The 46,205-nt window shown below is 53.0% G+C and carries 60 protein-coding genes and 1 pseudogene; 18 read left to right on the forward strand and 43 right to left on the reverse strand.

Annotation, left to right across the window (positions count from 1 at the left end):
- Positions 1-774: hydrogenase accessory protein HypB (gene hypB, locus EKK48_18915; GenBank protein RTL39122.1), on the forward strand; the 774-nt coding region annotated here is incomplete at its 5' end.
- A gap of 82 nt (positions 775-856) precedes the next feature.
- Here hypB and EKK48_18920 read toward each other — a convergent pair.
- On the reverse strand, positions 857-1,555 hold the full coding sequence (locus EKK48_18920) for a hypothetical protein (protein ID RTL39123.1): 699 nt from the start codon (positions 1,553-1,555) through the stop codon (positions 857-859).
- 277 nt (positions 1,556-1,832) lie between these two features.
- Between EKK48_18920 and EKK48_18925 the strand changes: the two genes are divergently transcribed.
- Positions 1,833-2,018, forward strand: a complete 186-nt coding sequence (locus tag EKK48_18925) for a hypothetical protein (GenBank protein RTL39124.1) — start codon at positions 1,833-1,835, stop codon at positions 2,016-2,018.
- Between the two features lie 171 nt (positions 2,019-2,189).
- Positions 2,190-2,777: a hypothetical protein gene (locus EKK48_18930; GenBank protein ID RTL39125.1), complete on the forward strand. Its 588-nt coding sequence runs from the start codon at positions 2,190-2,192 to the stop codon at positions 2,775-2,777.
- Between the two features lie 455 nt (positions 2,778-3,232).
- On the opposite strand, the gene EKK48_18935 is transcribed toward EKK48_18930, so the two are convergent.
- Complete coding sequence (locus tag EKK48_18935; protein ID RTL39126.1) at positions 3,233-3,808, reverse strand: nucleoside deaminase; 576 nt, start codon at positions 3,806-3,808, stop codon at positions 3,233-3,235.
- Between the two features lie 225 nt (positions 3,809-4,033).
- On the opposite strand from EKK48_18935, the gene EKK48_18940 reads away from it, so the two are divergent.
- The 3 genes from EKK48_18940 to EKK48_18950 all read left to right on the forward strand — a co-directional run bounded on the left by EKK48_18940 (position 4,034) and on the right by EKK48_18950 (position 7,538).
- On the forward strand, positions 4,034-5,995 hold the full coding sequence (locus tag EKK48_18940) for a hypothetical protein (protein RTL39127.1): 1,962 nt from the start codon (positions 4,034-4,036) through the stop codon (positions 5,993-5,995).
- 66 nt (positions 5,996-6,061) lie between these two features.
- Entirely contained in the window at positions 6,062-6,721 is a 660-nt protein-coding gene (locus tag EKK48_18945) for a hypothetical protein (GenBank protein RTL39128.1), read from the forward strand.
- Between the two features lie 163 nt (positions 6,722-6,884).
- The gene (locus EKK48_18950) at positions 6,885-7,538 is read left to right on the forward strand and encodes a hypothetical protein (GenBank protein ID RTL39129.1); all 654 of its coding nucleotides are present in this window, start codon (positions 6,885-6,887) and stop codon (positions 7,536-7,538) included.
- Between the two features lies 1 nt (position 7,539).
- Here EKK48_18950 and EKK48_18955 read toward each other — a convergent pair whose 3' ends face one another.
- The 41 genes and pseudogenes from EKK48_18955 to EKK48_19155 form a co-directional block, all read right to left on the reverse strand.
- Positions 7,540-7,962, reverse strand: coding sequence for a type II toxin-antitoxin system VapC family toxin (locus tag EKK48_18955; protein ID RTL39130.1), 423 nt, complete (start codon positions 7,960-7,962; stop codon positions 7,540-7,542).
- 128 nt (positions 7,963-8,090) lie between these two features.
- Positions 8,091-8,249 (reverse strand): annotated as a pseudogene (locus EKK48_18960) (Arc family DNA-binding protein).
- A 307-nt stretch (positions 8,250-8,556) separates the two neighbouring features.
- On the reverse strand, positions 8,557-8,967 hold the full coding sequence (locus EKK48_18965; GenBank protein ID RTL39131.1) for a hypothetical protein: 411 nt from the start codon (positions 8,965-8,967) through the stop codon (positions 8,557-8,559).
- A 91-nt stretch (positions 8,968-9,058) separates the two neighbouring features.
- A complete protein-coding gene (locus tag EKK48_18970) occupies positions 9,059-9,343 on the reverse strand; it encodes a hypothetical protein (protein RTL39132.1) in 285 nt (94 codons plus the stop codon).
- 111 nt (positions 9,344-9,454) lie between these two features.
- The gene (locus EKK48_18975) at positions 9,455-9,667 is read right to left on the reverse strand and encodes a hypothetical protein (GenBank protein RTL39133.1); all 213 of its coding nucleotides are present in this window, start codon (positions 9,665-9,667) and stop codon (positions 9,455-9,457) included.
- A gap of 109 nt (positions 9,668-9,776) precedes the next feature.
- Positions 9,777-10,193 (reverse strand): hypothetical protein, encoded by a 417-nt coding sequence (locus EKK48_18980; GenBank protein ID RTL39134.1) that lies wholly within the window; start codon positions 10,191-10,193, stop codon positions 9,777-9,779.
- 25 nt (positions 10,194-10,218) lie between these two features.
- Positions 10,219-10,425, reverse strand: coding sequence for a hypothetical protein (locus EKK48_18985; GenBank protein ID RTL39135.1), 207 nt, complete (start codon positions 10,423-10,425; stop codon positions 10,219-10,221).
- A gap of 158 nt (positions 10,426-10,583) precedes the next feature.
- A complete protein-coding gene (locus tag EKK48_18990; GenBank protein ID RTL39136.1) occupies positions 10,584-11,087 on the reverse strand; it encodes a hypothetical protein in 504 nt (167 codons plus the stop codon).
- A 70-nt stretch (positions 11,088-11,157) separates the two neighbouring features.
- Positions 11,158-11,814, reverse strand: a complete 657-nt coding sequence (locus EKK48_18995; GenBank protein RTL39137.1) for a hypothetical protein — start codon at positions 11,812-11,814, stop codon at positions 11,158-11,160.
- Between the two features lie 80 nt (positions 11,815-11,894).
- On the reverse strand, positions 11,895-12,338 hold the full coding sequence (locus tag EKK48_19000) for a hypothetical protein (GenBank protein RTL39138.1): 444 nt from the start codon (positions 12,336-12,338) through the stop codon (positions 11,895-11,897).
- A 250-nt stretch (positions 12,339-12,588) separates the two neighbouring features.
- The gene (locus EKK48_19005; GenBank protein ID RTL39139.1) at positions 12,589-12,963 is read right to left on the reverse strand and encodes a hypothetical protein; all 375 of its coding nucleotides are present in this window, start codon (positions 12,961-12,963) and stop codon (positions 12,589-12,591) included.
- 181 nt (positions 12,964-13,144) lie between these two features.
- A complete protein-coding gene (locus tag EKK48_19010; protein ID RTL39140.1) occupies positions 13,145-13,438 on the reverse strand; it encodes a hypothetical protein in 294 nt (97 codons plus the stop codon).
- A 110-nt stretch (positions 13,439-13,548) separates the two neighbouring features.
- Positions 13,549-13,752: a hypothetical protein gene (locus tag EKK48_19015; protein ID RTL39141.1), complete on the reverse strand. Its 204-nt coding sequence runs from the start codon at positions 13,750-13,752 to the stop codon at positions 13,549-13,551.
- Positions 13,753-13,938: 186 nt separating this feature from the next.
- Positions 13,939-14,574 (reverse strand): hypothetical protein, encoded by a 636-nt coding sequence (locus EKK48_19020; GenBank protein ID RTL39142.1) that lies wholly within the window; start codon positions 14,572-14,574, stop codon positions 13,939-13,941.
- A 118-nt stretch (positions 14,575-14,692) separates the two neighbouring features.
- Positions 14,693-15,709, reverse strand: coding sequence for a hypothetical protein (locus EKK48_19025; GenBank protein ID RTL39143.1), 1,017 nt, complete (start codon positions 15,707-15,709; stop codon positions 14,693-14,695).
- Positions 15,688-16,017 (reverse strand): hypothetical protein, encoded by a 330-nt coding sequence (locus tag EKK48_19030; GenBank protein RTL39144.1) that lies wholly within the window; start codon positions 16,015-16,017, stop codon positions 15,688-15,690. The genes EKK48_19025 and EKK48_19030 overlap by 22 nt, the downstream gene beginning before the upstream one ends.
- A gap of 60 nt (positions 16,018-16,077) precedes the next feature.
- Entirely contained in the window at positions 16,078-16,503 is a 426-nt protein-coding gene (locus tag EKK48_19035; protein ID RTL39145.1) for a hypothetical protein, read from the reverse strand.
- A 35-nt stretch (positions 16,504-16,538) separates the two neighbouring features.
- Positions 16,539-16,844 carry a hypothetical protein gene (locus EKK48_19040; GenBank protein ID RTL39146.1) on the reverse strand — a complete coding sequence of 102 codons (306 nt, stop codon included), beginning with the start codon at positions 16,842-16,844 and terminating at the stop codon, positions 16,539-16,541.
- A 50-nt stretch (positions 16,845-16,894) separates the two neighbouring features.
- Positions 16,895-17,389 carry a hypothetical protein gene (locus EKK48_19045; GenBank protein ID RTL39147.1) on the reverse strand — a complete coding sequence of 165 codons (495 nt, stop codon included), beginning with the start codon at positions 17,387-17,389 and terminating at the stop codon, positions 16,895-16,897.
- Positions 17,390-17,625: 236 nt separating this feature from the next.
- Positions 17,626-18,075: a hypothetical protein gene (locus EKK48_19050; GenBank protein RTL39148.1), complete on the reverse strand. Its 450-nt coding sequence runs from the start codon at positions 18,073-18,075 to the stop codon at positions 17,626-17,628.
- Between the two features lie 120 nt (positions 18,076-18,195).
- Positions 18,196-19,875 (reverse strand): hypothetical protein, encoded by a 1,680-nt coding sequence (locus EKK48_19055; GenBank protein RTL39149.1) that lies wholly within the window; start codon positions 19,873-19,875, stop codon positions 18,196-18,198.
- 192 nt (positions 19,876-20,067) lie between these two features.
- Complete coding sequence (locus tag EKK48_19060; GenBank protein RTL39150.1) at positions 20,068-20,397, reverse strand: hypothetical protein; 330 nt, start codon at positions 20,395-20,397, stop codon at positions 20,068-20,070.
- Positions 20,398-20,516: 119 nt separating this feature from the next.
- Positions 20,517-21,212: a hypothetical protein gene (locus tag EKK48_19065; GenBank protein RTL39151.1), complete on the reverse strand. Its 696-nt coding sequence runs from the start codon at positions 21,210-21,212 to the stop codon at positions 20,517-20,519.
- Positions 21,213-21,358: 146 nt separating this feature from the next.
- A complete protein-coding gene (locus EKK48_19070; GenBank protein ID RTL39152.1) occupies positions 21,359-22,537 on the reverse strand; it encodes an RIP metalloprotease in 1,179 nt (392 codons plus the stop codon).
- 63 nt (positions 22,538-22,600) lie between these two features.
- Complete coding sequence (locus tag EKK48_19075; protein RTL39153.1) at positions 22,601-22,984, reverse strand: hypothetical protein; 384 nt, start codon at positions 22,982-22,984, stop codon at positions 22,601-22,603.
- Positions 22,985-23,098: 114 nt separating this feature from the next.
- Entirely contained in the window at positions 23,099-23,488 is a 390-nt protein-coding gene (locus EKK48_19080) for a hypothetical protein (GenBank protein ID RTL39154.1), read from the reverse strand.
- 71 nt (positions 23,489-23,559) lie between these two features.
- Complete coding sequence (locus tag EKK48_19085; GenBank protein RTL39155.1) at positions 23,560-23,874, reverse strand: hypothetical protein; 315 nt, start codon at positions 23,872-23,874, stop codon at positions 23,560-23,562.
- A 149-nt stretch (positions 23,875-24,023) separates the two neighbouring features.
- Entirely contained in the window at positions 24,024-24,572 is a 549-nt protein-coding gene (locus EKK48_19090) for a hypothetical protein (GenBank protein RTL39156.1), read from the reverse strand.
- Between the two features lie 100 nt (positions 24,573-24,672).
- Positions 24,673-25,854, reverse strand: coding sequence for a hypothetical protein (locus tag EKK48_19095; GenBank protein RTL39157.1), 1,182 nt, complete (start codon positions 25,852-25,854; stop codon positions 24,673-24,675).
- A gap of 220 nt (positions 25,855-26,074) precedes the next feature.
- Positions 26,075-26,599 (reverse strand): hypothetical protein, encoded by a 525-nt coding sequence (locus tag EKK48_19100; protein RTL39158.1) that lies wholly within the window; start codon positions 26,597-26,599, stop codon positions 26,075-26,077.
- Positions 26,600-26,684: 85 nt separating this feature from the next.
- Positions 26,685-27,146 carry a hypothetical protein gene (locus EKK48_19105; GenBank protein ID RTL39159.1) on the reverse strand — a complete coding sequence of 154 codons (462 nt, stop codon included), beginning with the start codon at positions 27,144-27,146 and terminating at the stop codon, positions 26,685-26,687.
- 224 nt (positions 27,147-27,370) lie between these two features.
- Entirely contained in the window at positions 27,371-27,784 is a 414-nt protein-coding gene (locus EKK48_19110; GenBank protein ID RTL39160.1) for a hypothetical protein, read from the reverse strand.
- A gap of 162 nt (positions 27,785-27,946) precedes the next feature.
- On the reverse strand, positions 27,947-28,189 hold the full coding sequence (locus EKK48_19115) for a hypothetical protein (protein RTL39161.1): 243 nt from the start codon (positions 28,187-28,189) through the stop codon (positions 27,947-27,949).
- Positions 28,190-28,276: 87 nt separating this feature from the next.
- Entirely contained in the window at positions 28,277-28,546 is a 270-nt protein-coding gene (locus tag EKK48_19120) for a hypothetical protein (GenBank protein ID RTL39162.1), read from the reverse strand.
- A 27-nt stretch (positions 28,547-28,573) separates the two neighbouring features.
- Positions 28,574-28,819 carry a hypothetical protein gene (locus EKK48_19125; protein ID RTL39163.1) on the reverse strand — a complete coding sequence of 82 codons (246 nt, stop codon included), beginning with the start codon at positions 28,817-28,819 and terminating at the stop codon, positions 28,574-28,576.
- 157 nt (positions 28,820-28,976) lie between these two features.
- A complete protein-coding gene (locus tag EKK48_19130; protein ID RTL39164.1) occupies positions 28,977-29,222 on the reverse strand; it encodes a hypothetical protein in 246 nt (81 codons plus the stop codon).
- Between the two features lie 515 nt (positions 29,223-29,737).
- Positions 29,738-30,013: a hypothetical protein gene (locus tag EKK48_19135; protein RTL39165.1), complete on the reverse strand. Its 276-nt coding sequence runs from the start codon at positions 30,011-30,013 to the stop codon at positions 29,738-29,740.
- Between the two features lie 309 nt (positions 30,014-30,322).
- Positions 30,323-31,231, reverse strand: a complete 909-nt coding sequence (locus tag EKK48_19140; GenBank protein ID RTL39166.1) for a hypothetical protein — start codon at positions 31,229-31,231, stop codon at positions 30,323-30,325.
- 70 nt (positions 31,232-31,301) lie between these two features.
- Positions 31,302-31,598: a hypothetical protein gene (locus EKK48_19145; GenBank protein ID RTL39167.1), complete on the reverse strand. Its 297-nt coding sequence runs from the start codon at positions 31,596-31,598 to the stop codon at positions 31,302-31,304.
- 23 nt (positions 31,599-31,621) lie between these two features.
- Positions 31,622-31,948 carry a hypothetical protein gene (locus EKK48_19150; GenBank protein RTL39168.1) on the reverse strand — a complete coding sequence of 109 codons (327 nt, stop codon included), beginning with the start codon at positions 31,946-31,948 and terminating at the stop codon, positions 31,622-31,624.
- A 365-nt stretch (positions 31,949-32,313) separates the two neighbouring features.
- On the reverse strand, positions 32,314-32,547 hold the full coding sequence (locus EKK48_19155) for a hypothetical protein (GenBank protein RTL39169.1): 234 nt from the start codon (positions 32,545-32,547) through the stop codon (positions 32,314-32,316).
- Positions 32,548-33,995: 1,448 nt separating this feature from the next.
- Here EKK48_19155 and EKK48_19160 point away from each other — a divergent pair.
- The 12 genes from EKK48_19160 to EKK48_19215 form a co-directional block, all read left to right on the forward strand.
- The gene (locus tag EKK48_19160) at positions 33,996-34,262 is read left to right on the forward strand and encodes a hypothetical protein (GenBank protein RTL39170.1); all 267 of its coding nucleotides are present in this window, start codon (positions 33,996-33,998) and stop codon (positions 34,260-34,262) included.
- Positions 34,263-34,887: 625 nt separating this feature from the next.
- Positions 34,888-35,979, forward strand: coding sequence for a hypothetical protein (locus EKK48_19165; GenBank protein RTL39171.1), 1,092 nt, complete (start codon positions 34,888-34,890; stop codon positions 35,977-35,979).
- Between the two features lie 74 nt (positions 35,980-36,053).
- The gene (locus EKK48_19170; GenBank protein RTL39172.1) at positions 36,054-37,529 is read left to right on the forward strand and encodes a phosphoenolpyruvate kinase; all 1,476 of its coding nucleotides are present in this window, start codon (positions 36,054-36,056) and stop codon (positions 37,527-37,529) included.
- Between the two features lie 173 nt (positions 37,530-37,702).
- Positions 37,703-38,158 (forward strand): GNAT family N-acetyltransferase, encoded by a 456-nt coding sequence (locus tag EKK48_19175; protein RTL39173.1) that lies wholly within the window; start codon positions 37,703-37,705, stop codon positions 38,156-38,158.
- Between the two features lie 220 nt (positions 38,159-38,378).
- The gene (locus EKK48_19180; GenBank protein RTL39174.1) at positions 38,379-40,811 is read left to right on the forward strand and encodes a DEAD/DEAH box helicase; all 2,433 of its coding nucleotides are present in this window, start codon (positions 38,379-38,381) and stop codon (positions 40,809-40,811) included.
- A 107-nt stretch (positions 40,812-40,918) separates the two neighbouring features.
- Positions 40,919-41,653: a rhomboid family intramembrane serine protease gene (locus EKK48_19185; GenBank protein RTL39175.1), complete on the forward strand. Its 735-nt coding sequence runs from the start codon at positions 40,919-40,921 to the stop codon at positions 41,651-41,653.
- A gap of 69 nt (positions 41,654-41,722) precedes the next feature.
- Positions 41,723-42,112 carry a hypothetical protein gene (locus EKK48_19190; GenBank protein ID RTL39176.1) on the forward strand — a complete coding sequence of 130 codons (390 nt, stop codon included), beginning with the start codon at positions 41,723-41,725 and terminating at the stop codon, positions 42,110-42,112.
- A 119-nt stretch (positions 42,113-42,231) separates the two neighbouring features.
- Positions 42,232-42,477, forward strand: a complete 246-nt coding sequence (locus EKK48_19195) for a hypothetical protein (protein ID RTL39177.1) — start codon at positions 42,232-42,234, stop codon at positions 42,475-42,477.
- 133 nt (positions 42,478-42,610) lie between these two features.
- Positions 42,611-43,930: a hypothetical protein gene (locus EKK48_19200; protein ID RTL39178.1), complete on the forward strand. Its 1,320-nt coding sequence runs from the start codon at positions 42,611-42,613 to the stop codon at positions 43,928-43,930.
- Between the two features lie 219 nt (positions 43,931-44,149).
- Positions 44,150-44,758 (forward strand): ATP-binding protein, encoded by a 609-nt coding sequence (locus EKK48_19205; protein ID RTL39179.1) that lies wholly within the window; start codon positions 44,150-44,152, stop codon positions 44,756-44,758.
- Between the two features lie 26 nt (positions 44,759-44,784).
- A complete protein-coding gene (locus EKK48_19210) occupies positions 44,785-45,588 on the forward strand; it encodes an NAD(P)-dependent oxidoreductase (GenBank protein ID RTL39180.1) in 804 nt (267 codons plus the stop codon).
- Positions 45,589-45,690: 102 nt separating this feature from the next.
- Positions 45,691-46,205, forward strand: a 515-nt coding sequence (locus EKK48_19215) for a hypothetical protein (GenBank protein RTL39328.1), incomplete at its 3' end; no start/stop codon positions are given.

Consider the following 46,205-nt stretch of genomic DNA (forward strand, 5'->3'; position numbering starts at 1 on the left):
CATTCTCACGATCATGACCACTCGCACGATCACGGACATTCTCACGATCATGACCACTCGCACGATCACGGACATTCTCACGATCATGACCACTCGCACAATCACTCACGCGGTCAGGAACAAAAGTCCAAAGTGGTCAGCCTCGAGGAGCAAATTCTCGCTAAAAATGACAAGCTTGCCGAGCGGAATCGTGGATGGTTTGAAGGTGCAAACGTTCTTGCGCTCAATCTAGTCGCATCACCGGGAGCAGGAAAGACGACGCTGCTCGAACGGACCATAAAAGATCTGAAAAACGACATTACTATATCTGTGATTGAAGGCGATCAAGCAACGCTAAATGATGCGCGAAGAATTCAGAGCACAGGTGCAAAAGTCGTACAAATCAATACCGGTGCTGGTTGCCACCTTGATGCGGAGATGCTTGCCCTCGGCTTGAAACAGTTGGCACCCGAACGTGACTCACTACTGTTCATCGAAAATGTAGGAAACCTCGTCTGCCCGGCCCTCTTCGACCTGGGCGAGAAATGCAAGGTTGCAGTCCTATCCATTACAGAAGGCGAGGACAAACCAGTCAAGTATCCGCATATGTTTCAGGCAGCAGAGGTATTGCTGCTAAATAAAATGGACCTTTTGCCATACCTGACTTTTGACATTGATGCGTGTAAGAAATTTGCTCTATCAGTAAATCCTCACATCAAGATCTTCGAAGTGTCAGCTACCCGAGGCGATGGTCTCGAAGCCTGGTACGAGTGGTTGAAATCACATCGAAGTTAATCTGAGCAGAGTGCAAGGCGCCGTCGACTCTACTCAGAGACTGCTAGACGTTCAGTCGGCTGGTCCTGCTTAACGAGCTAAGCTAGACCGCATGCGGTCGTCGTGGGTCTTGCTCAATCTTGCGCATCTGCTCCTTCTCAGCCTCAGTTGGCTCCTCTCCAGCATAGCCAGTCCATGTGCCAGTTTCCGGATCGACACCCAGACGAGGCTCGTTGCGAATACCCATAGCCTCATTCGCCCGTTTCTTGAATTGTGCTTGCCATGCCTGTCTCTCCAGATCGCTCATCGAACCCCAGTTATCCGGCAACCGCTCTGAGTACTCTTGCCTTCCATTTCCAAAATTAGAAAGAGACCCCTTAGGTTGATCGCCCGCTCCGGAAGCCATGTTATCCGCATGCGACTGCAGATCGTCGGTTCCTCCGGCCAGTTTCGAACCAGACCCACGATTGTCTCGAGGTCTATCGTTTGCTTTGCCGCGAGACCCTGATTGTTTCTCGTCATCGCCAGCAAAATTCTGCTCACGAGAGCGTCCTCCCTTCGCGGCCGCACCAGATGCTCTATCTCCATATATAGAATTATGATCGAAGTTCAACGCAGCTACTTTGCCAGAACCATCACGATCGACAGAACCCTCATGACTCGCTGCGAATGTCTTCGCAAGCACACCAGAATTTCGACCGTAATCAAAGACCTGGTCGCGCGCCGCTGAAATGTGATCATTACTGGGTAAGTGCACATCATGCCTGACGTCAGTTTTAAAATCGGATTGCGCATGGCTCATAGTAAAAACTCCCTTTGGAGATACAACACCAGCAGAAAAAAATTTCGCAAGCTTGCACGTCACTCGGCTAACTATCATGGCGTGCACCGGCAGCGATGCTGGTATTTCTGAGACTAAATTCAGATGCGTCAAATTCTCATAAAATGCATACCTGCACAAATCCGATTCAACACCATTCAATAATTAGTACGTCAAAAATCAATCGTCGCCGTTTTACGCCTATTTGATCGACGAAAGTTATCTTGTTAAACGTTGGTGTCTAAGGATTTTTCGCGCCATGACAGAAATGATTACTAATACAAATTCAGCGCCTGCATCAGATCATGAAGCAAAGGCTCTATTGGTCCGACTGGCAATCGAATCCAGATATAGAAGCCCGAACGGTGGCTATGTTTCGACATTGAACAAAACAGCTGCGGAAATCGATGTTGGTGCAGGATCGGACTCTCCAGCAACGCGCTAAACAAGTAGTCTACGGACTGATCATTCCAATTTGTAACCTGCACGTCGTCAAAGGCTCGCATTTGACGAGAATTTTATGCCTCACATTAGATCATCTAGGGGTGCTGGTTCACGGTGCAGTGCATTCTCTACGCCCAGTGTAGATGCCTGTGTCGAATCGAGAAGATTTGGAATGATCACGACAACAAACGTTCCAGAAATGATGTCTGCTGTAAAATCCCGACTGGCGAGAGGGTTTTCGGCTCAAGATATTCTGCTTGAAGAACTGGCCCCTCGCGGTATCAGTCGCATCACGACATTTGAAGACGACGAAATCTTCCCTGGTGAATCAGCACGCTTTGCCGCTAACGATAGAAGTTACGATTTCACAATAAGTTTGACCGAAGACGGATTAGCTTTGATTCGGTCACACGTAAAGGGATTTTTCCTACACGGCGGTGAAGCTGCAAATCTGGGTCGCTTCGGATATGACAGCCTGAGCCGCTTTGAACAACTAAGACGAATTGTTCCGCTGAGGGTTGGTCGAGATCTGCCACTCGGTGTAAAAGGGGATTGGATCTTCAAACCGCTTCCGAATCATTCAATCGTTCCATTGAATATCGAGAGAGTTCCTTCACCACATGAGGTGATTCAACTCAATGTAAGCCAGACGCTGCTGTACACTGTTCGAGAGCTAACCAGACAATCCGGCATGCTTTCGAGCAAACACCTTGGATGGTACGTCAAATTTACAGAAGCGCTTAATGTGCTTACAAGCTAGAATACAAACGCACATTTAACCGCATATAGTGGCACACACTAGGCGACTCTTGGCATAAACCTTGCATAGTAAGAATCACTCTCGCCTGAGTCAGCACAATCAGGCGAGAGCCACTCAAACTACAAGTTGTGCGCACCGCTTCCAGAGGAATATGATTCGCCGAAATCCGAACAACTTCCTGGCGACCTCAAGATTACGTAAGTAACAAATCCATATACGATTGCAGCTCCGATTATAAATGTCATAAACCCACCTCAATTCTGACAAGCGCACTAAGACTGCGCTTGCTTGTGTGTTGCATTTTTGTTTCCTTTAGTCTCTTTGCAACTACCGTAATGAAGTGTGTATTAAACAGGCATAAAATCACTCCACAGAAAATGGAACCAAATGCGGTTAATACGACTTAGGCCCATCAGATTCCCATCGCACTCAAACGAAACTCGGAGCAATCCACCTTAAGCCTTTAGATCGTTCAATTTTTTTGCGTGTTTGAAGAGCTCGTTGCATTCATCAGCCAACACACCACCAATGATGGTGCATTTGCCATATCGTGACGCATTCACAACCGTCTGAGCCCTTATGTTTATCTGGCCAAAATCACAAGTCTGCAAAAACGGAATCGAGCTGCCGTAGACAACAAGCGGCATCTTCGTCCAAACAATCGCCGACTGACACATAGGACACGATTCACCAGTAGTGTACAAACACATGTCTTGCCAGTTGAACGATTTGTCGCCGTCCGGGCAATTTCGAATAGCCGTCATCTCACCATGCCAGATCGGGTTCTTTTCGACTTGCACCCACCCCTCCGCCACGACCTTTTTTGTCTTGATGTTCACAACTACTGATCCAAAGGGACATTCGGGTACCTTCTTAGCTTGTTCGATTGCAAGGCGCATAAAATGATCGTGGTCTAGCTCGGGAAATTTCCTCGCGTTAGCAGCTTCTACCTTTATATGCGAGTAGCATGAAGCGAAAGCAGCTGCTGCTGAAAAAATGGCATTGCGACGGGTAATTTTCCATTCTGTCATCGACTGAACCTCTAGGAACCGTTTTCTATTTACCCACTCGAGAATATTTCTGCTAATTCGTAGTTGAGTTGTCCGAACAGTTTTCCTTCTGATCAATTCGTCCGCACGTTTTTTATACGGATTTTATGAGGGGTCTTGCAACATTACTATGAAGCTTCAGATTGAGATTTCTCCAGGGAAATACACCTCGACTGAACCCAGGCAACTAGACGGAGTACAGCATCAGTGACACGTGAAGTTGGATCTTCTGAAGGAAGAGATACAGTCCATCACCGTTCGCATATTTCACACGGTGACGGACATCATGCCATGCATAGAGAAGCCGTAGCTGCCCTCTCCAGTCCTGGCGAATCTTACAAGTCAGCTGATGCAGGCGCATCAGATGGGGGCGGTGCAGCTCTGCATCCCTTTGCCATTTCGGACAGAAGACGCAAGTCCAGTCACCCTGCCGGCGCAGGTGCCGGTGCTGGCGCTGCCACCGAGACTGCCAGCGAATCTAGAGGCAGAGTAGAAGATCCGCGATACAACCTGCCCGACCTGAAAATATCCGGATTCATTCCAGCCAGAGACGCAACAAACAGCGTCAGTTCACTAATTGAACGCGGCGTCTTCCATGATGCAAGACCAGCCGAAACACATCAAGGGCAAACCGAAACATATCAAAGAACAGCGGCCCCAGAAAGATTTGCCGCAGATACGTCAAGAATGCGCGATGCCGGAAGCGGTGACACACGAGCCAAACAGCCTGAAATCGTAGTGCAATATGGCGACGCACAAGGTCAGAATGGAAGCGGACAACAGTCACCAGATTTCGTCATTCGCAAAGATGGAACAATTGAGGTCCACCGCGACTTCGAAGCTAATCCACACGGCAACATTGTCGTACAAATGGAACGCAGCGAAGGACAGGTCGACCCGAGACAGAATCCAGAATATGCCAGGCAAATGCAAGCTCAAGCCGACTTGCTGAAATATCTCCAGGGACGAATCCATAGTGCATATCCAGAAGCTAGAACAGACGGTGTCGCACTTCATGATGAACAGAACCTGGTTCCTGAGTCAGTACAAAAATCGATCGGTGCGCGTAAGACTGATTCCCTTGGAAAAGATTTTTCGCCAGAAACACAGCACGCTGTGGAAAATCTCGGTCGATTCAAAGGCGCAGGTCACGGCAGCATAAGTCGGCACGCAGCGGACGGATACTTCCCTCAGCGCGAAGTTCCTATTCAAAAGGGTGAAACCAACTCAGCAGCTGCTTTCAAAGACACAGTTGCCGCTCTGTTTCAAGCCGATAAGGATCATCCTTATGAGACTATACGCCGCACCAGTGACGGTGGCCACGCCGTTGGTCGATATGGTCTGACAAAGCACCACATATCCAATTGGCTCGCAGGTCTAAACCTTGGCGAGCCGCCCGATCCAGCTAAAATCGCCGAGTTGATCAAGCAAGGCAAATTGCCGGAAGGATTTACGGCCGAGTCGGTGCAGAGACTACAAAATCTGGCCAATAGACTTGGTGACGGAAACAGCAATATCACCGCAGACGAACTGAAAAGCGAACTGCCGAAAGAACTGCAAGAAAGAATCGCAACTGGTCTCAGCAAACAGTATGCGGAAGAATCTCACGGCGATTCTGGAACAGCTGCGCTGGCATGGCTCAAGGGCAAACGCGTCGGTGAGCTTACTCAAGAAGAACAGAATGACCCGTCCGGAATGCAAATCAAAGATGCCGCGCAGAAAGCCTACAGTTTGGCGACCGCACGACAAATGTCTCAAGCTGGAGACCGCATCGAATTCAAAGACGGCGGTGATGGATCGCCTCTGGGAATTCAAATCGCCAGTCGAGCGCAGCATGTTGCTGAATCTATGGGAAGCGTTGGATACTGCAAACGCGGCGTAAGACAAGCACTCGAACCATTTGGAATTCATCTGCAAGGTTCATATGCAAAAGATTCAGCCGAGCAGTTAGCGCGCAACCCACGAGTGCAGGAGATCTCGACAAGCGACCTTCGCCCGGGAGATGTACTTGTTCACCAACCAGCAGGATACGGTCGAACCATCGGCCAACGGTATGCCGGTCACATTGCCGTTTATCTCGGTAAAGGACAGGAAGCGAGCGATCACGTGCAACATCTGATCAAGGGTCAGGGTTATGGTGGCACACGAGCGTTCAGAATCGTGAGCTAGTCTCAAGCAAGCGAAAACGTAGGGTACAAGGCAAACTGGGCGCATCCGAGAAGAAAGAAACAATCAATGACACATACAGATCGACCAGAAAATTCCGAAACAAGGTCGAGTGAAAGTACCCCATCGTCCCTCTGGAAATCAGCATACGAACACAAGGAGGCAATTGGTCTTGGTGCGGCTGCCGTGGCGGCAACAGCGTTGCATCTGAAACGAAAAGGCACAGAAGTGTTAGTTGTAGAAGCGGCACCCTTTATGGGTAAAGCAATGCGCGATTCGCTAGAGTCAGCCGGTCATAAAGTAACATGGATCACGGAGATTAATACACTCAAACCGCTGGTCGGAATTACTGAAGGGAAAGAGAAATTACTACTAAACCCGCGGCGTTTCGGGACTGCTTTTATAGACCCAAACCACGTCTCACCCGACTCTGTCGACTTCGAGCACGTGGCACCATTCTTCCAGAAAGAAAGAATAAGAACAATTGGAACGAGCGCAATGTCAGCCGTTAACAAAGACATGCTGGCGAGCGGATTTGATCTGGCCGGCAACAAGACAGCAGTGTTGACGTCGATAGTCGGGCGCCGACTCGATCTACAACAAATCGGAAGAGCACCGGCAGAAGCACAATCCATTTTATCGAATTTGGAAACTAGAATAAATTCGCAAGAGCTTGCAGATGCACGTTCTCAGGCTAGAAAGCTGATCGCGAAATATGCAGTGCAATAATTTTGACTTCAGCAGAATTGAAGATTTTAATTGAATATTAAATGATCAACTGAGAACCATATGTGGTGTCAAAAAAGTTCGTCGTGCGGATAGATATACTCGAACGAACGAAACGACACACACATGCACGGTGTGAAAACCTGCATGCTCAGAGGGCAAGCGAATGAGTCGAAGATTTGATCATACACCACACATACAAATCGAAAATACAGCAAATCACTTCACTCGAAGTGGTTTTTCTGATCAATCCAGCGTTAACGAATCGAATTTTAAAAGTTCGGGATTGCAAGCATTTGATGCAGTCGATCTGAATCGCGACGGACTATTACAAAAGCGAGAACTAGAGAATGCTGTTAATTACAATGTGGTAAATGGTGTAGAAAGAAAAGCCGTTCAAGTGATGCTAGACAACTTTGATGTAGTCGATTGCCTGTCCGGCGATCTCCCGCTCGACAAAAAACACAAAGATGGAATCAGCAAATCTGATTTGGAAGGTTTCGACAAGATTCGATCTGGCGAAAGCAGTTTTTTGAGCAGTTATGCTAAGAGCAACATTAAGGAAGCGGCTTATTATACATCCTACGTTGCAGGTGTTCTGTCGCCACTAGAGGCAATCGGGCTCACAGCTTTGCAAAGGGGCGCATCACACTCGGTTTTGGCCCTGGAAGTCGCTGGATGTGTTGGCGGCGCGACGCTTCTCGGTATGGCAGGAGCAGCAGGATACAGTTATTACAAATACAAGCATGAACAGAGTCCAAAAGTCGCTTCTTTCCTGAATGAACTCAATGCAAGCAGCGAATTGCGTTCACGCTTGTAGACTAACCTGCCGTCCAGGGGTTGGTCGTCTGCACACCCAGTGATTCGAATGAAGCGCAATCCCGCGTTGCGACTACGAAGCCATGAACACTAGCGACGGCAGCGATTGTTGCAACAGCATTCGTGACGTCTGTGCCTCCAGATTTCGCAGCATTCAGCAATGAACAGTAGGAGAGCGCTGCGAGATGGTCGAAAGGCAAAATTCTCGATGAGAACAGCCGATCAATCAACAAATCAAGGGCAGAACGAATCTGATTCTTTCTTTTGCCATCGGCTATTTCGTTCACGCCCATCAACAATTCAGAAAGACTTGTTGCGGTCAAGTACAAAGTTTCGGCCGATTGTCTATCGAGCCATTCGATCAGCGCCGGATCTCGTCCAGGCGTGAGCGCTTCTGCAACAACACATGTGTCTAGAATAATCACTTGATGTTCGTTCCATCTTGTGAATCGTGTTCGTGCTTACTTGCATCGCGCAGAATACTCGAGGCATCGGTGAAATTAGGTAAGAGCGAAGTTTTTAGATCATCGAGTTTGTATCTGTCTCCAAATGCTGCAAGAACAGAACCAACTTTCATCCTGTCTTGAGGTCGCACTGCTGATTCCAAAATTGCTCGCACTTCTGCTTCGGTGCTACGCCCATTTTGAGCTGCACGGACCCTTAACGCCTGATGAGTTTCCTCAGGCAGATTTCTAACGGTTATCGTTCCCAAATTCACCTCTGAAGTAGCTCAATTTGGTAGCAATGCTATCAAATTATATCCAATGCTAGCAAGTGGATGTAGAGGTCGAATGGGTTTAGAGTGGGTACGTACCTTCCAGGAGAGATTTTTGCAGTTCAGATTACCCAAGCCAACCCGCGATGAGTAGAACACGGAAACTAATAGACCAGTCTACTACAAAGCCGAAAAAAATTACAAGAACACCACATACGGCGAAATGCCGCATATGGTGTTCTTGGTGCCCCGAACTTAGGGCATTATCGATGGAACTTGGTTCTGCCTAACTGCGGCATAAGAATCAGTGGAACTCCCAGATGGTAATAACGCCGCGCAGAACTTGAATTTCTTTCGGCGCCCAACGAATGATCGCGGATTGCGTCAACAAGACCGCGAGCCCAAACAAAACTCCGCCAGTAGAAGTGGCCAGTGAGACGATGAACGAGCACCAGAGCATTCGCCTGACCAGATCGATGAACCGATCATAATCGCTCATTTTTGGCGTCTCGTTGACATCGCAATAAAGTCGCCGGATACGCGACAAGGAATCAACCGCCCACGTGAGGAGGAACAGGGCCGGGACCACCTCACCGGAACCAAAATAAATGGTGATTGCGAAACAGACTAGCGTGATCTCCAGCTGAATATTGGCGTATGCCACTCTATCCACGTGGTGAAAGTTAGTCCAGAGAGGAGTTTTGTATTTGGACATAGAGATCTCCTGATTTTCCTTCGAGGACCTGGAGTTGTATCAACCGACCACAGGCACTTCGATCGCCTGTGGCTTCCCGCGAAAGCCTCGATCAGTTCTTTCCGAGAAATGACTGAATGATGGCGCCGACCAAAAACGCCCCGGCGAAAGTCGAGACTTGCGAAAGAACGACAAGAGCAGTGGTTCCCGCAAGAATCAGATGAAAGATCGACACCGAGAGCGCCCCCAGAACGACAACGACCGCGGCCAGAATGATCAACAGAAGACCAGCAGTGCCGGCGGAAGGTCCTTTACCGTTGAGTGACGATAGAGTCAGCCAGCCAGCAACGAGACCAAAGAGCAGCGCCAGCATCGGCGAAGAGAGAACATCAGCCATGTTAGACACCCCATGTTATTTCTGTCAGGAAAACCGCAACTTATAGCTTCGGCGACCACAGGCAATCGATACCGCCTGTGGTTCTTCTCCGATTCGATTAGAATCGATCATTCACGACTTGAAGCCGCGAACGTAGAACTCGCGCTCCAGCGACAACAGGCAGTAAGAGATCACGACGGTATCGGTGCAGAAGAGGGCGAGCTTGAAAATCAGCACCTCCCACTCCGGCACCCGTGGCACAATGACTGGTCCGCTGAAAACGAGAAGAGCCGCAATGGCAGCGAGAAGGATAAAGAAGGTGACGATACCAGCAAAAACTCTCATTTCTTATACTCCTGTCTTGGTCAGGAACCATTTCCTGACCAGCATTGACGTACTTCGATGTCCCCAGGCAGCGGTGATACCGCCCCTGGGGCATTGTTAACGAGGCTGGTCAGGCAGCCATCAGAACGTAATCTTCACGACCATTACGCGATGAAGAACGATTCCTGATCGTAACCACCCGGCCAGCTTCGCGGAAGAATTGGGCCAGGTAACTCGCCACGACAGCGCTCGGACGCACTCCCAAGATTTCGCTGCCGCAGTCGTCGTGGCTTTTCCAAACCTCGGACCCCGTCATCGTTAGCACGATCACAGAGCCTTTCCTGCGCGAGTCGAGAAGTTTCTGACTGACGTCCGCAATGATGCGATCGACCAGTTCCCGCTCGGCCGAAAGCTGGGTTTGGCGCGCAAAAGCCGCGGCTTCTGCCTGCGCCGACTCAATCTGGCGGAGGTCCTCACGCTGACTCGCAGACAGGCTCTCAAACTTACGCTTGAGCTCCCGCGCGGCTCTTTTGTGGATAGCAAACATTCGATTTCTCCCGGAAACGAGTTGATTAACTACGCGGCGACAGATGAGACTCCGGCACCCAAACGTGATGACCCGCAGCGAAGCCGAAGACATATCCTGCCTCCGGGGGCATCAGCTCGCTGGGAGGATCGAGTTCGACGAACTCTTCACCTATTTCCAAGTTGAAATTCATCCGCTCAAGAGCGGCGGCTTCATAGGGATGCATCGTGAATTTGATGATCTGGCGTTTCATGGTATTTCACTCCATTGATCGTTCGTTGGCGCGGGCGCACCATTGCGTCCACACCTGTGTTCACGGTCGTAGCGTCAATCCAGTGATTAATGCAGCATTAACGACCGTCTTCGATCACCTCGGTGCTGTATATGCTGCTCCAAGCGTGATTCTTCTGGTTAATAATAGAAACCTGCAGCGAAGAGGCCGAAGGCAACTATTAAACAGACCAGCATGAAAACTTGTTCGTTGGAGATTTCAACCTCGGGGCGACGACACGCTGGTTTGTCGAAACACGCATCGCTAAACCTCGAATCATAGAAGTCTTGACCCGAACCTTTGAGCGGAACAAAGAGCTCGGAATACAAATAAATGCCGTTGGCGACGCCGCCGGTGCAAGCTCTGTAAATGCGAATCTTCGGCTCAAATCCGAGGTCTTTGAGCCTTTCGATCAGATCGACCAGCCAGCCTCTCGGCTCGGTTTTCCACGACGGCAGGTAATAACATTCGCGGTGAAAGCCGAAGACTTCGTTATAGGAATCCTTCGGAATTTGGAAGCTGACGCTATGGTAGTGGCTCATTTGCTCCATTAACCCGGGCAGCATGAAGAGCAGATCAGCCCACCACGCAGTGTTCTCGTTAATCGAGTCGACATTCGCGCTGGCATGATGCACGTTAGACATGAAAGTAGCTCCGTTTCTACGTTGTCGGCGATAGCACCAAATATAGTGCTATCGCCGGACAGATATGACATCAGCTTGCAGAGTTACCCGCAAGCAGAGCCGAGACATAGCCCTTGGCGTCAACGAATACCGGTTCGTAGACAACATCAAGCCAACCATTTTCGACCGCTTCCTCCGCTGAGAAGATGTGGTCGAATCCGTCGCTGATCTTCTTCGCCAACTTTCGAGCAGCCTTTTTCGGCTTCGCTGCCCGAGAGCATAGAATCTGAGTGAACTCCTTCTGATTGCGTTCAATCGAATGCTGCGCTCGTTTTAGGTCAGCCGCGCTCTGCGGTCCCTTCATGTCCCACCTCACACAGTGGTACATCAGGGCCGCGCGAGGCAACCCAATTCGAACGTCTGCGCACTGGATAAACCAGAGCGCACAACTTTGAGCTTTGACGACGATGAAGACGAAGCGCACGCTGTACATCGCCCGAATCAGCAAAATGCTGTTGTAGGCTTTCCGGCAGTCATCGACACCACCTCCCTCGCTGCTGAAGATCACCGACAATTCGGAGTTCGGATGCTGCTTAGCGAACTCCTCCAGGACGACGATCTTCGACTGACAGCCGGTCATCAGGCCAGTCCACTCAAAGACGAACTTTCCATTCACGACCTGCACTTGAGGAACAGGTTCGCTCGTTTGGTCCGGAGGAACAGTTGTTCCGTTTTGATCCTGCGTCATTTGTGCTGCTTTCTTTGGTCGGATCGGCTATGCAGCCAAATCCGAAAGCTGCTGTGAGGTGACTTACGAGGTGCGCAGCCTCAGGCTGCGACCTTCTTCGGGTTACGCACAGATAGCCAATGGATGGCAATCTGCGCCGTTCTGGCTGCTCCGAACTGCGCCTTCTCCCACCTTTTGGCAGACTGGGCAGCAAGAGCAGATTCATAAGTCGCGGGCTTCTTTGCGCATTCCGCGATTTTAGCTTCTGCGATTTGATGTGCCCTGAGCATGGCGGCCAACCAATGGCTCTCGCTCAAAGCAAGCCCCATCAACACAGCCTCTTCGAGTTCCTGACGAATCACCGACTGAACGGTCCCTTCGTCATTGGCGGAGACCATCTCCCTTTCGAGGAACAGCGAAAATGCAGCCTCAAGAGTGGAGATTGCGGCGTCCATTGCCAATTTATTTGCATCCGGACCTTCCGCAGCCACAAACATCGGCCACGCTCGCTTCGATTGCAGTTCAAGGATACTGACGACATTCATCTTTACCTCCTGTATTTCAGACGACAATGAATGATTCCCTTGAATGGAATGCCGAGAGATTTCTCGACCTTCCTGAATAAGCACGATAAAGATGCTTATTCAGCAAAGTCGCCTTTGAACTGAGATGCTGGCGAGTTAACTCGCCAGCATCTTTTTCATTCGCACACCAAGATTGTCTATTACGAAAAGCTCAAGAAAGAATGAGCCTTTCGTATGCTCTTAAAATTTCAAGAGAAAAAACTTACTAGGATCAATTGTTGCAGTAGCTCTGCCCGCAGGAGAGATAGTTTTCGACCTGTTCAGTCATATAACCGGCTTCGCGAAGTGTTGGCAGAGCAGCATGAATATTGCCATCGTCCAACAGATGATCCGCCTGTTTGATTGTTACTTGAACAAAGTGCACCATTTTGTGAGCCTCAATGTTCTCTGGATACTTGCTTGTTTTGTCGAGTGCCTGAACGTAACGACTGAAGACCAGCTGCCGATAGCTCCAGACGATATCGTTGTTATCGGCTTCCAACTTGGTCTGATTGGACGCAAGATCGACAATGGCGATGATGCAACCAAGAACGGCGGCAACAAGCACCGCGAGCGTAACAGCAAGAGCGTTCTGAGACTGTGTCATTTTTGCAGTCCTCGGTTGTGCGATGACGGCTAGCCATCGACTTTGGTTGAAGATGTGTTGAGCGCAACAGGTAACTTGATGACGAGATTTGAACACATAGATGGAACATTCAAAAGCAGCAGGAGAACACAAAGATGCTCTCCTGCTGCTATAGGCGTTAGCACACGAAGGAAGCCAATCGCTAATCTCGATCGTAAAATGCAAAGGCGCCACCAAGTAAGTAGCCACCAATGATAAGACTGATGAACGAGACCGGTTCCGCTAGATCCGGCCAGAACTTTTGAAATATCAGATTCTCCACGACCCCAAGCACCAGCACGACAACGGCCGTGATTCCCAGCCTCAATCCCCCAGACAGTCCAATGTGACTCGTCTTGTCGATGAAGTCCTGGTTCATTCCCATGCAGGCGTAGTCGAACGCTCCCACGACAAAACCAATTCCAAACAGGGCGCAGGTGGCAAAGTCGAACTCCATGGCTTTACTCCGAGTTTTATCAGGGAACTAGTTGCTGACTTTCAATTCAGAAAAGCGCAGCTAGGTCCCTCGAGAAGAATTCAGTCAGAGCAGACTGAGTTTGTCGACCATCAGTCGCCAAAATTCACGCCCGCGGAGATCTTGTCCACCACCTGCTGCTGCAGGTCGAGGATGGGTCCGAACGCGAACGCCGTGAGCGCACTCAGGCACACCGCAGGGACGACCAAACCGAGGCGCGACAGTTCGTCAGACTGATCGAGCCAGGTCTGGCGCGCCGCTTGAGTCAGCGCAAAAGTGACGATGAGAGCGTGCATAACCTTCTCCACACTTGTGTGATGGTTCCAGGATGGAACCCGGTTTCAGCTTCAGAGCAGCAGCAAGAATGCTTCTGCCCCGCAAGTTTATGTGGTGGCAACTAAGTCGCCACCACCTTACTCCACAACGACGCTACCCGACCACCGGAGATTTTTCGGAATTACGCCGAACTGGTTGTGTTTTGTTTAGACGTTGACGAAAACGCCCCAGTTGAGAGGACGCCCCTGGAAGCCGCCGCACGGCACGAACTCGAACTCATAACCATTGCCGCGCAGCCAATCGAGAACCCAGTGCGCATGCTCCGGCATTTTTTCTTCGAGCGGCGCCTGACCGAGGATCCTCTGCTTGAGCGTCCGGGGGCAGAGTTTCCATTCGACAACGAGAGCGTTCACTTGGGTCTCCCTGTTGCCGCTTTCGAAGCGCGGGGAATTGGCGCTTCTTGCATGTGCGGCAGCCAACAACGCCTTGAAGTGGGAGACGGCGGCCGACAAAAACTGGTCTTTCGGCGCCTGCACTTCAACGCGCGTCCGGTCTCCGAGATGCACGATGCGATACTTCAAGTCCGGCTGTTCGTTCAGCCACTCGATGGCCAGCCGATACTGCAGGGGCATTTCTTCGAAGAGCGGCACGGCGCGCAAAAGTCGATCGGCCCACGAGAGAGTCTCGCACGCCGACCAGTGGCAAACCAGCACGGTTTCCCACGGTTTGATCAGACGCACGCACCACTCACGGGTGTTTTCCACCTTCTCCGCCAGGTTGGCGAGGTAAGCGGCGCGGTCGAAGGTCAGATCCGCGTTCTCGGAAGAGATGTAGATCATCACGATTCTCCAAAGTTCCTGTTACGAGAAAAAGCAAGTGGCAATTGCTCGCCACTCACATTGTCTAGAACATGCCGAACGAACTACTGGGCAGATGCCGATCGTACATTCCGAACAGTTCTCACCTGGCTTCGAGTTGAGCATTCAGCCACTCTTGCCCAACTTTGCAATCACTGCGATAGTCACAGCCCTCACAGTGAGAGCCTGGCTTCACAAGGAAATGCTTGCGTTCCCACGATGCATCGATGTCTCTGATATAACCTTCGATGCCCGCAAGACGCTCCTTTTGCACAGGATTCAGTTCCGGCTTGATTGTGTCCAGCACCCATTCCGGGCGACTCAGCTGGCTGCCGTCCGGAGCGCGTAGGTAGACCAGCCTGGTCTTCACGTTTCCGTTGAAGGTCAGACCCCAGAACTTTTCCCAGGCCCTGGAGCGTCGAACCACCAGCCCCATCATGAACGGCACCAGATGGGCGAACCGATGACGATGACGACCGGTTTTGGTGTCGTCTACCCCGACGAACGTGCTGCGCCCGTCATTCACGACCCTCAGCTGGTCCGGTTTAACCACCCAGAATGTCCTGGTCCGTTCGTCAAAGTGAAAGAACGCCTTCGGCTCCTTGATAATGGGGTGAGTGATTTGAGGAGCTTCTCGCCTCGCAGCGCGAGTCGCCACCTTGACCATCGATCTGGCCGTTATCACGGCCTTCTCAATCTCCTCTTTGGGAATACGCGGCGCAACTACTTTAGCAGACGCCTCCGAGACCGCCATCGAAACGGCAGTCGCTACGCTCTCACGTTTCAGCGGAGCTGTGGCTATCTGCTTGTGCACCACGGCTCCAACCACCCGGGTCACTGGAGCAGCGGTCAAAGGCAAATCGCCTTCTGCGTGGCGTAGATACTCGGCAGGACAGTCGATATACTCAAGCAGCTGATACGGAGCAATGCTCCTGTTCCAGGGAGCGGTGATAGAGGCTATGTAGTTTCCGCCTCCTTTCACCACAATTTCCCTGTGCCGACGCCTTGCCTGACCTCGGTCCTGGCGCGACGGCTTGCGAGTGGGGTCGATATGATCCACGTGAACTCTCCATGTTTGGAGGTTGAAGATAAAGCCGCTTATGCGTTGCGGTACCACCATCCGCTCAGGAACGTGAAGAGCGCTGCCAGCGGCATGATGAGCAGCGACGGTAGTCCCATCACAGCACTCAGCGACGCGCCGATCAACGCACAAATCGCACCCACACAAGCGCCAGCGAAGAAGCCAAAGCACAAATCCGCGCAGATCCACTGCGCGAAAGTGAAAGCTCCGACCGCTTCGATCGCCATGGCAGTGACAGTCAAGCCGGAATGATTGGACTTGAGCCCCACGACTTCCGTGATAAGAAGTATGAGTCCAAGCCCGATTATACAAGCCGACTGCAGCCAATTTTCCTGACGTGTCTTCATGACGTCATTCCTTTCGTTTCTCTGCAAAATGGCTAGGCGCCATTGCGTTTCTACTGCTGATTACCTCACACGCATTTCGTACTCCGGCGGTCCCCAGGAACGCATCTCCTTGGAGACCTTAACCACCCGACCGGCCGACTGGAAGAATTTCTCCACGTAGCTGGCAGCGATTGCCTCCACGGCAACGTGGATAAAGTCATCACTGTCAGTCCGGACTTCGGATGGTGCCAAGATCATCGCGAACACATATCCGTCATCAAGCCTCGTCTTAAGCCTGTGACTGGTCTCCTCGATGATGCGTTCAACTCGCGGCATCGCCGCCGAAAGCTGAGCGTCGCGCGCAGCTTTCACCGCCGCGGCTTGAGCCTGCTCCATTTTTCTACGATCCTCGCGTTCAGCATCGAAGTTCTTCGCGAGGTTCTGTTGCTCGAGTATCTGCGCAAGCGCACGCGCAGCCGATTCATGATTGCTGCTAAGCATTTCCATGTTCTCCAGTTAACTGCATGACGATTGGTTTATAGTCAGACGTTACCGACCAACTGGCTGAGCTCAGCCAGCACACAATCCGGATTGTGAGTCATCGCCGGATCATCGATGGCACGGCGCTCGTACGCGCTGCCGCGCACATTCATGCGCGACTTGCAGCACGGGCACTCGTAGTAATCGGGCTCGCCGAATCCAGTCAGATGCGGTTCCAAACCCAATGCATGCGAAGCAAACGCCGTGCGCAAGCGATCGACGAGTTGTCGAGTTTTCGGCTCGACAACCATGATTACAGCCACGTCAACACCAGCAGCCTCGGCGACTTTCTTCGGATCTTCGAACATTTTGATTCCTTAGTGTTCTGACCTGTGACACCTGTGACAATTCGATCGATTCAACGCTGCCGGCAAGACGGCACGGTAACGCGAACCCTCTTGCCGCCGCGCGGACGCGAACCCTGCCGATCGACGTTGAGGTCGAACAGCAGAGTGTCAAACGTCAGACAGACAACCCAGACAGAGAGCGCCAGAATCAGCGACGACTCGAACATGGGCAACCATCCGTCGAATTCCAGCACAGCGGATTTGCGCCCGATATGCTGCACCTGAGCCAGAGCCAGTGCGCTGATGAAGAACGGTGCCAAAACGCTCTTCGCCTCCATTTTGAAGTCGAAGAAAAATTTGCCGTTGCTGATCTGACTCACCACCCAGAGCACAAGCGCGACCTCAACGAGATCGCCGAGGGTGGCAATGAACAGCATAAAGCCGAATCTTGCCGCAGAGAGGATGTCCCCGGAAAAGACAACACCGGGGACCATGGGCAGCACGAAGTAGCTGACCAGAGTCAACGTTGCGATTCTTCGCAGAGAACTATTAATGAGTTCCGACATTTTAGTCTCCTGATTTAGAGTGTTTTGGAAGATTCCATCGAGCCGCAAGAAGCATCACCTCACCTCTCGATGAGGTCTTTGAAATGCTCCAGCAGGTTCTCCGACCTTCCTGAATACGCACAAGACATGCGCATTCAGCAAAGTTGGCGAAAGCCAGACTCGAATCGGAACCAGAGTCAGATGAGAGTGAAGTCGGCTGTGAAGCCGACTTCTTTGTTGGGTCAGGTCAGTGCGGCTCACCATGCAGCAGACATGGTCACACCGGTGGTGAAACTAATCCCATCGTCTGAGTAGACGACGGTTTCGAAACACACATTTCCGGCTCGGTCCGTTCCCTCCATCTGGAGATCAATCGGGCCAAGCTCTCCGAGTTCTCGCTTCAGGAAGCCAAACAGAGGCTCTGAAATCGAGCTTCGCTCGGCGTAAGCGCAAACTTTCTCGAATTTCAGCGAAGAGCCGCACGCGGCGTTATCGCTGTCATCCGTGTGAACCCAGATGCCATCAATGATGACACTGAGTTTGCCACGCGGCGACCTGACAGGGCTGCGGGCAATCACGATCTGAATCGATTTTCCTCTCGCCCCGGTGAACCGAGCGAAGACCTCGGAACAACCAAGAATCGACTCGTCGATCAGATGTCTGGCCGCTGCTTCGAGCCACAACGACGCTTTTGTTCTTTCCGTCATGACTGTTCACCTCCTCTCGAAAGTGCCCGCCCTGGAATTGAGGCGAAGCGAGGTCTGACAGCCAGCTGATGCCGGCTGTCAGTTTCTTTGTAGTCGCGCTGTTAACTGAACATATCAGTTTTACGCCAGACGAGCGGCGAGCGCAGCCTGCAGCTTGTCACCAATGGCGGTGCCAGGCGCGGTCAAGTGCGGTTGGGTATTACCGCCCTTTCTCTTGTCCTTGCCGCCATTCTTTCCGGTTTTGCCCTGACCGGGCTTGCCTCCTTTACCCTTGCCGCGACGGTCCTGCTCATTGCCGGCCTTCGAATGCACCGTATACCCGGGCGCATTGGTCTTCTCACCGAAGGTCCAAACGCGAGGGGGCCGGTTCTTCGATTGCTTCGGATGAGCGGGACCACGCATGGAAAGATCGACCTTCGGCATGCTCGCTCCTGTCTTCTCGTCCACTCGCCGGAACTTGTGCGCAACCCGCACATGCACCTGGTCGCCGATCTTGAAAACACGGCGCTGGCGCGTTCCTTTCACGAACGGCACCTGGTTGCACCGCAGAACACCGGCAAGCTCGGTCCCGACCTTGACGAAATACAGAAACCGAGGCTCCTGACCATCTTTTCCGGGATGGGTGAGAATGTTCACGACAGTGCCGTCGACATCCTGCCCTTCAGAGAGCCACTCGTAATCTCGCTCGATCGCCGCCAGAGTCTCCTTTCGAGTTGTGGCGGTCTTGGTGATGTTCCCCTCGTAAGCCTTGAGGAGTTCATCCAGCGGAACACTAATCCGCATCGAGACGAAGCAGGTGTTCTTCTGTCGACTGGTCGAAACTACCTTAACCCACTCGACAGTTCCTTTCGCAGGCACCGAGCCGATATCGAAACTGCTGGGCAGCTCGCTTTGCGGCAGGAAGCAACGCACCCCATTGTAAAAGCCCAGCAGACCAGGCTGACCGACGACCCGTTTGAAGGTCACTTGAAAGCGCCGCTCCGCAGCAGCGAAGCCGCGCAGTTCCTCCCATGCCTTCGAACGAGGTCCCTTCTTGTCACCGAGCGACTTCTTCGTTTCGGTGACAGGCGTGACCGTGCCCTCGTCGGCTGGCGCAGCCTGAGCCATCACCTCCTCGAGCGCACCGCAGGAGTGCTCGGTCTCGGTGAAGAGCAGAGGACTGCGAACCGGGGGTCCGTCCTCAGGAACAGGATCGACCACGTTGGTGCAACCGAGGAAACACGTCTTCGCATCCTCAATCGCCGCCGCCAAACCAGGACTCATCTCATCCGCCGGACCGTCCACCAGATACTGGGCCGCAACGGGATCGAGCCCACCAGCCAGAGGGTTGGTGACCCCGAGCACGAACGTATGCGACTCCGAAGCGCTGACGTGCGCGCCAACGAACCTGGAGAGCTCTTCGCCCTGCCCCTCGGCGTCAACCGCATCCGAGGGAATCTCCACGCCGAACATCATGTGAGTGAAATCGTTGACCGGCATCTGACCGAGGTCGAGTCCATGACCAGGGTAGGTGATAAGAGCGACCGTACCAGGGTCTCGGTGGTTGATTTGCATGTTCCGCTCCCGTTCCTGAAGTTCGCGGTACTTCTGCCCAGCCGTCTCTTTCTTGCTCAGGGCGAGCTGCAGCGCGTCCTTCTCCTGGGACACGATGTCCACAGTGAGCGTGTCGCCCTTCTTGGGGTTAACGTCACCGAATGCGGCGGTTGGCAGAAAGCCCCGACGACCGTCCGCGAGTTTGACAACGACGCCCGCCTTCTTCTTCGAAGAGACAGTGCCGGTGATGTTGTTGAGATTGATCATGTTCATCGTCCTTGATTGAGCGCATCAGCGCTTGCCTGTTGCGATACCGGTGCTGGTGGCACCGTATTTACTTTTTCGCCAGGGTCGTGACCCGGGCGATCTGGCAAACGACAAAGCATGCTTCGTCGCATATCTGACCTCTCACTTGACCGGACGGATTTCTCCGTCTGTGTGAAGAGCCTCGAATCGGTTTCACCGCCGCCGCACACCCTGGAAACGTTCGGACGGAAAAGAGCCAACCGCCGGGAGCGTGGGAGTGTTGTTAACGAGACTGCGGACCCTGAGGTTGTTGAAGAACTTCCGCACAGCCGGGCTCGGGCCGCGAGGAATACGCCGAAGCGCGCTGAACATCAGGTCGTACTCGTCGAAGAGAACGAGAGGGTTCTGCATTCGTTCGGAGAGCTGTCGCGCAGCTGACCGACACTGCGCAAACCTGGCTGAGAAGGCGTTACACCCGAAACGCGAATCCCACTGAAGACCGCCCACAGTGATTTCCGGAGCGACAGTTTTCTGCTTGGTCATCGTCATGTTCCTTGATTGAGCGCATCAGCGCTTGCATGTTGCGATACCGGTGCTGGTGGCACCGTAATCACCTGTTTCGCCCGGGTCGTAACCCGGACGATCTGGCAGCAGGCGAACAGTTATTCGCCTTCCGGCGCCGAAACAGCCCACGTCAGATCGACCTTGGGTTTCGACTTGCCGGTTTTCTGGTCGACCTTCGCGTACTTGCGGTGCACGCGCACGTCGAACTTTTCGCCCTTCGCGAGCGTGCGACGAGTCTTGCTGCCGTCCACGAAGGGAAGATCTTGCTCGCGAATGGCGCCGACGAGATGCTCTCCGATCTTGACGAAGTAGAGCAGATTCGCCTTGCCACGCTTCGGTTTCAGCTTGATCGAATGAAGCACGGTGCCGCTGACGGTGGCGCCCTCCTTGAGCCGGCCGAATTCCGCCAGCGCCGCCTTCTCGGACGCAGCCTGCTTGTCCAGACCGCGTTTACGCTTGACAGCGAGAGCCTGCCGCTCAGCAGCTTCCTGCTGGAGCTGCTCGATGGTCGCCGACAGGCGCGTGGTGACAAGCGCACTGCGCAGCTTGCGACTGGTCTTCACGACCTTGACCGAGAGCTCGTAGACCTCCTGGTCGGCGGTGCCGGCGATCTCGCTTTTGGCCAGATAGCACGGAATGCCCCGGAATCGCGCCATCAGCCAACCGGCGCTTTCGGCCGGTTTGAACTTGAGACTGACGGACTGCTCGGCTTCGAGCAGAACGCGCAGGGCTTGCCAGGCAACGCTACGCTTCGAGGGCTTCGTTTGCACGGGAGTGGTGGCATCGATAGTCATGCTTGCTTTCCCTTTCTCTAACTGAGCACAATGCTCTCCATGTTTTGGCACCGATGCTGGTGGCATCGGACCAAGCCGGCTTGTGGATGGTCAACTCCTCAACATGGGCTGATGCAGACCACCAGCCCATGCTGTTATTTAGCAACCTAACCGATCAGGTTCATAACGATGTGCTTGATGTCGTTGCAGAAACCGTAGAGCATAAAGCACACCATCAACCCAGCGCCAATCTTCTGAGCAAGAATGCGCTTGGGCGCCGCGAGGGGTTTACCTCGCACCGCTTCGAGCAGGTAGAAGATCAGGTGTCCGCCATCCAGGACAGGCACAGGCGCAAGATTGATCAGACCCAGTCCCATCGAGATCACGAACAAGCTCCAGCCGTAATTGAACATTCCGGATTCGTAGGCAGCGGCACCTTGCTGAGCCATGTATATGATTCCACGCACCTCAATGTCGCTCGCCTTCAGAGAGTCAGGCTTTTTCACCAGGTGAAAAGCCATACCCAGCCCCTCAAACGTTTTGAAAAACGTCTCCTCAGTTTTCTCCCAGGCCAGGCTAAGCGTTTCGCCCAGAGGTCTCCGGTAAAAGACGCGCTCAATAATCGGGCTCGTCCGCATGCCGATGTGACCGTCACTGTCAGGGATAACCAACGCAGGCACAGAGATACCGCCACGATCAAGCATGATAGTGACAGGCGCACCCTTGTAGCGCTCCATGACCGACCTCAAAGCCAGTGGATCAGTGACACTTGTGCCGCCCACCGAGACGATTCGGTCGTTGATCATGATGCCCGAATTGCGAGCGATGGAAGGAACGTCAGAGAGTTCATCGACCACCGAACGTAATTCCTTGAGCGGCTGACCATAGTAGGCGTACAGTCCGAACAGCAAGATGAACGCCGAGATGACATTGGCAGCGGGACCCGCCAGAGCAACAAGAGCTCGCTGCCAGAGCGGGAAGACTTTCAAGCCCTCGAACTCACCGAACGTGATGCTCTCGTCGGCCAGCTCCGGTATGGAGACGAAGCCTCCAAACGGGAACCAACCGATGCGCCATTGCGTTTCCTTCCAAGTGCCGAGCACAAAAGAGTATTTGAGTGAACCGAAGCCGACGCTGAAGACGGGGGTCTGCATGCCGCAGCGCCGAGCCACTGACCAATGAGCGAGCTCATGGAAGGTGATCACCATCATGCAGCCAAACCAGATCGCTGCATATGCCGGCACACCGCCGCCCATGGAGACAACCGCCCGTTCCACCGATTCGATACCACCCATCCAGGCAAACGCCATGGCTGATGGTAAATGTCTGAGCAAACGAAGTTTCATTGCTGAAGCTCCTCTGTTGGGAAACGGTTTTACAACCGCCTCGCGTTTACATGCGATCTGAAATTATTCGATGTCGCAGGATGACTCGCCGCATTTGAGCTGATTTTCCATCTTCTCGATGAGAGGGAAAGTGCTCCGATAGAAGGAGAGTGCCGTGGCAGCCTCGCCCTCGGTGACAAGCTGATCGCCCAGATCAATTTGCCTCTGGGCTTCAGCAACCAGCGCCCTGGCTTCGACATTTTCAGGATGTTTGTTGGCATTCGCCAACGCCAGGCGATGACGGTGCAAAGCTTCCTGCCGATAGGTAAGAACCAATTCCTGCACAACAGGCTCGAGTCTAAAGACTTTGCCGGCGGTTCCAAGGGTGACAAACAAAGTGCAGGCGCTCCCGATCATGTTCAGCACAATCATCACGAGAAGCCAGGTGTGAGTATTTGAATGTCTCATTTTGAGTCTCCGTTTTTGATGTCAATTAGACATCGGTGATTGCGAGAAAACAAAACTGCTGCAAGCGGCAACTCCGCTAAGCGATTCGCCGCCTCAGATGCTATTCGTGCAGTATCACTGCCCGAGCAAGTAGCTTCCGATTCCATAGACCGCAATCAGACCAGCTTTTGCTTCCAGCTGGCTGAGAACTCTAGGAATCTTTTCTGCCTTGGTTGACTGATTGCTGTACCTGACACTGCTTCCGACGATGGCAGCAATGTCGAACTTGCGCCAGGATTCGCCGTCATAGACGACTCCTGTGAAAAATCCAGAGTAACCGCGCAAACGACATTTCCTGGTTTTGCCGGCGCGATTAGCCCGACCCTGTTCATCGAGGTGGCAATCGATTTTGATGTCACCTCTTTGAAGTTGGTCAGGCAATTTATACCGAGGATAGTACGGGGCGAGATACGCAGCCACATACACCTTGCCCGTGAGGGCAATCGGGTCTGTGTCCTTTTTCATAAGTTTCTCGCTAAGTTGCGAACAGTCACAGCACGTGACCATTTCATTTGTTAGAGCGTGGTGCGAAGCTGTTACTTGACGCGCCGCACCATGAATTCAGCAGAACACTGCCCGGGCAATCTGTCACCACATGTGACACTAAAGCCACGCTTGCGCATGATCTGAAGTGCCCGTGTTATCACTGATTGATCGGGCGCGACAAGAAGCTGAACCGCGATCAAACTATTGTTCTGAGCTGAGCCGCGGTCTTTCAACTCTACGACTCGACGTTCGAGTTGTTCGGCAAAGGCTTGAGCCTGAGCCTCAAATTCGCTGATATAGGCGTCGTTCACATATACATTCCAGTTGGCTGGAAGATATGGATTCCGCCTTCTCTCTATGCTCATTTGCGAACTCCTGACTTAATTTGGAGTAAACGCGGCCCTCCCGAATACGCACCATATCCGCACCGTGTGCGCATTCAGAAAAGTCGCGGCTTCAACGGCGGAACCAAAATCCCGCCGCTGATTGCTTGGGACTCTTGCCCGAACCGATATCAGTAGTCCGCGCAAAATGCCTCTAGACGCGGCAGCCGACCAGCCACAGTGAAAGGCATATCAACTTCGACGGCGCTGGAGACGACCACGAAAACCTTGTTCTCGTCATTGCAATCGAGCTTGCGTAGCTCGTCAAGCATTTTGTTTCCGAGTTCGTAGTAGTCGCTCTCCGACAAGCCAGTCGCTGTCCGCGAGCCGATCTCCTCGAAGTTCTGAATATACAGCAGCACCGGCGTTTGCAATCGCCGGCTCACCCGAATGGCGTTCTCGAATGCCGTTTTGACTGGGTTCAGCCGAGGTGAGCCGCGAAAGGTGGTGGAAAACACCAGAGCGCTTTCTTCGATGATGACCATGCCGGTCTGTGATGCGATCGACTGAACAAGGCTCACACGATCGGCTCCATTCAGGACGACGCCATTGATTCTGTGACCGCGATTGTCAACCACGGCACAGCCGAGCCGGCGCAATACATTGAGCTGAACGACCAGCTGCTGCAAACCGACGTTTTCGGCAGCGGTGGCGCCTGTAGTGACATTTTCCTTTGTCATACTTCTCTCCAATGGTCCATGATGAATTCATGAAGTTGCTTTGAATGCCCGAAAGGCAGACTCGTTAAGTCCGCCTTTCGACTTCTTGATGCGTCCTGCGTCAGACCTTCTTCTTCAGCAGAACACTGCGGACATGAGCGTTCAGATCCTCCACCTGAAAGCCCAGATCGCCCAGGCGCTTACGCGCCCTGCTAGCGTCGACCAGAGTCACCTTGTACATCGAAGCCGCGCTGTGACGAGGCTTCGACCCGCGGCCGCCACGGCGATTGCGCTTCTTCTTGCCGTCCCAAGCCATGTCCTGATCGGTGGCTTCGAGAAGAGCTTCCGCCATGTCGCGATGCGACCAGTCGTTTCGCTTATCCCGAAAGAAGTCGGAATATTCCACACACTCGGCACTGCGCTTGCCTTTGACGATGCGCCGGCTGCCGTCAGCATTCTTATCCGAAACCATAACGCCGTCGACCCAACGCTTGCTCCACCTATCGACGTAGGCGCGACGATTGCCGCCACGCTGTTCCTTGTTCTTCTTGAAACGCTCCTTGCGCCCGGGCAGGCGCACGAAACGCTCGGTCGAAAAACGCAGACGATCGTAGATGGGGCTCGGCACCAAGAGCGAGCTGGGGTCGCAATAGGGCACATAATCCCACCAGCTGTTGATTCCGAAGTCAGGATCGAACTCGCGCCGCGGGTCCACGAGCATCGCGGCCCGCAACCCGAGCGCCTCAAGCAGGACATCCGCGAGCGAGATTCCAGCTTCCGAGGAACCATACGCCGACGCCGACTCGGTCTCGGAGACCGAAGCCAGTTCCGAGTTGTAGCAGCGCGGATGATCGTCGTAGCACGGATCGAAATCGAAGTCGTCGTCTTCGAAGTCGGTGTCGTCATCGAAGCACGACTCGTGATCACGGGAGTCGTCATCGCTGTCATGCAGATCGTCATAGCGCTCCAACGCATATCGCCAACCATCCCCCCACCGGCGGTCGCCGCAGTAGTGAGTGAATCCGCTGCCGTAGCGCCAGTGATCCCAGCGCTCCTCGACGTAGGGGTCCCAGAGTTCAGAATCGCGGTCGTCATAATCGTCCGCATATTCGGGCTCAGGATTGTGCAAATTGGCAAGAGCTTCAGCGATCTCGGCGTCCAGCTCCTGTTCCTGAATACGCTCCCTCAGCTTGTTTCTGGTGAACTTGGACCTCGGCAAGGTCTTCGTCTTCTTCCCAATGCCCAGAACGGTGGCAGGCACGGTGGCAGACTGAGAGACAATGCTGATGATGAGGTTTTTCATATTCTGCTCCAGATTTCAGGATGCACCAGAGGAGTTCAGTCTCTGGTAATTGACACCACCTTTAGGCGCGAGGTGTTGCGGTTAAGCGCTTGCACGATGCGCCGGTCAGAGACCCATGCCTGTCTGACCTGTTCGGAATTTCACCGGTCCTGCCGCAGGATGGTGCGGCAGGATTACTCGACATAGCCGAAGCTGTTGCGTCAGTTCCAGCTCACCGGAACTACTTGCGACAAATCGGCGACTGTCCACACGCCTGAGAGCCAGAATCGACAGCGGACGCCGGAATGAAGGGCAGAGCCTTGGGGCTCGGACCAGGCAGGCGCAACGCTTCTTTCTGCGGACCAGTCAGGCGCAGCGACATTCCGTGCGGGCGGGGAGGCAGGTCGCCGCCCGCGTTGGACTCGAACGGCCGAGCCCAAGGCTCGAAATCTGCCAGCTCCGAACAGGGTTCGCTGCCACAGAAAAAGAGTCCGATGGCAGCGCCGACCAGAACGAAGCCTCCGATCAACCCCATTATGAACACCTGCATCGGGTCGGGCGAGAGCATGATCAGAGCTATTGCCAGGTTCGACAGCACCGCCGTGATGATCCAGTTGCCCGCATTGGACCGTTTGGAAGAATTCGGACCATCGAGAGAAACCCAAAGCGCCGCGACCAGGTTGAAGCCGATCACGAAACCGAGAATCACCGCGCCGATAGAGACGGAACCGAGGTTGTGGGCGAGAAACAATTGAAGGCTGTTCATAGCATTTTCCTTGGCGAGTTTTGCATCTGAGGTGAAGGTGATGAAAGAGAGCTCGACCCTCTTTCATCTTCTTGGTTGAGCTTCTCTAGTAATAGATAGCTCCACGCTCAACATAAAGCGTGTTGCCTATGCCGCCGTAGACGATGGAACCAGCGCGGCAGACGACGCTAAGTGAGCGTCCCGGGGAGCCTGACCCGAGGGTAACGAGGTGTGCGTCTTGCAAGTGCACGTTAGCCCGTGCTTTCACAAGCGCGGTGACACCGCAACCAAGGCGGAGCGTTGTGCGATCGCCGCCTTCAACGTAGGCTCCATACTCCGCCACATTGACGACAGCTGTACCAGCAGCCAAGACTTCCGATCCCTCGTACGCATACACGATCGAACCGTCATAAGCATAGACCCTGGAACCTTTGTAGGCATAGACGATAGATCCGCTTCTGGCATAGACCACCGACCCGCTGTAAGCCCAAACCACATAGTCGATTCCGACATCCAGTTTGGTTCCCTGACGAGCATGCAGATAATTTTTCGATTGAACTTCGTTCATGTCGAATCCGTTTCTTGGGGTGTAGGGTCGTTTCGAAGAGCCGACCCGAGCTGTTTCTTGTCACACTGAATTCGGATTTACGGCATTTATGATCTCCCTCTACGTCTGGCGTGGATAGTCGCCGACCATCCTGAATGCGCACACTTATGCGCATTCAGCAAAGCCGGGAAACCGGTCATGCAAGCCTGAGCTTGCATGACCAGATTTTGTTCAGATTGTCAAAGCTAGGCGCGCGGAATGATTGTGCCACCACGATTGGTGATGATCGAATCATTGGCTGCAAAGACCGTTGCGCCTTTCTCAGCCGTAACATGCGAACCAGCCTCAGCGAAGACTTTCGATTTGTCACCGGCAGTAACCGTCGACCCAAACTTCGCAAACACTACTGAACCGCTCTCCGCCCAAACCTTGGAACCGGCGTAGGCAATTACGTGAGCTCCGGCTTCGGCATGAACCTGAGAGCCAGCCTCGGCGAAAACCTGAGAACCACGGTGGGCAACAACGACCGACCCGTGTTTCGCATGAACCGTCGAATTGGCTTCGGCGACCCACTCTTGATTCGACAAAGCATCGACTGGCAGACCGGCTTTGGCGATATGCGGTTGCGACCGACGCGGACGAGATGTGCTTCTCGACATTTGCATCTTCCTTATCAGAGTGACTAACACCTTCTAGTGTCAGTCGTTTACAGAGCGGAAAGTCACTCGACTTTCCTGAATGTACACCAGGTTTTGATGCACATTAAGCAAAATCGCACTTATGACTGGGGCCGGCGATTGCCGACCCCAAAAATTGTGTGTTCACAGAAGCGGAATCTTGGCGCCGCCGATGGTGAAGACGAATACGACGTCGAACACCGCAAGCACAGCGAACCAGATCGAAGCCTGCCTCGCCTTGCGCATCCAGCCTTTGACCCGCGCGATGCGCGGATGCTTGAAGTCCCATTGCGCCTCCTCGTAAATGGCTCGCGCACGAGGGGTGGTTAAGAAGAACCCCGGATCGAGGTCGGCGAAGCGAATTGCTTTCTTGTCCTTCAAGCTCATGATCGTCTCCTGATTTAACGTTGGTTGAAAAATGATGTCGGGGCCGATGCACCGGTCCCGACATCGTGTTGAAGACTGGCAGTCGAACTACTTGCTTCGATCTTCTCGCATCATGCTGCTTTTGCCCTTCCTGTTCTTACGAGGCGAGAGCTGATCGAAGTCGTGTCCGGCGCCAACCAGCGCCATCAGCTGCTTCGTATTCTGACGAGCTTGCCGATGTTGATCGCGCTTCGCGCCGCCGTGAGCGCCGCGAGCCTGTTTGACGTTGGGGCCCTTACCGGCGACAGATGCCAACCGGGCCATATCTTGCACATGAGCACCACTGATAGTAGTGGGCGCTTTAGCTTTCTTCGACATTTGATGCTCCAATTTTCCATACACCGGTTACGATTTCGAACGCGCCAGAAACCAGCGCATAATCCGAATGACCACGACAGAGAACATAATCGCAACGCCCATGTAGACATAGTCGTGCGTGAACGCCGGCATGGCGAAACCCATCACCACAACCAGAGCGATGTACCCGAACGAGCAATCAGCCATCTCGTAAAGGGCGATTACGACGATAACCAAGCCAATCGCCATCTGCCACAATTCGGGCATGGCGGCGCAAGCATGCAAACTAGTCATATCATCCTCTTTTGTTGCGAAGAACGAACACATCACAGCGATGGGTCCGCGAAAGTCAAACGACTTTCTTGAATGCGCACCACCAGGATGATGCACATTCAGCAAAGTCGATGTGGGAGAAGCGAACTTTCGCTCCCTTCTCCCAGATCTCAATCAATCAAGCAGGGCACTGCACAAATGTTTGCCTGCTGCCCAGCAAGACACGCACCAGCAGAAGCGAATTGAAAGCGATAAAACCAACAGAGGGCATCGCCATTGCCATTCCGCCCGACTGGAACGCCATAACCGCCAGCACCGAGTGATAGACACAGCCGAAGCCGGCAGCCCATTTGCTGAAGAACAGAAACATGAGCGCCTTTACTGCCACGTTCGATTCGTAAGTCGTGATGAGGTCTCGCATCATATGCTCCTCATAAATTCCACGAAGAAGCTTTCGCTTTTCGCAGGAGTCGAAAAACTCCCCAGCCTAGACTTATTTGATTGAGCCTTTTTGACTCGATCAAATAAGCCTACGCGCGACTTCCATAAGTCACGCTGGTCCCTCCTGGACCAACCAGCACCTCCTTTCGACAGAGAGGCCCCACCGCCAGGGTCATATGACAGGGCGGATCGGGGAAATGGTTAGGAACTCCGGGACTGATTGCGCAGTCCCGGAGAAGTTGATCAGGTTAGTTGCATTGACGCGTCCGCCTCAGCAAGCGCAATTCGATGGAACGGCGCTTGCGAGTTTTCGAGCGAGTCGGATCGAAACGACGATTCTTATCCGCCCGATCTGCTTTGTTTTTCGGAACTGAATTGCTCATAGCATTTCTCCTTAACTGCAGCATTCGCTGCTGAATAAGCGCACATACGCTCATTCAGCAATGAAAGCGATAACTGGGAGATACGGGGCTGGCCAAGCCAGCCCCGTATCATGATTTACGCGCGCGCGCGGTGGACGCGGCGACTGGAGGCGCTGCGCCTCGTGGTGCGGATGTAAAGCTGCCTGTACCTCTCGGTCGACAACATTTCCATCGCACCTCCCTGCAGGCACGCGACCTCAAGCAGTCCCAGCCGAGCTTCGTGGTCCATACCGGCCAGCGAAACAGGGCTGACAACGATGTGCCGCCTGTCGCCATTCGGATTCGGCACTGCCGGACTCAGGATGCCGTACTTTTCGAGCATGTTTCCATCAAATTCGCGAATGACTGACATGATTCACTCCATCGATTTGAGCGAAGTTCGCTCGTTGTGGCGAGGCACCAGTGCCATCGCCAGTAATACCGGTTGCCACTGCAACCAGCAAGAAAGTCACCCGACTTTCTTGAATAAGCACAACATGCCCATTCAGCAAAGCCGAATTGTGTGATTGATGGCGAGCCCTGATTTTGAGCCCGCCATCAAAGTTTTCGCTAGGACTCGAAATCGAGTTCAGACACCGCAAGAAGAGCTCTGACCATCGCAATTTGGAAGTTCTCCGACACAAAGTCCGAGAACTTCCTTCGCAACATCGACGCCGATTGCTCAGATCTTCGCCAGGCTATCCTCGTAGTCCTTGATGAGGTCAGCCAGGTCGTTGCGCAGCGACAGGCGGGTCGACTCGAAGTCGTCCAGCTCGCCGACAAGCGTCACAACAGTCTCGATCTGCTCACGCATGACGACTCTAGCCAGGTCATGAAGGGCGTTTCCGTCTTCCGCTTGGGTGTCGTTGCGCCACCAGGCGTCGATGCAGAGAGCCAGCTCACTTTCGTGCTCGTTGAATGGACGGTCATCAGCGCTGAGATTCTTCCCTTCGGCGCGAAGCTCGATCACTCGACGAGCAGCATTCAGCGCTTGCTCGACAGAGCCGGTGATGATGGCAGCCAGCGATGCACGAGCGTTCTTCTCCTTTCCGCTGGTGTCCGCGATCATCTCCAGCACCTGTTCCAGCCCGCCGGCAACTGCCTTGATGTGATGGTCCGTGCAGGCAGCGCGGCTGCGCATCAAGTCGCGCCAGTCGCCCAGCTTCACAGTCTTCTGCTTCAGAGCGGCAGAATGAGGCTCGTCCAGAATCTGCCTGGCGCGAATCTCCACATCGACTTCGGCGCTATGGTTGGTCACGACGGACGATGCCGGCTGCGACGCCTCAGAAACACGGTCGACGCAGCGGATAACCCAGATCGTCTTGGCGCGATTTTCGCTGAGGACAATATACGTCCACGTTTCTCCATCCTCGGGCTGCCCACCAAACTTCTCCGAGGGGAAGGCAATGCGCGACGGAAGTCCGCGGTACTCGATGAAAGTCTTCACGCCACCGCCCTTCGCAGCGGAGAACTTCGCCTGGGGAAGGTTCGGGCTCGAGTTTGACATGGAACTCTCCTTTGTTATCGATTTAGACAAGTACTTAAATGTGCTTGCCAGAAAGTCGTCGACTTTCTTGAATGAACACATCATGCTCATTCAGCAAAGCCGAATTGTGTGATTGATAGCGAGCCCTGAGTTGAGCCCGCCATCAATTTGTCAGTTAACGCTGCTCGAATTTTTTCACGAACAGCTCCCACCAGGGATGACCGCCCCACCAGAGCGCACCGCCGACCACGCCAATGTATGCCACCATCGCCACCGGCAAAAGAACATCGACGGCGAAGTAGTCAAACCATCCAATCGAGCTGGGACTCGCGATCTGCCGAACCGCGAGGCGATCCATCGCCGCGATGATGTCCGTAACTTTGCCCTTGATTCCCAGAGCGAGAATAAGGGAGACAACGGCAACAAAAAGACCCTTGTCCAGGCGCTCGGTTTCAGATTTAGAGAGATTCATTGCACAAATTCCTTCTGTTCGAGTTAGCATGCCCTGACGAATTTGCCGTTTCTGCCGTACATGGCGTGATAACGTTCCATGAGACAATCGAAATCGTCACCGAACATAAACGCAGCCCCTTCGTAGTCCATCTTCTTCATCAGCGACTGCCCCTCGGCGTCCATGGCGGCAAGAGCCAGATTCCCGAGCCGAATAAAAATCACCATGCCGCTGATGAGGTGTTCGGCAGTGTCGGGAAGTCGTTGCTCCTTGCGGTATTGGTCGGTGCGCTGCCACTCTGTAAGGGGAGACAGGGCTTCCGTATAAGCCACATACGCAGCCTGCACCGCAGGTGTTGTACCTGGGTTCATGACCTCGCTCCTTTCCTTTTCGAAATATTGACCTTCCTGTCGAATCTCGGATTCGATCGATTTCGGGGGCCGACGGAGGAAAATTCGACGAGATAACCCCGATTTTCCAGACGCCGTTTGCCTTGCTCGATAGTCTCATCCGAGAAGTCGCTTGAGCAAAATTGCACAATGCAGGCGGAATCCTCACCCAACACATTCAGGCAATATTCACTGAATGGATCGGCTGTGGTTTGTCCGCCTACATCTTCACTCGTCCTTGCAGGTGCTCCGTATGACGGATTACTTGCTGACATAGCAAACTCCTTGCGAATTTGCAGGAGATGTGATCGAAACGCGAGTCAGACTCACGTTCCCAGATTGATGTGTCAGGCTTTGTTCTTGACGTAGCCGAGCAAACGCTGGAGCGTGTTGTGGAACGCTGATGATTCGTCGACGAACTTCAAGTTCGACCGAATGATCCTGCGCACATGAGTCTTCTCCTTTGCAGAAAGCTCCTGCTTCAACACTCGGCGGCGTTCCAGTTCGGCTCTCATATTGGCGATGCCCTCGACATCGACTTTGGACTTGGCCAGCTTCAAAGTCAGCAGATCGAAGTTCATTGTTTTGCCCTTTCAGTTTCGCGATATTGGTCGCACCAGGAAAGTCTGAATGACTTTCCTGAATGAGCACGAGCATGCCCATTCAGCAAAGTCATAGCGAATCGAGTTCTGCCTGTTGTTTGAAATCGAATTTTTGACACCTCGTGCGGCGAGGCAACAGCCGATACTGTTGCGAATTCTTTGTCAGCGAGGTTACTGTCTCTGGTTTGGTCCGTTGGTACGTCTACTGCGTGATGTTATATACATGTACTAAATGCCTAACAAAATGGTTATTATCGCGTCAAGAGATAGACTTATATTTCTATTTAGATCATATGCAAGTATCTTCAGAGTCAATTCACCACATTCAGTACCGATAACAGATTTGCTCGAGCTGATAATGAGCCTGTTTCTGGGGTACTCCAAATATGCTGGTGATGCCGATTTGCACAGAAATCAGAGCAACAAAACACCAGATTTAGCACTTAGCAAACGACCGTTCACGCGTAAATTGCCCATACAGATTCACACAGTTATGCGAGACCAATCAGAACTGAATCATGCGACTCAAACCAGCTTAAACAGCAGGTTACAGAATACGCTAGCTTCGCTACAGTTGATACTAAATATAGTGTCATACGCACAAACGAGCAGCTCGAAATTGATTCGAACCGCCCGCAAGACTTATGTGATTGATTGAAGTGGCTGAGAAGCAGCCTGGACCGTGATCACAGACTAATTATGACGTCATAAAATCGGTATAAAACGACACCAGACTCCAGGCAAAAAATGTCAGAGAGGACTTGAACCTGAACTTCCATCGAAAATCTGGCAACAGTCGATCAGCAAACTGCGCCAACTGCAACATGCGCAGCATCTGCGATATTGCCGTGTGAACGGGGCTTTCCAGAAATGACTCATTGTCATTTGCTAATTCTTGAATAAACTACAGGTACTCTTCTAAGAGCTTTTGATACCAGATCTAAAGTATTGGAATATACAGCTCATGATATGGGCTAATAACTTCTTATAGCTATATATACCCTTCGTAGTAACACGTATAACAGCATCAAATGTCATTCTCGCAGCAGCGCATGCCTGCGCTAGCCGCGCTCACCATTGCACCATATACGATACCAAAGCAAAAACGGATGATTCGAAGCCTGTCCGAATCATCCGCTTGTTATTTGTTTTTGCGCCGGTGCGTTACAACTTTCTTTCCAAATCCGCTTTAAGACCGCAAACAGTCTTACCCAGCAGTCTTACAGTAAATTAGGAAACATCAAATACACATAAAATAAGGGCTGCACGAGACACTCATTCAATCATACGAGCGCTCAGAAATCGGAAAAGCGACTGTTACAGAAAGAGCGTATGACTGACATAGCGAAAGGCATTGGTGCTTAGAATGGATATAAGCGAAGACGCCTGCCACCAGGCTGTCTTCTATTAGCACTTTAAGGGAAACGATGAACTTTAGCAGAGACACCATAGAGCACCATTTAAACGAGATGCGTGAGGCCGCAGAATGCCAGCGCTATGAAATCATGGAATTAGAATATAGACACGCTCTGGAACGAGCAGAGGCACTGGTAGGAGTTAATGGTCCATTGCTTCTGTTGCTTCTATGCATGGCCAACAACTACGAATCTCAGGACAAAATGATTCATGCTGAAAACTTCAATCGCCGAGCACGCGAAATGATCATCGAGGCCAAGCATTTGCATGACAACTGACTGTTGATCGCAAACGTTTCTTTACAAGTCTCAGACATTTTATATGTATTTGATGCCGCGCTTCATAAGCTTTGGGATGCTGAACTGTTTCTGCTATTCAGCCAGCAGAAATGAAGGTAGCTCTAGTTCAGTGCCACCAAATACAGTTGCGGGTAGTTCGAAGAAATTCGGGCTATCCGCTTATGGCTTTGGTACTACATGTGGTACCATCAACTAGCATAGCTCGCGCAGCCAAGCAGAGCTCCAATAGGCTTAAATTGGGCATCTTCACAAATTTCGTCGTCTGCTATCAGGAATTAGCGCAGCTTGCTCAACTTAGCGGAACCACCAGCGGTGCCTGAAATTGTCTAATAATCGCACGAACGTGATTCGACAATCGAAGTCGTAACTGCCCCTTAAACACACCATAAAAATCAGCAAGATGATTGCTCCATGAGCATCCGGCGCTGGTTTCAATAGGTCTGGTCAGGAACTTTTTGTCTCAGTGATACTCCCCGCTTAGAACTCCTTCGAGATCAGTTGTGATCAAACACTCAATTCTGATAAGCAGAATACATACTTACATCTAATTTTTTACAAGAGATATCATCACCAACTTGTAACGGCGTTTTATTCAAGAGCACTTTTGTTCAGCATGTCGCTGTTCTATCGCAACTCGGTCTGGCAGAATCGCTACTCTTCTGAGTATCGAGCTGCCTGGCTTCACAGGAACTCGAACTCTCGGGAGGGTGCTATGCACGACGAGAACAGCTCCAGAGGTCGTGAGCTGTATCATGAAATCTGGAAGACAATCGCCGCGCACTTCTATGATTTGCCGCGGCTGACGAATTGGGCGCACTGGGAACACCTGTACGATGAGCGCATAACGGACGATCAATCGGCACTGGAATTTGCGCAAATCATGGTGTCATCTCTGGGCGACCTATACACTCGGATTCTGCCGGCATCGGAACTGGATGCCCCGAGTCAGGGTGACGAGGCAGACGGTCACGTAGTGGCAAAACGCCTCAAGGGAAATATCGGTTACATCGCAATCAACAACTTCAGCGTCGGCAACATCGCAGACCTGACGGAAAGGGGTCTCAAGACCATCGCAGACTGTGATGGGTTCATTCTGAATCTTTCCGACAATCAAGGTGGCTCGCTCGGACGTGCAATCAACTGTCTGAGCCTGTTCATCGAGGAAGGTCCGCTGGCAGAGCTGGTTTTTCGCAGCGAATCCGGGGTCAATCTGCAGGAATTCTATCTGGTCAACGATGCGTGTATCATGGACGCCGCGCAACCGGATGGCTCCGTTGAGATGAGACCGTACGTGCGGCGCAGTTGTTTGATCGCCAATAAGCCTGTAGCCCTGGTCATCGGTCCTGATTCTGCCAGCTGCTGCGAAACGTTCATCTCAGCTATGCTGGCGAACCGGCAAAATGCCCATGGTTTCAAGGGAAGGAGTGGCAAGACGCGTTTCTGCTGGTCGTTCGGTGAACGCACCAGCGGTAAAGGCATTATGCAAGCCACTCATAACATACTCGAAGGTCGAGCCCGGCTGCGGGTTTCTGTCGGGAAGTTCAAAGCGCCTGACGGACACTGGTTCGGCGATGGTCAATCAGACCAGCGCGGAATTCGGCCGGACTATCGGGTGAAAGGGAGGCAACTAAAAGCTTGCAAAGTGGCTTTGCGGCATATGAGAAAGCATCTGGGTCAGACTGCCGCCGCTGCTTAGCAAGTTCGACTAATACCCGTGGGAGAATGGTCTCCCACGGTTGCAACCAATGTTCTAGCTTAAGGACGAAATCCATGCCTCAAGCCAGCAATTACAAAACATCGCCGCACGGCTCACTGCCGGAGGGCGCAGTCAATAGCGTTCTTCTCACACTGGCGAAGACCAACGCAACGTTCGCGCACGCCAATCCCGGCGAGCGCAACGCCAATCAGCCCGTTCACACGGTCTACGGCGGAGCGAACCTCTTCAAGGCTGACACAGCCGGGAAGCTGGGCAAACTCGGGCTGAAGGCGCTCACCACTTATGCGCCCAACTGGGTGGTTCTGGCCAGAGCGCTCAAGCTGCCAGGGTATGAGAAGATTCCCGAAAGCGATGAGGCAATCGCCGAGCTTCTTGAACTCGACGACCCGAGTCTTCGATCGCCGGAGTTCAACCTGCCGCACAAAGTCTATGTGCGTCTGGTCGAACGCCTCAAGTCAGCAACGGCAATCGAGGATCTGCGAGTCGACTTCGAGGACGGCTACGGCTACCGCAGCGATGCGGACGAAGACGCCCATGCGCACAGCGCTGCGCTGGAAATGGCGAAGGGTCTCACAGACAACACCCTGCCGCCATACATCGGCATCCGCATCAAGCCATTCACCGAGGAGCTCAAGATGCGCTCGGTGCGGACGCTCGACATCTTCGTGACGACATTGCTGCGCGCCACCGGCGGTATTCTCCCGCCGCACTTCGTAGTCACTTTGCCGAAGGTGACCACAACCTACCAGGTCACGGCTCTGGTCGAGTTGCTCAGGGAGCTCGAAAACGCAAGTGGGCTACGCCTCGGCACCATCCCGATCGAATTGATGATCGAAACTCCGCAGTCGATCATTGGTCTGGATGGTTATGTGCCGTTGCGCAATTTCGCAGACGCGGCCGACAGGCGGCTGCGCGGAGTTGCCTTCGGCACATATGACTACACGGCGCTGATCGGCGTCGCCGGCACGCACCAGGCGATGGGGCACCCGGCCTGTGACTTCGCCAGACAGGTAATGCTCACCGCGCTGAGCGGCACGGGCGTCTGGTGTTCGGATGGCGCCACCACCGCCATGCCGATCGGTCCCTTCACGGAGAAGGACCTGGGTCGTCCGCTCAACGAAGACGAGAAGGCGAAGAACCAGGAAGTTGTGCATGAGGCGTGGAAACTCGCCTACGACAACGTCATGGACTCGCTCATCATGGGGCTCTACCAGGGGTGGGACCTGAACCCCGCTCAGCTGGTGAGCCGCTATGCGGCGCTCTATGCGTTCTTCCTGGGCGGCATGCCCGAAGCGACGGAACGGCTCAGCCGCTTCGTCAACAAGGCGTCTCAGGCGACTCTGACCGGCAACGCGTTTGACGACGCCGCCACCGGTCAGGGCTTCCTCAACTTCTTCTTGCGTGCTCTCAGCTGCGGAGCTGCGACCGAAGAAGAAGTGCTGGAGACGACAGGGCTGACGCGGGCTGAGCTGCGCACTCGGTCCTTCAAGCAGATCGTCGATGCACGCAGCGCCAGGAACTCGGTCTGACAATAGTTGCCGACGGAAGTAACCCCGCCGGCGATTTGACAATGAGCATGGACACCACCCCCGGTGCCCATGCTCCCTTTCTCAACGCTCGTCGATGAATCGTGGAGAGTACGCAGCGATGCGTGGCTAATCAGGAGCACTCGACGTACGCATGAAGAGTGGAAGGAATTAAAATGGCTGCAATCATCAGACCCATGCGCATTGGCGATCTTCCCCAGGTCGTTCGCCTGGTGGAGAGCACCGAAGGACTCGCTTTCAAGAAGTGGGAAACCTTCCTGGTTCTCACCAGAACTCTTTTGCGCAATTGGGGTTTAGCTCAAGTGGCTGTTCTCAACGGCGAAGTCGTCGGTTCCGTTTTTATCGCCGAGGGGCTCATGGTCATGGTTCATCACCTGGTCGTCGCCCCACAGGCACGAGGACAGAATTTGGCAACCAAAATGGTGCAGGCGGGACTCCGCCGCGTCTACCGCAAGAAATGGGCTTCACGCCGCGTGTATGTGACGACGCTGCCCTCGAACATCGGAGCACAAATCTTCTGGTCAAAGTTCGGCTTTACGCACCAGGCACTCGGGTATCTCGTGCTCTTCACGCTCGACCTGGGCGAACAAGAATGGCTGTCGCAGCAATAGCGACAGCCAAGAACCCGTTTTATTGTCCATCGCAATAAGGAGCAGACCACTTGCGACGCGAATCGCTGTAACTCAGATCGGGCGCAAAGCGCCCGCCTGAGGAACAGAAACGGAAGGTTCGGCTCAGCGACTGGCTCCCTGGAGCGGGTCTCTGAACCGAGCCTTCCGCGGCACAGATGAACGTCACCGACGATCATCAAGTGAACGAGGAAAAAACGGAATGATAACAAGCAGTGACTATACTAGCGCGCAGAAGCGAGCTGGTAAGGAACTACTCCCCATCGAGAAATTCAAGGAGAGATTTCTTGCTTGCAATGCGCCTTACATCATCGTCGAAGCCGAAACCGGCAGCGGCAAATCCACAATGGTGCCATGGTGGTTGTTTGAACAGGGCAACCGAGTTCTCGTCACCGAACCCCTGATCGAGTCTGTCGTCGGCACAAGCGAATTCGTCGCCGGCATGATGGGCGTTGACCTGGGCACCACCGTCGGTTATCGCACCGCGGCCGAGAAGCGTGACAGCAAAGACACGCAGATTCTCTACGTAACCGATGGTCTGGCGCTGGTGCGTGCCCTGGCCGGTCATAATCACTTCGATGTTCTCGTCATCGACGAGTTGCACCAGTGGACGACCAATCAGAGCACACTGGAAGCCTGGGCCTGGAGCTTGCTTCAAGCAGGAGAAGCCCCGTTCAAGCGTATCGTGGTCCTCAGCGCCACTCTCGACTCAGCAGGGCTTTCCCGCAAGCGTGGCAACGCGCCCGTCTTCAAAATACCCGGGCGTCAATTCAAGATTGTCGACCGTGCCCGGGGTGAGTCTATCGAAGCTGATATCCGGCAGCTCGTCCGCAAAGGCTACGATGTCCTCTGTTTCCAACCGACACAGATGGCTATCGAAAAATGCCTGGAAGAGCTGCAGGGACTGAATGCCGAGTTGATCCCGTTCCACGGGCGATTGACTCGCGAAGAGAAAGACCTCGCGTACGTGACCACATATGCGCGGCCCAAGGTAATCGTCAGCACCAACGCGCTCGAGACAGGGCGTACTGTGCAGCCGAACAAGAACCGTCGCCTCGCCGTAATCGATTCCGGTCTGGAGCGGCGAAATGAGTTGAACAACGGCATCGAAGGCTCTTTCATCAGAGCCATCTCGATTGCTCAGGAAAAGCAACGTCGAGGGCGCACCGGTCGCGTGGGAGAAGGGCTGTTCATCAGTCATTGTCCCGAGTCGAACCGCGACGCCTACCCGGTGCCCGAGATGTTGAGGACTCAGCTTAGCTCAACGATTCTTCGTCTGGCTATCGCAGGGTTCGATGCGTCGGATCTGCCCTTCTTCCACGAGTTGTCTGAAGAGGCACTTGAGGAGGGCAAGCGGTCGCTGATCGCACTCGGAGCGTTCGACACCAATCGCAACGTTACCGACATGGGTCGCCGCATCGCTCGCTTGCCTGTCGACGTTCACATCGGCAGGATGGTCATGGAAGCCGAACGTCTGGGAGTGGTCGGAGACATTCTCAAAATCGCGGCTTGCATGACAGTGGGTGGTATCAGGGACAACACCGGACGTTGGCAACGCTTTACCGGGGAAACCATGAGTGACGCGCTCGCCGAACGTGACGTCTTCAATGCCATCAGTCGGCGGGGGTATATCTTCGACTTCGAACACCTGGGGGTCTTCGGCAAAGCCTTCCAGCAGGCAAGTTACCTGTTGGAAAAGCTCGATAGTGCCTGCTGGAACCTCGGCATCAAAACGCGCAGCTCGGGCAACCGGCTGGCTATAGCCCGCGCTCTCTGCGCGGGAATGGTAGACCACCTCTACAAAGTCGGAAAGGATGGTGAATACAGCAATCCGGAAAACCCACTGATGCGCGCCTTACACCATAAGAGCGTTCTGCGACGGCTCCCGGCTCGCCCTGACTGGGTGATCGGACAACCTCTGGACCTGGAGCTAGTCAATAAGCAAGACAAGAAGCAAACGCACCATCTGCTCACGATGGTGACGAGCATCAACCCGTCTCTCTTAATTGAAGCAGCACCACATATGGTGGCGTCGTCGCGGCGTAACTATCGCTTCGACGGGTCCAGGCAGAAAGTTCGCTGCGAGCACGTGCTCCTCTTCAACGGGCATGAGCTCGAATGCGAAGAGATCGAGGTCGATTGTGAGCTCGATCAAGAAGGACGACGCGTCTGGAACGAGGAGATGCAAGCTCGCATCTCCAGGCAGAAGGAGCTAGCCTGGAAATCATTCAGGCTGATCAACAGAGACCGACCGGTCGCTGTGCGTGGCTTGGAAGCGCTGCCGACACTGCCGGAACCCAAAGTTTTCGACCGGAAGTCCAATGCGCTGGCGTATCCGGCGTTGCGGATTCAGTCAAAAGCCTGGGTGATTACCTGGTTCAAATCAAGTCAGGAAGCGGCAGAGCAAAATTCCAGAGCGCTTGATGCAAAAGCCGTTCTCGATGTTCAAGAAGCATTGCGGCGCGCTGCCTGCGTGCCGCAGGAGCCTCAAACAACAACCAAGACGGCAAAAAAGCCGCGGTCAAACAAGTCAAACAAGCGCAGCCGGCGAGCCCGTGTTGGTCAGACTGCCACAGCGGAAACTCCGATGGAGTCGAAACTGATGGCTCTTGCGGCAGCCTTCAGCAAGCGCTAGTTCGCTCCGGCGCGATTACTAAGCGAGTCCGGATACAACCGGATGCACGACAAATGGAACCGCCCCCGGTCATCTCCGGGTGCGCAATCTAGCTCTGATGCAATCGGATGCGCTCGTACTGTGCGAGCGCATTGTCACAGACAGTTCAAACCAAAACAAGGAAGGAATACGAGATGAAAAATCAGCCCTGGGCCACTGCAGCCCTTCTTCTCATCATCATCGCCGTGGCTTTCGGCTTCGGTGTTCAGTTCAATCCGTGGGAAGAGAATCAGGCCCAGTTCAGCCTCTTCATCAACCAGCACAGCCTCTCGGCCGTTCCGAACCGCGTGCTCGCCTTCTATTCGCCGACCTACTTTATGCAGGCGGCCGGCGGATATGTCACGGCTCTGTTCATCCATCACGGCTGGTTGCATGTGATGGAAGCCGTTTATCCGCTTGCCTTTCTGGGCGCGTCGGTGGAGCGAGCCTATGGATGGAAAGGACTTCTGATCGCCTTCTTCGTGGGCGGCATTGGCGGCGAAATCGGCTCCAGTGCGATGCTTATCGCTCACACCGATGGCAACGGCAACATGGGCACGATCGGCGCGTCGCCTGCGATGTATGCGATCGTCGCCTTCTTCATCGTCGCCTATGCCCAGCGCTGGAAGACCTACTGGCTTCACCTTATTCTGGCCGTAGGAATCCTCGGGATCGAAGCCTACACGATTTTGGACCTGCTCTCGGATCCGAACGTCAAGAATGCGAGCAATCACGCTTCGCATGTGAGCGGATTCCTGATCGGTCTCCTGCTCGCGCTCTGGCTCCGTCCGACCAGCAAGCAGAAGCTTGCGGTCGCGAGCTGACCGAAGCTTACAAAATCGGCGACGGACTCAGCAGAGCCCGTTGCCACCACCTTTGGTGTGCCAGCCGCGATGAAATGTGTTTACCACCGCATCAGCACATCAATTCATCTCACAGCAAACAGAGGAACTACGATCATGCAGCATATATTCGTCTGGGAGGGCTCCCTTCCGAACAACTACCCGAGCCAGGCCAATCCTCACGTCAAAGAGATCGGCGCCTCAGTCGTTATCATCGCGCCGACGCTGAAGGTTGCCATCGAGCAACTGAAAAAGAAGATCATCCCCGGCGACAAATTCGGACCGTCGGCGCACTACCAGCAGATGGTCGAAGCTATGGCGACAACGAAGCCGACCAAATACATCCCCATCACCCTGCCCGGCGGCAACGGCGAGCCGCAAGTCCTCTCCGTGTCGATTGGCGCACACTACAACGACCCTCAGCCGCCGAGCACTACCTGACCCGACTCAGGTAGAACGCCAAAAACATTGGCTCGGGCTCTTCCAACAAGAGCCCGGGTCAATCTTTCTCAAAAAGGACAAACAACGCCCTTCAACAAACAGCAGCATAGGAGGCAACAATGATTGTCTGCTCCTGCAACATTCGCTCTGATACGGAACTGAAAGCGGAGGCGGCCAAAGGCACTCCCTGGGATGAAGCCGTGCTTAAACTGCCAGTCAGCAATGTCTGCGGTCGTTGCAAACATCTTTGCAAACCGATGTATCTTGAGGCCCTCAAACTGGCAGAATTTGAGCCCGAAACGAAAACTCCCCGCCGCCGTCGCAAAAAAAAACGCAACGGCGGTGCGGCTGGCTCGGAGACCTAGCGATATGAAGAACAGCGCATCGACGCTTGCAAACGGCATCACTTTTGGTGCCGTTTGGTCAGCGTCGATGCAGCTCTGGAATTCTCTAATCACATGATCGCTTCCGGCGATTGCTTGAAAAAAGGAAACTCCCATGAGCACTCAATTCGGAGAAGGTTATCTACAGTATCTGAAACTGGCACGCAGAGAGCAATTGCTCACACATGCCAGTTTTCTGATCACGACGGCCCAGTTCGCCATCGCGGTCAAATTACTCAACTTAACCGTGCGCTCAAACCCAGACATCGCTGACAAGATCATGGACTCAGGACTTCTCGTCTTCAGCATGTTCCTGATGCCTCTGTTTATACCAGGCAGAGGCAGAGCTGTCGCAATCAACATGCCACTGCTAGCGCTGAACCTGGCATTAGCGTGTCATGCTTATCCTGAAATGGTCTCTTTCAAGACCTTCGGAATATGGACGGGTCCGCTGTTTTCGCTCGCACTGTCGGTCGGCAGCTTTCTACTTGTCCTCCCGTCTGACCTGAGCACCGATTGGAGGAGAGAAGGAGATCAGCTCGATCTCAAGCACTGGCTTAAGGCTAGAGCGATCACAAATCTACTAGCTTTTGCCCATGACTCGGTAACCTTTATTCTCGTGGTGCAAGTCTTCACCATGTCACTTCAATGGTGGTGGCTTCCCGTCACGGTAATCTTCTTCCTGGCAGGAGTCTCATACAATTTCTGCAGAAACTGCATGGCATTCTGGCTAGAGAACATTCAAACGATCGAAGCTCCGTCTTTTCTCTCATCATTGATTGAAAAGAGCGGGGTTCAGAATCTGCAACTTTTTAGGTACACGAAAACTCATGAGCTTGGAGAAGCTACCGACGCTTGGGTTCATTCTATAGCAGGTAAAACCATCATCGGACTGAGAGACGATCTCTTACTGGACAAGGAGACCAAAATACAGTTTGCTCTGGCACACGAACTTGGTCACGTGAAGCATCATGACACGTTGAACAGATGTTTCCTGGGCGCTATCTTCCACCTCGTGACATTGAGCGGGTTGGCAGCCTTATGGCAGATTGAACTGGGCGTGCGTGTCGAAGAGATGTCTCCAACCGTCTTGCTGCCCATAGTTGTGCTGCTCGCATTTATATCAAGCCCGATGTTCTCAATGTTTGAGAACTGGTACTGTCGCTACATCGAGCGGAGGGCGGACGAATACGCAGTCGAATTGATGGGAACTGCGACTGGAATGATTGAGGCCTTCAGTGAGTTAATTGAGCTGGAAGAGCCGACCCACATGCATGTCGAAACGGAGACGGAAGAACCACACCACCACACGAAAGTGTCTGAGGTTCACCCGCTAATCTCGTTTATCACGGGTGGCACTCATCCCTCTCATGCAGAACGCCTGGAAACAGCAAAACGGCTTGCTCTGTCGTTTGACCACAAGGCCGCGGCCTGATTCATACATGCGCCCGGGTCAGCCCGGGCGCATGCAAGCTTCCGAGATGGATGCGAAAGACATCTATACCCAGGAGTTTTTATTTTCTGCAGTTATAATAGACCGGTCTATTAGCATCAAAATAGCCAAATAAGTACACCTGAGAGAAAGACTCTGCACAAACTATTGAACTAGCTCTCAAAATCATCCAAACTTACACATCCACATACATCAAAGCCCATGCCACTAATAGCCGGACCCAAGCTGACAAACTTTGAAGACGTGCACCCTGACTTGCGAAAAGAAGCAATTGGTCTGATTGCAGACGTACTTGCAAAGTCGAAAAGCTCGAATCGCCCCCGCCTAATTCATCTCTGCGGTATACCGGGTGCAGGAAAAACTCGCTATGCCAAACAGTGGATCAGCCAAAATTGCGACTTTGTATGCGTGCAATTCGATACCGTGATGGAACAGCTCTCAGGTTACTGCCGCGACCGTTCCGAATTGGGTCTGGCTAAGGCTTTCCAAAAATGGGAACTTCCGGCGCGCGCAATTGGGTACCACCTGTTTCAATCGCTGGTGGAAAACAGAAGAAACATTCTGTTTGACCACAGTGCCACTTCGAAATCACATATAGAGCTCATTCAGAACGTTAAAAACATGGGCTACCACACTGAAATGCACTATCTAAGCTGCTCTCCAGATGAAGCCATACGACGCGTTCAGCAAAGAGAAAAAATCATTCAGCGACATACACCAGAGAAGCTGATTCACGACAGACACAACGCACTACCTGAACTTTTGCCAGTTTACGAGAGTTTGGTCGACTTGTTTGTCTCAGTAAGTTAACTGGTCAGTTCGCCGGAGCAACATACATGACCGATGCAAGCAAGAACAGGAAGACCGTTCTTATAACAGGAGCAGCAGGCAACATCGGAACGAAACTGCGAAGACACCTTCATGGACGATACACGCTTCGACTTTTAGACATCAATGGTGGCGATCCTGATGAATCGCCTGAAATTATTCCTATAGATTTGAGCACCTGGAGCGATGCACTGCTCGAGCTGTTTGCCGGAGTTGATGCCGTTGTTCATCTCGCCGCTGATCCGCACGAAAACAAATCCTGGCAAGAACTTATCTCTCCCAATCTAGACGCTCTGAATAACGTCTTCATCGCAGCAACCAAAACCAATGTGCCAAGGGTCGTTTTTGCCAGCTCAAATCATCTCATGGGAGGCTATTCAATTGAGACCCACACTGGCAGATGGCTGACTACGAATCTCCCGCCCAGACCGGGCACTCGTTACAAAACCGATGACGGCGAGGCACACGATAGCACTGCATACGGTGCTATGAAGTTGTGCGGCGAAAGACTCGGGAAGTGTTACGCTGAAGCCGCAAAGGGAGTCTGCATTGCAATCCGCATTGGCTGGGTCAATCATATCGGAGAGAATCGAATTGAAGATCTGCCCTCAGAAGCGAGCCTATGGTTCAAGCGAATGTGGCTATCGACGAAAGATCTGTGCCAGCTGATGGAACAGGCAATTACTGTTCAGCAAAAGCCCGGCTCATTTTTCGTTGTAAATGGAATGTCCGACAACAAGAATATGGTCTGGGACATAGAGAGCACGAAAACACTGCTCGGATACGAGCCCCAAGATGGTCTCGAGTTCTGAGTAGGACTCGACACTGATAGCCCTCGCAATATCTTCTACTACATTAATTTCGTGGAGCAGCGTTGGTTTGAATGAACTTTTTTAGTTCGTGCAACGTATGTAATGTTGTTAAATAACAGCAGGAGGTCTTGCATGAACGAATTGATTGCTGTCTTACGTGATGAATTTCGTACCGGCTTCGACAAGCTGGGCGGTCTAATCGCGGACACAAACAATCGCCTTGCTACCACCAATGAAAAATTGGAAGAGCTGCGAGTCGACCTGACGAGTCGCATCGATAACACCAATCAAAAACTTGAAACTACAAACGAAAGAATTGACCAAACCAACGCGAAAATTGACCAAACAAACGAAAGAATCGATCAAACCAATCAACGCCTTGATCGAACAAACGAACGCCTCGACCAAACAATCGAACGACTCGACCAAACAAACGAGCGACTCGACCAAACAAACGAGCGTCTTGACCAGGCAATTGTTCAAATTGGTCAAACCAATCAGCGCATAGACCAGACAAACGAGCGTCTCGACCTGGCAATTGTTCAAATCGGTCAAACCAATCAGCGCATAGACCAGACAAACGAACGTCTCGACCTGGCAATTGTTCAAATCGGTCA

The sequence above is a fragment of the Candidatus Melainabacteria bacterium genome (assembly GCA_003963305.1).
Classification (GTDB): Bacteria; Cyanobacteriota; Vampirovibrionia; order Obscuribacterales; family Obscuribacteraceae; genus PALSA-1081.

Excerpts from the sequence above, each read along its gene's own strand:
- EKK48_19055 (RTL39149.1), bottom strand. The coding sequence starts at position 19,875 with ATGATCAATCTCAACAACATCACCGGCACTGTCTCTTCGAAGAAGAAG.
- EKK48_19160 (RTL39170.1), top strand. The coding sequence starts at position 33,996 with ATGAACTTTAGCAGAGACACCATAGAGCACCATTTAAACGAGATGCGT.
- EKK48_19140 (RTL39166.1), bottom strand. The coding sequence starts at position 31,231 with ATGATGTGTTCATTCAAGAAAGTCGACGACTTTCTGGCAAGCACATTT.
- EKK48_18965 (RTL39131.1), bottom strand. The coding sequence starts at position 8,967 with ATGTCCAAATACAAAACTCCTCTCTGGACTAACTTTCACCACGTGGAT.
- EKK48_19155 (RTL39169.1), bottom strand. The coding sequence starts at position 32,547 with ATGAACTTCGATCTGCTGACTTTGAAGCTGGCCAAGTCCAAAGTCGAT.
- EKK48_19175 (RTL39173.1), top strand. The coding sequence starts at position 37,703 with ATGGCTGCAATCATCAGACCCATGCGCATTGGCGATCTTCCCCAGGTC.
- EKK48_19050 (RTL39148.1), bottom strand. The coding sequence starts at position 18,075 with ATGACGGAAAGAACAAAAGCGTCGTTGTGGCTCGAAGCAGCGGCCAGA.
- EKK48_18970 (RTL39132.1), bottom strand. The coding sequence starts at position 9,343 with ATGGCTGATGTTCTCTCTTCGCCGATGCTGGCGCTGCTCTTTGGTCTC.
- EKK48_19100 (RTL39158.1), bottom strand. The coding sequence starts at position 26,599 with ATGAACAGCCTTCAATTGTTTCTCGCCCACAACCTCGGTTCCGTCTCT.
- EKK48_19185 (RTL39175.1), top strand. The coding sequence starts at position 40,919 with ATGCGCTCGTACTGTGCGAGCGCATTGTCACAGACAGTTCAAACCAAA.
- EKK48_19190 (RTL39176.1), top strand. The coding sequence starts at position 41,723 with ATGAAATGTGTTTACCACCGCATCAGCACATCAATTCATCTCACAGCA.
- EKK48_19115 (RTL39161.1), bottom strand. The coding sequence starts at position 28,189 with ATGAGCTTGAAGGACAAGAAAGCAATTCGCTTCGCCGACCTCGATCCG.
- EKK48_19035 (RTL39145.1), bottom strand. The coding sequence starts at position 16,503 with ATGGAAATGCTTAGCAGCAATCATGAATCGGCTGCGCGTGCGCTTGCG.
- EKK48_18945 (RTL39128.1), top strand. The coding sequence starts at position 6,062 with ATGACACATACAGATCGACCAGAAAATTCCGAAACAAGGTCGAGTGAA.
- EKK48_19030 (RTL39144.1), bottom strand. The coding sequence starts at position 16,017 with ATGAAGACACGTCAGGAAAATTGGCTGCAGTCGGCTTGTATAATCGGG.
- EKK48_19180 (RTL39174.1), top strand. The coding sequence starts at position 38,379 with ATGATAACAAGCAGTGACTATACTAGCGCGCAGAAGCGAGCTGGTAAG.
- EKK48_18935 (RTL39126.1), bottom strand. The coding sequence starts at position 3,808 with ATGACAGAATGGAAAATTACCCGTCGCAATGCCATTTTTTCAGCAGCA.
- EKK48_18990 (RTL39136.1), bottom strand. The coding sequence starts at position 11,087 with ATGTCTAACGTGCATCATGCCAGCGCGAATGTCGACTCGATTAACGAG.
- EKK48_19005 (RTL39139.1), bottom strand. The coding sequence starts at position 12,963 with ATGACACAGTCTCAGAACGCTCTTGCTGTTACGCTCGCGGTGCTTGTT.
- EKK48_19200 (RTL39178.1), top strand. The coding sequence starts at position 42,611 with ATGAGCACTCAATTCGGAGAAGGTTATCTACAGTATCTGAAACTGGCA.
- EKK48_19210 (RTL39180.1), top strand. The coding sequence starts at position 44,785 with ATGACCGATGCAAGCAAGAACAGGAAGACCGTTCTTATAACAGGAGCA.
- EKK48_19105 (RTL39159.1), bottom strand. The coding sequence starts at position 27,146 with ATGAACGAAGTTCAATCGAAAAATTATCTGCATGCTCGTCAGGGAACC.
- EKK48_19205 (RTL39179.1), top strand. The coding sequence starts at position 44,150 with ATGCCACTAATAGCCGGACCCAAGCTGACAAACTTTGAAGACGTGCAC.
- EKK48_19085 (RTL39155.1), bottom strand. The coding sequence starts at position 23,874 with ATGAGCATAGAGAGAAGGCGGAATCCATATCTTCCAGCCAACTGGAAT.
- EKK48_19015 (RTL39141.1), bottom strand. The coding sequence starts at position 13,752 with ATGCACGCTCTCATCGTCACTTTTGCGCTGACTCAAGCGGCGCGCCAG.
- EKK48_18925 (RTL39124.1), top strand. The coding sequence starts at position 1,833 with ATGACAGAAATGATTACTAATACAAATTCAGCGCCTGCATCAGATCAT.
- EKK48_19000 (RTL39138.1), bottom strand. The coding sequence starts at position 12,338 with ATGAATGTCGTCAGTATCCTTGAACTGCAATCGAAGCGAGCGTGGCCG.
- EKK48_19070 (RTL39152.1), bottom strand. The coding sequence starts at position 22,537 with ATGAAACTTCGTTTGCTCAGACATTTACCATCAGCCATGGCGTTTGCC.
- EKK48_19045 (RTL39147.1), bottom strand. The coding sequence starts at position 17,389 with ATGTCGGAACTCATTAATAGTTCTCTGCGAAGAATCGCAACGTTGACT.
- EKK48_19090 (RTL39156.1), bottom strand. The coding sequence starts at position 24,572 with ATGACAAAGGAAAATGTCACTACAGGCGCCACCGCTGCCGAAAACGTC.
- EKK48_18975 (RTL39133.1), bottom strand. The coding sequence starts at position 9,667 with ATGAGAGTTTTTGCTGGTATCGTCACCTTCTTTATCCTTCTCGCTGCC.
- EKK48_19025 (RTL39143.1), bottom strand. The coding sequence starts at position 15,709 with ATGGTGGTACCGCAACGCATAAGCGGCTTTATCTTCAACCTCCAAACA.
- EKK48_19065 (RTL39151.1), bottom strand. The coding sequence starts at position 21,212 with ATGACTATCGATGCCACCACTCCCGTGCAAACGAAGCCCTCGAAGCGT.
- EKK48_19040 (RTL39146.1), bottom strand. The coding sequence starts at position 16,844 with ATGTTCGAAGATCCGAAGAAAGTCGCCGAGGCTGCTGGTGTTGACGTG.
- EKK48_19125 (RTL39163.1), bottom strand. The coding sequence starts at position 28,819 with ATGACTAGTTTGCATGCTTGCGCCGCCATGCCCGAATTGTGGCAGATG.
- EKK48_19170 (RTL39172.1), top strand. The coding sequence starts at position 36,054 with ATGCCTCAAGCCAGCAATTACAAAACATCGCCGCACGGCTCACTGCCG.
- EKK48_18985 (RTL39135.1), bottom strand. The coding sequence starts at position 10,425 with ATGAAACGCCAGATCATCAAATTCACGATGCATCCCTATGAAGCCGCC.
- EKK48_19130 (RTL39164.1), bottom strand. The coding sequence starts at position 29,222 with ATGATGCGAGACCTCATCACGACTTACGAATCGAACGTGGCAGTAAAG.
- EKK48_18995 (RTL39137.1), bottom strand. The coding sequence starts at position 11,814 with ATGACGCAGGATCAAAACGGAACAACTGTTCCTCCGGACCAAACGAGC.
- EKK48_19060 (RTL39150.1), bottom strand. The coding sequence starts at position 20,397 with ATGACCAAGCAGAAAACTGTCGCTCCGGAAATCACTGTGGGCGGTCTT.
- EKK48_19075 (RTL39153.1), bottom strand. The coding sequence starts at position 22,984 with ATGAGACATTCAAATACTCACACCTGGCTTCTCGTGATGATTGTGCTG.
- EKK48_19010 (RTL39140.1), bottom strand. The coding sequence starts at position 13,438 with ATGGAGTTCGACTTTGCCACCTGCGCCCTGTTTGGAATTGGTTTTGTC.
- EKK48_19135 (RTL39165.1), bottom strand. The coding sequence starts at position 30,013 with ATGTCAGTCATTCGCGAATTTGATGGAAACATGCTCGAAAAGTACGGC.
- EKK48_19195 (RTL39177.1), top strand. The coding sequence starts at position 42,232 with ATGATTGTCTGCTCCTGCAACATTCGCTCTGATACGGAACTGAAAGCG.
- EKK48_18950 (RTL39129.1), top strand. The coding sequence starts at position 6,885 with ATGAGTCGAAGATTTGATCATACACCACACATACAAATCGAAAATACA.
- EKK48_19145 (RTL39167.1), bottom strand. The coding sequence starts at position 31,598 with ATGAATCTCTCTAAATCTGAAACCGAGCGCCTGGACAAGGGTCTTTTT.
- EKK48_19080 (RTL39154.1), bottom strand. The coding sequence starts at position 23,488 with ATGAAAAAGGACACAGACCCGATTGCCCTCACGGGCAAGGTGTATGTG.
- EKK48_19120 (RTL39162.1), bottom strand. The coding sequence starts at position 28,546 with ATGTCGAAGAAAGCTAAAGCGCCCACTACTATCAGTGGTGCTCATGTG.
- EKK48_18920 (RTL39123.1), bottom strand. The coding sequence starts at position 1,555 with ATGAGCCATGCGCAATCCGATTTTAAAACTGACGTCAGGCATGATGTG.
- EKK48_19150 (RTL39168.1), bottom strand. The coding sequence starts at position 31,948 with ATGAACCCAGGTACAACACCTGCGGTGCAGGCTGCGTATGTGGCTTAT.
- EKK48_19095 (RTL39157.1), bottom strand. The coding sequence starts at position 25,854 with ATGAAAAACCTCATCATCAGCATTGTCTCTCAGTCTGCCACCGTGCCT.
- EKK48_18980 (RTL39134.1), bottom strand. The coding sequence starts at position 10,193 with ATGTTTGCTATCCACAAAAGAGCCGCGCGGGAGCTCAAGCGTAAGTTT.
- EKK48_18930 (RTL39125.1), top strand. The coding sequence starts at position 2,190 with ATGATCACGACAACAAACGTTCCAGAAATGATGTCTGCTGTAAAATCC.
- EKK48_19110 (RTL39160.1), bottom strand. The coding sequence starts at position 27,784 with ATGTCGAGAAGCACATCTCGTCCGCGTCGGTCGCAACCGCATATCGCC.